We start from the raw sequence: 57,671 nt of genomic DNA on the forward strand, positions 1-57,671 counted from the left end.
GCCTACAGACATCATTGTTGACATTAATACGGCTACTTGTGGAAGAGCAGCACCATGTTGAATGATGGTATGTCCAAGAGGAAAGACAATAAAGCTTGGAACTAAAGCTATTGAGCCAATGATTGTTGAGTAAATGATACCTAGTAAGCCGGAACTTTCGCCAATAATGGATGAAATAAGAGACGGTGTCAATAAGGATAATGCTAGCCCAATGAAAAACATAATGGCTAATAAATCCGGTAAAACATTGTGAAACATCTTCCATGAATTTAAAATGGCTTCCTTTGTTTTATGTTTGTCTTTTATGAAGGAAACACCAAAATAAATAGTCGCAATAGTATAGAGGATAATTCCACTAATCATTATTTTTTTCCTTGCATTCTTTATATCTTTCAAGGAAAAACGATAAATTTTTAATTTTAACTTCGATATCTAGTTGAAACTCCTCTAATTTCCTTTTACCAACTACGGTGATTTTGTACATCCTTATCGGTTTATCTCGATCAGATGCATACAGATAAGACTCTACAGCACCTTCTTCCTCTAATTTTTTTAATGTACGATATAATATGGAACTGTCAATTGGATTGATGGGAAGCTCTTCCTCACACTTTTGAAGGAGTTTCCCTCCATAGTTATCTCCCTCTGTTAAAAACAGCAATAGGAATGCACCTGTATGTCTCCCTGTATGTTTCATAAGTAAATAACCTCCATTTTTTACCAATGATATATTACTGTTAATAACAGTATGCTGTCATTAACAGTAATGTGTCAATTTTTTTTCTTTGTGATAATAAAAAAAGTATGTGAAGGAATAAAGGGGGCGGTTCTTCTGGATGTTATTCAACTGATTGAAGATGTTTCAGTTCAAATGGGGGATATTCAGGCGGCTAGTAATGAATAACGGTATACGGAGTGTATCATAACTATGAGAGTGACTAGAAAGGAGATTATTCTTTAAGTATCATCATTGAAGATAATAACAGTGAACCTTTATTGGAATTACCAAAGCACACAAAATATGAAATCTTCAAAGTAGATAGAGGAGATGCTCAAGGGGTTGTAAACACTTGGAGGAAAATATGGGAGCGTGAAAATGCTGGTACATTGGCTAGGGCATACTCCTATGATTTTGAGAAATATGACCCTGATGGTGAAATTGAGATTTACATAGCATTAAAATAGCTTAAATTTATTCAATAAAAGGGGCATTCCTTTAAGATGTTCCTTTTATTTATTGAGGGAGTTTAGTTTCACAAAACTTATTGATCAGCCTATAAATTAACAAACGCAAAAAATTAATTGACTCAATGCGTTCGTAACTAAATAGTCGCCTGTTTGGTTTGCGAATTCCTAGAATAATCACATGTCTGGCTAAAGTCTAAGCTGTCAAATTTGATAAAACACCTTTGAAGTCGTAATAAGGGCTTTTTTGACAAAAAGTTTTATTGACAAGAGACGCTAATTGGTAATACTATATACTAGTAGTCAGTATTACTGAATATCTGTAATACCAAATACCTGTGTTACAGAGTACTGAAAAAATATAAGTAAAATATAAATGGAGGTAGAGAATGGAAAATATCACGGAAATGCTGAAAGGGGTGCTTGAAGGTTGTGTGCTTGAAATCATCAGCCGTGGAGAAACTTACGGATATGAAATTACACAACAGTTGCGAGAACTTGGCTTCACTGATGTGGTTGAAGGCACAGTTTATACGATTACCATGCGGCTTGAGAAAAACAATCTGGTGGACATCGAGAAAAAGCCATCCACTATGGGACCCCCGAGAAAATTTTACACACTCAACGCAGCAGGTCAAGAGCATCTTAAGATTTTTTGGCAAAAATGGGATTTCATCTCAAGTAAAATCAACGAACTTAAGACTAAAATAAATTCAAAAGGAGAGAAGTAAAATGAATTTTTTTGAAAAAATTATCGGAAGTTTGGATGACAAGCGGGAATGGAGGGAGATGGAGGCACGTGCAAAGGCACTTCCAAGTGAGTACCGAAACGCTTACAAAGCTATCCAAAAATATATGTGGACTGCTGGTGGTGGTCCCACCGACTGGAAGGCCAGCAGCCGTATCTTTGTTGGCATTCTCGACCTTTTCGAGGAAGGAGCTGCGGATGGCAAGAAAGTCACTGACCTTACGGGCGAGGACGTGGCAGCTTTCTGCGACGACTTGGTGAAGGATGAGCAAACTTGGAAGGACAAATATCGCAAGAAGTTGAATGATTCGATTGGTCGTGGCTAACGGTGAATTCCAAGTGGAGTTTCGTCTAGCATCGACACTTAACCATGCAAAACCGTCACTGGGGAAGACTTGGCTTCCATACCGACGAACGAATGGCTACCGCTACAACCTATATCGACAATATGGGGGAAGATTTGAATCAGTGAATCATGAAGCAGTTGGAAAAAAGTAAATTCAATAGATTATCTCGACTGAATAGCTGGTTACCAATGAAATGTGCCACCTTCACTATTCAGTTATATTTTTAACTAGGTAGTAAGTAATACAGAATATCAGTCAGACAGAGTAGTGGAATATAGTCAGTCTAGCAACTTGCTGCTCTTATGATAAGGAGGAAAAAAGTATGAGTAATGCAGCGATTTCTGTAAAAGGGTTAAAAAAATCCTTTAAAGATAAGGAAGTCTTAAAGGGGGTGGATTTTGAGGTGCGGCGTGGCGAAATTTTCGCCCTACTGGGCTCAAATGGAGCAGGAAAGACGACGACGGTCAACATCCTCTCGACCCTGATGAAGCCCGATGGCGGCGAAGTCGGTATTTGCGGCTTTGACGTCCAGCGTCAACCAGATCATGTTCGCCAGAGCATTAGCCTGACAGGGCAGTTCGCAGCTTTAGACGGAATGCTCACAGGAAGGGAAAACCTGATGATGATAGCCAAGTTACGAGGAGTTTCCAATCCCGCTCAAGTCGCTGACAATCAGCTTGCAAGATTCAGCCTGACCGATTCGGGCAACCGCCGGGCGGATAAGTATTCCGGCGGGATGAAGCGCCGGCTTGACATCGCCATGAGCCTGATTGGGTCGCCAGAAGTGATTTTTCTCGACGAACCAACGACAGGGCTTGACCCCGAAGCGCGGATGGAAGTTTGGGATACCGTCAAGGAGCTTGCCGGCGGAGGCACGACCATCTTGCTGACAACCCAGTATCTGGAGGAAGCCGAACAGCTGGCTGACCATATTGCCATCCTACATGGTGGGAAAATCATCACAACAGGCACCCTTAAAGAACTCAAAGAGATGTTCCCGCCAGCGAAAGTGGAGTATATCGAGAAGCAGCCAACATTAGAGGAAATTTTCCTCGCGATCATCGGCAAAAAGGAGGAGATGTAAATGAAAAGCAATACAGGGGTAATACTAGGACGATTAATGCGCAACATCAAGCGCAGCCCGGATACGATTATTACGGTGGCAATTACGCCGATTATGATGATGCTGCTGTTTGTCTACGTATTTGGCGGCGCCATAGAGACAGGTAGCGACAACTACGTCAATTATTTATTGCCTGGAATCTTGCTGATGGCTATCGCTTCTGGCGTCGCTTATACTTCCTTGCGGCTATTTAACGATGTAAAGAGCGGACTGATGGCGCGTTTCATTACCATGCCCATCAAGCGTTCATCGGTATTGTGGGCTCACGTGTTGACATCTCTTGTTTCCAATGCGCTTACTGTCGTGGTCGTTATCCTCATCGCGCTCTTGATGGGCTTCCGTTCCAGTGCTGGTTTCCTGGATTGGGTCGCGGTAGCTGGGATACTCGGGCTGTTTACGCTGGCGCTGACATGGCTGGCGGTGATTCCCGGATTGACAGCAGGGTCTATGGAAGGGGCGACAGCCTACTCGTATCCGCTGATTTTCCTGCCGTTTATCAGTTCGGCCTTTGTCCCAACCGAAACCATGCCTAAAATTGTCCGTACGTTCGCTGAGACCCAGCCCGTGACTTCAATCGTGAATGCGATTCGAGCCCTCTTGTATGAAGGGGCTGTTGGCAACGAAATCTGGATCTCGCTTGCCTGGTGCGTCGGTATTATGGTCATCGCTTACTTCTTCGCCAATAAAGCATTTAAACGACAGTTAGGGTAAGGTTATTAACGTAAGGAACTTTAGATTACATTTTGTTGGAATGTAATTCATAGTTTTTTCAATTGAAGGAAGAAATTTCAAGGCGAGATATGGAAGAAGAACTTCTAAGCACAAAGCTAGGATTTTTTCTCCCTATGTCTATGAAAAACCAATCTTATATAAATTAAAGCATAAAAGACTTCCTTACAAAAAGAGCATTGTTCTTGCACTCAATACCTAAAAAACGCCTGAACTTCCTAAGATGTAAAGGGAGGCAGGTGTTTTTGGTGTTTTACTACATTAAAAATATTTATGGCGGTGTTTGGATAACATACTACCAAGTAGAATGATTATACTATTATCGGGAGGGGAAGGAATGTCTGAATTAGAACCATTTGAATATGAAACAGGTACTGCCATTCGTGACTACGATATTATCGAAATTAAACCGACTGAAACTGGATACGAAGTAACATTAGATGTGAATTTAGACAGTGGTTATTCACTATCCAAAACAAAACTAGAAATTTCACAGGAAGATTTAGAAGGATATGAAACAAATGCAGTCGAAGAAGGAATTAAATATGCATTAGGATTTTTTAGTTAGGGAGCCATCCAGAGGGTCCAGACTATCCCAAGAAAGTCAGATGTATTTTGAATATGGTGAGGGTGCAAGAGTAGAAGAAAGGGTCGCTGCGGCGATCTTTTTTATTTATTGAGCTAACGATTGCGATATTTTCTTCCACAAAAGGGGAGGTTTATGGAATAGTTTATTCTATTTTCTATTTATATATTGAAAGATTGTTGGTACAATTTGGATAAATAAATGGTTTATTTACTCAAAGGGTGAGAAATCAAATAATGAAAACAAAGATAATGCTTAGTTCGTTAATTATCTTTATAGCTATCTTACTTAGTTTTACTATGGGGAATGTAGTATCGATACTATCGTATTGGTTTTTATCAGCTCTATTAATTTACTATGTATTTCGTGAAAAAGATATTGAAGAAAAGGAATAGAGCTTCTACAAACAGGGTCTTGATCTAAAGGATTATGGCCTTTTATTTTTGAGTGTACAAAAAAAAATTATTAAATTTATTCAGGACGTGGTTAAATGAGTTCATATATGTTTATAGCAACAAATTATGAAATACCAAAAGTAGATAATACAAAGGCCAAATATATTACTGTGCAAGAGGCTATTGATTTAGGAATAAAACCACATGAGTTAATACCATGGGAGGAGATGGACCCTAATGCCCAAATATTATTTGTTGAAAATGAAGACGATTTAGGTGAATTGGTCATCTCGAAAGAAACATCTTTTGGAGTTTGTGGGTATACAAGTTATTCATTCGTTTATGAAGTGAATTTTGTATTTTCAGAATTAAGGGCAAAGCAATTACTAGAGTATCTAAAAGAAAATCTTAGAGAAGGACAGATATTAGAATTATGGAGAGTCTGGATTGGTCATGACGATGATAAAGTAAATATTCCATTTACTAGTTGTAGGTATGAAGAATTATCTCTAAATCATCTGATACAATTGTATAATTGGAAGCATGCAGAATATAAAGTGCAAGATTGTTTAGTAATAGAAAAATAACAATATAAATAACACTTATATAATAAACGCTGATCTTTGACAGCTTGGATAGTTATGTCTATACCTTAATTTCTCTCGGAGCTGAACATTATGAAAATAATAATTAGGATTACAACATTCATAATCTTTTGTATCTACTAGCAGTACTGACAAAACTTATTTTATTTAAATATCTACCATTACACGAGGTATTCAATCATCTTGATTTTACTTTTAATCAATATCAGTGGAGGTCAAGTAATTTTATACCATTTAAAACAATATTCTTTTACTTGTTCCTGGCAGACATAAACTTGAGTATTAGAATTGAAAACTTAGCTGGAAACATACTCGGTTTTGTACCATTCGGTTTTCTTGTCCCTATACTAACAAGGAAATTTTTGAACACAAAGTCAATAATTAAAGCAACTTTTGTTCTAAACTTAACTTATGAATTCTATCGTACATTTAATTATTCAAAAGGGCAGCTGCCGTAACCAAACTTGTCTTATATGCATCTTCTATTAAAATAAGGAGGTGTAACGTATATGCCATGTGTTCGGGATGATTTAGTTCAACCAGTCTGCTTAACAATTGTCTACAATATTTACACTGGAGCTCTTATATCTTCGACACTTGAATGTGGTGAGTGTACTGAAGGTACTGAATTTGACTTTGAAACAAAAAACCTTACTATTAGAGTGCCGTTTGCTGTCGAGGGAATCCTTACAATTAATGACAATTTCCAAGCGAGTTGTGTTACAAAAAATGTGTTTCTAAGCCCCCCTCAGAACCCTCAGCAGCCGATAATAATACAGGATAAAAAAGACAAAGAAAAAAAGAAAAAGAAGTAGAGGTTAACGCAAATCTTAAAAAACTTTTTATTAAGGGTAACAAACTTGATTTAAAAGTTTTAATTTAACTAACCGGGGCGATTCTTCAATAATGGAGGATCGCTTTTTCTTATTCGACTAACGGGGAAGTTTTATGGAATAGGAATTTGAGATAGTTTACAATTATTTCATATTTTATAATATTAAGGAGAAGCTATGCGACTAGTAAATGGCGAATATAAACAATACATAAATGGTGTGGAACACTGGGTAAAAATTGAGGGTGCAGAGAATCACACTACTCCTTTGGTAATTATTCATGGAGGTCCTGGAGGGAATTTATATTCTTTTGAACGTACTACAGGTCCTCTACTATCAAAAAATAGGACGATTATATATTATGAACAACGGGGTTGTGGAAGAAGTGGAAGTCCTGATTCTAAAGATGCCTTCACTTCTCAAGATTTAATAACAGATTTTAATGACATTCATGAATGGATAGGTTATGAAAAAGTAGACTTGTTTGGATACTCTTTTGGTGGTGAGTTAGCACTAGAAATTACTCATGCATTGCCTAGCAAAATAAATAAAGTAATCATTTCAAGCCCTAGCTTAATAGGTTTAAAAACTCAATTCCTCATTCAAATTGCAGGTTTTATGTCTATTGCAGATACAACATTCATATCAGTAATAGAACGTATACTTGAAGAGCAAGGGACGATTGAAGAAAAATATTTACGTATTTGGAAAGCTGCAGATATATCAACTGTAGATCGGTTGTTTTTTGAGAACCAAGATCTTGCCAAAGAATACAGACGTTTAACTCAAGAGAGTAAAATGAACAATACTGGTCTTATGTTAAAAGCAATACAGAACAACCCACCTGTGATTCCTTTAATTGATAGGTTAAGAGACATAACCCATGACATTTTAATAATCACTGGTGTTCACGATAGAAACTCTGGGATACCAATTTCCAACCTTATTCATAGACAATTGAATAACAGCACCTTAATCCTCTTTAACAAAAGCGCTCACTTTCCTTATATCGAGGAATCTAAGCTGTTTCTTGAACAGGTTAACATCTTTCTATGATTATTCAACTAACGGAGCAGCATTCCTTTAATGAATGAAAATGAGGTTTGAACAAAAAAAGAACCTCTTGGTAGAATGAGAGAGTCCTATATCTGGCCAGCAAAAAAGGACAATCTCAAAGGTTACGGCTGGTTGTGTATAGTTACATTCTTATTTATCTTTTTTGTATCCATCCAGGTTTTCTTTTTGAAGTAAAGGCGGCATTGATTCTAAAAGGATTAATGCCCTTTGTTATGGAGACTATTATTGTAGAAAAGAGCAGGATTGTTTAACAATGGGGATTAACTTCAACGGTGTAAATTTCATAATGATGGGAGTATTTTTTAGATGTCAAACTACAAAGATGAAGAAATGCTAACAGGAGGAAATATCTCAACCGTATATCGTTCTGGAGATACTGTTCGTAGAAATTTAAAGCCAGACAGTACCAAAATTCACAAGCTATTAAAGCACTTGGAAAACAAGAGGTTCATTTATGCACCAAAGTTTTTAGGTATTGATGAAAAAGGTAGAGAGATCTTGTCATTTATTGAAGGAGAAGCTGGTAATTATCCTTTAAAAGAATATATGTGGTCTAATGATGTTTTAAAAGAAATAGCTAAGATGCTTTGTCTCTATCACGATTCTGTGAGTGATTTTCCAATGGAGGAAGGTTGGCAGTCAATAGATAACACTCCGCAACCATTTGAGGTCCTTTGTCATAATGATTTCGCTATATATAATATTATTTTTAATCATAAACGACCAGTAGGTATTATAGATTTTGACGTTGCTGGACCTGGACCGAGACTTTGGGACATTGCCTATACCCTTTACACTTGCGTTCCCTTAAGTAGGGTTTATCATTCTGAAACAGGTGAGGCAGTTTTTTATAATTCTTTAGACCACGCTGAACGCAAAAAACAAAGAATAAAATTGTTTTTTGAATCCTACGGGGAGGAATTGGAAGAAGGCTTTTTGGAGATGGTATTGTTGCGATTAAAAGGGTTATGTAAAACAATTGAAAGAAAAGCGAACGAAGGCGATCGTGCTTTTCTAAAAATGATAGATGAAGGACACCTTGAACATTATCAAAACGATATTGAATTCATTCGTGAACACGGAAAAGAGTGGATTTAAAGAGGAAAAGGTTTTGTTGAAGTAAAGGCGGCGATTCTTCCTTACGGGAGATCGCTTTTTCCTAGTTGTTGTTCTAAAGGATCAATTTTGTTGAATAAGAATAGAAAGCCATTATGATACAATTGCTTAATACAGCTAGAAAAGGTGGCAGTGTTATGACAATCAGATGGGATGAAATTACCTTAGATAATTTAAGTGCTTTGGAAAAAGTATTTGAAATATATGATCGCACTTTTCCAATTGAAGTCCGTGAATCACATAATATATTTGAAAAAAGTTTACAGTACGCTAAAAATGAGAGGTTTAACAATTACCGATTTTTAGTTGGATTTGAAGGGGAGAAACTTGTTTCTTTTGCTACAGGACATTATTTTGTAGACGTAAATTCGGGTTTTATAGTTTATATAGTTACAAACCCTATGTTAAGGAGTAAAGGGGTCGGAACTCAAACTCTTTTAAAATTAGAAGAGTTATTAAACGAAGATGCACTTTTAGCAGGTAATCCTTCACTTAAAGCACTCTTTTTAGAAACAGAAACAAAAGATATGGTACATACAGAGGAAGAAAAAGAAAATTGTATTAAAAGAGATAGGTTTTTTTCAATGAATGATTTTAAGCGATTCCAAAAAATCGATTATTTACAACCACCATTACATTTAGGTGAAAATAATGTTCCATTAAATCTTTACATTAAATCTATACAAACAAGTAAGATCACTGAAGCAGAAATTGTTGAAGTAATTAGAGTTATTTTCAAGGAGAAATATTACTTAGTAAATGGAATACAAAAAGATATTCTTCACCGTTGTCTGGAGGAGATGGGATTAAAAAGGCAGGAAGTAGTTTTTTAGTTCTTATAGAACAATCGTTGCAGGTTTATTGAATAAAGATTTTTATATTAAAGGGGAATATCCCTTAAATCTAGAACTATTGTGAGGAGTGAGTTTGTTTAAATTGAGGTGTATACAATGGGGAATATAAAAAAGTTAGAGCCAATAGAAGCAGCAAAACAGTTTATCAATGAACGTTTTCCTTATTGTCAGGGAGCTATACTAGCTGGGAGTGTTGTGCGGGGAGAGCATACGGAAACATCTGACCTTGATATTGTTATATTTGATAAGAATCTTAATAGATCATACAGAGAGTCGTTAGTAGGATTTGATTGGGCTATAGAGGCATTTGTACATAACCTAACCTCGTACAAGGAATATTTTAAGATAGATTCTGATAGAGCGAGACCATCACTAGCTAGAATGGTTTCAGAAGGGATCGTCCTAAAGGATGTTGGTATTATTGATTCAATTAAAAAAGAGGCTAATGAAATATTAATTATGGGTCCAGAATTATGGTCAATGGAAACGATTAATACAAAGCGTTATTTTATCTCGGATGCTCTGGCTGATTTTAAAGGGAGTTCTAACCGAGCAGAAGATATTTTTATAGCAAATACACTAGCTGATTTAACGAGTGAGTTTGTATTAAGAAGTAACGGTAAATGGATAGGTGCCTCAAAGTGGATCGTTCGATCATTAATAGAATTTGACAAGGACTTTACAACTCGTTTTGTCGAAGCATTTGATACTTTTTATAAGACTGGTACCAAAGGACAAGTTATACAATTGGTTGAAGAAGTTTTGCAGCCATATGGTGGTCTGCTGTTTGAGGGTTTTTCCTTGGGCAAAAGTTAATTACTTAAACAAACGGGGCATTAATCCAAGAAGGATTAGTGCTTTTTAATGTTTAATTCTTATTGTAGAAAAGAAGCAGTTTTATGAAATAAGTGTTAATCAAACATATGGTAAAATTAGGGTAGAGGAGGGGGCATATATGAATATTAGAGAGTATATAGGTAAAAACCACGAACATTCTTCTTTTGATTTTAATGTTCATCAAGTTGAATATTACTTCATTTGTAACCTTATTAATGGACTAAATAATAATGGATCACCAACTAATCCTGACAGTCACCAAGTGGGAATTGAATGGGTTCAAATTAACGATTTACTAGATTATAGAATATATCCGAAGGAATTAAGAAGATACATAGTAAGATATTCTAGGAATGAAAAATCTCCTGTTTATTTGGGAGATATAAACTAGATAAAGGGCGATTCTTCCATAATTAAATAAGGAGTTTAGCAATGGAAAAGTGGGATTTATTTGATAAGCATCGTAATAAAATAGAGAAACAAATAACTCGTGGAGATGAAATGACACCAGACGAGTTTCATTTAGTGGTACACGTATGTATATTTAATTCAAAAGGTGAAATGCTTATTCAGCAGCGTCAGCCCTTTAAGCAAGGATGGTCGAACCTTTGGGATATCACCTGTGGTGGTAGTGCAGTTGCAGGCGATACAAGTCAGCAGGCTGCTTCAAGAGAGTTATTCGAGGAGTTGGGAATTCATTATAACTTTGAAAAGGTTCGTCCACAATTTACTATTAACTTTGAACGTGGCTTTGATGATTATTATTTAATTGAATATGACTTGGATTTGAATGATTTGACGTTACAGACTGAAGAGGTGCAAGCAGCCAAATGGGCTTCTAAAGAGGAAATCTTAAAGCTAATCGAACTAAAACAATTTATACCTTATTATGAAAGTATCATTACGTTTCTTTTTGAGGGCCGACATCATTATGGCTCTATTCGTCTTTAAATGAAACGTGCAAGAAAGTTTGGACACATACTAAAAGCCACTAACACTATAAAATCAGTGTTAGTGGCTTCCTTAAATAAAAGTAAAGCCTTTCTCTTGTGTCGCTATAGAAGCAGGATAGTTAAAAAAGGGGTAGCGTCAGGAAAACGCAGATTTACGCAGGTAAGTAATTCTGAATTTATGAGCTGTTGTACTTGCAGTTCCTGCTGAGAAGTAAGGTATTATTAATCGAATAAGTAGTATTATAAGCCATATAACCTACATACAACATTCTGGAACAATCCGATAAGAGGTTGTTCCCTTTTCTATTTATACTTTAGATTATAAAAGGTCATAAAAATCCAATATTTTTTCAAACCAGATGAAGGTTAGCTACGTCTATTATATGTGAGAGGGTGATAACAAGATGAATGGACTAAAACAACTGGCGGTGACAGATGAAAGTATGTTGCTTGAGAGAGAGGAAATAATTGATCAATTAATGCAAGAATATAGCGATGATATCCTGCATCTCGTATATACATATGTTAAAAATCGAACAACAGCAGAAGATTTAACGCAGGAGATTTTTTTAAAGTGTTATGAAAAGTTAAATCAGTTTAATCAGCAGGCAACACTAAAAACATGGGTATATCGTATTGCTAGTAATCATTGTAAGGACTACTTAAGAAGCTGGCATTATCGCAAAATAACACTTAGCGATAAAATTTTGGATTATATACCTTCGAAATCAAAACAGGTTGAAGAAGAGATTATCGCGAATAGTGAAGAAAACATCTTAACAAATGCTGTCATGAATTTACCTCTAAAGTACAGAGAAGTAGTATTTCTGCATTATTATGAAGAACTATCATTAGCCGAAATAAGTAAGATTACGACAGTAAATATAAATACAATAAAAACTAGATTAAAGCGTGCGAAAGAATTATTAAAAGACAAGATGATCGAGGAGGTATAGGAGATGAATGATCCATTTACTAACCTGAAGAGTTCAATGAAAAAATCAATTTTCAAGGATTTTTCTTTTTCCAATGAAAGAAAAAATGCGGTGAAAGAATCCATTCGTATGAGACAAGCCCAATCACAATTTCATTCGTGGAAGATGGAAACCATTATAGCGATATTAGAATCGGTTCAGCATGAATCAAAGGATGGCTACATGATTTCCACCCAACTTTTTCAAAAAAATGAACGTACTTTCCAAAAGAATGAAGGACAGCTTTATACACTTCTACATCTGTTAGAAAACAAAGATATTCTTACTACAAAATGGGAAAATGAAAAGAAATATTACTCCTTAAATTCCAAAGGGAAGAAATACTTAGCGTCCTATAATCAAGATAACTCAAAACAGGAGTTACGCCTTAAACACTTGCTAGAGGAGGCGTCATTATGAGTTCTCCCAAATTTGATGAATTTTTAAGTAAAGTAATGTCCAGAGTGAAATCAAAGGAAGCCCATAACAAGATAAAAAAAGAGCTTAACAATCATCTACAAGAGTTGAGCCAGTCTTACAAAAAGAGAGGATTTTCCCAGGTGGATGCAGATGAAAAGGCCATTCAAGCAATGGGAAATCCATTTACCATAGGAGAGAATTTAAATCCCCTCCATAAGCCAAAAATGGATTGGATTTTGATTGTTTTATTTGTGATTTTTGCTGGTATTAGTTTTCTCCCTTTAGTTGATGGGATCCCCAAATTTTCCCTATCAGGTACTTATTTTATGGGGAGACAGGCTATTTGGTACACTCTGGCTATTCTTGTAATCATCGGATCCCTTTTCTTTGATTACCAAAAATTAAAGAACCGGTGGATATACTTTTATGCGATTGGTCTATTGATCCATATATATCTTCATCTATTTGGAATTATGGCCAATGGAGCAAAGAAGTGGGTTTCCCTCCCAGGCCTGATGCTCGATGGAACAAAGATGAGCTTATTTTTCTTTTTTCTTGCTTGGGCTGGTATTTTTAACATAATAAATGAAATTCGTAGTTGGAAAAAACAAGGTTTACTTTTAGTTTTATTTTGGACTCCCATCTTGCTTTACATGATGGTGCCAGATTATATGGTTAGTATTATTTACTTCTTCTGCATCCTTGGGATGTTTTCTTTCGCTCGAATCCATAAGAAATTAGCTATAAATCTAGCCCTAACCAATCTATTGGCTGGTATTATTTTCTTTATTATATTCTACATGACCTCACGCCATAGTTATTTTTTTACTAGATTATCTGCTTTTATAAACCCTGCTGCCGATTCAAATGGAGCAGGATATATGTATACGGCGGTTAGGAAGGTCCTTTCAGAAGCGGGATGGTTCGGTAACGGACTTACCAACGAGTTTAATTTTCATTTGTTACCAGAAGCACATACAGATTTTGCTTTCCCCTACCTCGTCTATTCTTTTGGTTGGGCTTTCGGATTAGTTCTTTGTTTGATCCTGCTGATATTTATTTCACGGATTTCAAAAAATGCGTTTAAAACAAAGGACCTCTATGGGAGATTGATCGTAATTGGTGGTGCTACATTATTTGCGGTTCCTACTACCTGGAACATTTTGATGAGCTTTGGAGTCATGCCGATAATAGGAGTTTCTCTGCCTTTTATTAGTTATGGAGGCAGTGCGATACTTTTTTACGCTGCTGTTTTAGGACTCATTTTAAATGTTTATCGAAGAAAAGATCTTGTGGAACCCACGATTGCAGATGAAATTAAAAATTAAATACAAACATGTAAATGTTGATAAAAAGGGCGACAGCTAAAGTAATAGTTGTCGCCCTTCCCTTATTGAACTATCGGGTGCTTTTCTTAAAGAAGGAGAGGTGCTCTTTTTTGTTGAAGTATGTAAGCAGGATAGTTCATTAACCCATAAGAAAAGATAAAAATAAGGTGGTGAGAACCCAACCGTAGGGAAATTATTGACTTTCTAAGAATAAGTCCAAGAACAGTTAATGAAATTGTTGAATTTTCAAAGTTAAGCCAACCTGGTGTTTCGAAACACCTAAAAGTCCTGAGGGAAGCAGGTTTAGTTAAAAGTATTAAAGAATCTCAAAAACATATTTACCATTTACAGGGACATCCTTTAAAAGAAATTGATAACTGGCTTGAGCCATATCGAAAGTATTGGTCAGAAAAATTGGATGCACTTGAACAATTATTAAATGAGGAGGAATAAAAATGTTAGCTGTACTAGAAAAAGTTGAAGGTGGTCACCTTGCTCGATACGATCGTCCACTAAAACATTCAGTAGAAAAGGTATGGGCTGCTATCACTCAAAATGAAAAGTTAGGTAAGTGGATGCCTAATCTTCAAGTAGTAGACCTTAGGAATGGTGGTACTATTAAATTTAATATGAATGATGGAACAGGAAAATCCTTTGACATTAAAATAAGGGATTTTAAAGAAAATGAAGTTCTTGAATACGAATGGGGTGATGGTTGGGTACGTTTTGAGTTACATCCTAAACCAGAAGGTTGTTTATTAGTTTTAAAAGAATTTATCAGTACAATAAATGATCATACTTCGAAAGATTTGGCTGGATGGCATGTTTGCCTTGATGTATTGATTGACTTATTAATGGGATATTATCACGCAGAATTTCCTAAAGAAAATTGGGAGAACTGGTATTCAAAATACGTTGTTTCTGTTAATAATTTAAGTAATTAAACAAATTTCTTATTGGTTTGGTGCTAGAGTTTAATAAAGGGTCGCTCGGAAGATCTTTTGATGTTCCACTTTAGTGCAGTTTTGATTAAGAAATATTTAAATTAGGGCGAGCAGTCAATATTATTCTGTTGACCGCCTCTAATAATTTTTTATAACTACAAAAAATTAAATGCAAATACACAGTCAATTTTAATCATGGCTTTTTTTGCTCAATCTACTACACTATTTGGTTATAATCAATTTAAGGAAATGGCTGAAAAAACGACAGGTGGTAAATTACCTGATAATATGGTTTGAACAATATTTCCAAAGGAGAAAATGGGACAACTATTATTTCAGCGGTATGGGAAACAAAAGAGAAGGCTGAGGAATTTTTTAAGAACATACCTGGAGAACAAAAACCAAAACTTTATCCAATTCATGAGTTCAAACAAGTTTAAGTATCCCGTTTACTCAATTATCATCTTGGAAGAAAAAGCACATTAAAAAGAAAGTACACTGTTTAGTGTGCTTTTTATTTTTGGTTTTGGAACAGAAAAGTAATTTTCATTTTGGTAAACTAAATAGGTGAGTTAACGATAGATCGGGGCTGTCATTATGACAGCTCTTCTTACTTAGCTAACGAGAATTTAGATAAAAAGGACAAAAAAAACGAAATAAGCGAACCAAAATTGTTTAATCGCACAATCTTGGTTCGCCTATTACTAATGGTTGTCTTCCTCTACAAATCATTTAAGTTCTGAAAGCTTTTCCTCCCAATAATGTTCAAAAAAGGACAGCCAATCTTGTATATTAACTAATGGTTCTGGTATAAGTATATACTGGGTTTCACGTCCTACCTTTCGACTTGGGGGAGCAGATTTAGTCTTTGCTGGTGATACTCACGGGGGAATGATAGAGAGACCTTTTATCGGTGGAGTCTTTTCAACAGAGGAATTATTCCCTGAATATGATGGTGGGGTGTTCCAAAAAGGAAATTCTATAATGGTAGAAAGTAGAGGTTTAGGGAACAATCCCATCCCACTTAGAATAAATAATCTACCAGAAATTGTTGAAATTTCCTTACGAAGGAGATAGATGCATTTAACTTTAATGCTTAACATTGTGAAGAAATACACTTAAATAATAGGGGGCTTTAGTTAAACAACAAATAACACCGTTGTTGTAGTAAATGAGGCCATTTGTTGTACAAAAAAGGATAGATGAATACAGGTTTTTAATCCTGTTTATCTATCCTCTTTTTTTCTTTATTAAATGTGTGACATTATATTGGGTTTATTTAATTATAAATGAGTTTAAACATTTTCTTGACTTTTAATAAAAGACTCATACTGCGCAATAAATAGTATCATTAAATGATATTGTGAAAGAATGCACTTAACGGGTAATTACAATATCCCTAATAATATATATTTTCTCTATTTAATTTGTTTGTCCATACAATTATTAATCCTTTTCATATCTTAAAATATACCAAAAAGATTGGAGGTGACTACTATTGATTAGTCATAAAAACTTAGAAAGCCATTTTCAAAGAGGAAGCATTGAAGGTTTTCAACGCAAGGATAAAGAAAAAAGGAAAGAAAAAGGTAAAGGTAAAGTTGTTCCCAGATGCCGTGAACTGGCTTTTGTAACGAATACTGGTACTCTTGAAAACCTAGGTAATACGGTCTCTGTTATTGATACAAAAAAAGATAAAGTGATTGATACAATTACTGTAGGAAATGGTCCTGTTGGGGTAGCAATCACTCCTAACGGAACTAGAGTTTATGTCGTAAATTCTGCAGACGATACGGTATCAGTTATAGATACTAGCAGTAATAAAGTCGTTGCTACAATTACAGTTGGGGATCTTCCTCTTTTAGTTGCGATCACTTCTGATGGAACAAGGGCTTATGTGGGAAATGCTGAAGAATCTACTGTTTCAGTTATCGATACAAGTAGCAATACTGTTACGGCAGTCATACCCGTTGGATTTTTTCCATTTGGAATAGCCATTGGTAACTCTCCTTTTGGAACTAGGGCTTATGTAGCGATTACAGTAGAGGGTGTTGTTGCTGTCATTGATGCAAACCCAAATTCGCCTACGTACAATACGGTTATTGCAAACATTCCAGTAGGAGTTGCACCTATTGAAGTTGCTATTACACCGGATGGAACGACTGTTTACGTAACAAATGCAGGTGATAATTCTGTTTCAGCTATTGATACTGGGACCAATTCGGTCACTAGCATACCTGTTGGTGCAGGACCAGCTGGTGTAGGAATTGGAAACACACCTTTTGGAATGAGAGCATTTGTAACCAATTCAGAAGGTGATACAATATCTATTATTGACGCTGATCCCAATTCTCCTACTTTCAATCAAGTAGTGGATACGATTAGTAAAAACGTTGGGGACTCACCAAGTGATGCTGCTTTTACAGCCGATGGAAGAAAAGGTTATGTACCGAATAACTTGGATGAAACTGTTTCAGTAATCGATTCGTCAACTAATAAAATCATCAAATCTATAAAAGTGGGTAATGTTCCTAATATAGTAGCCGTGGGACGAGTTTGCAAATTAGAATGCTCTCACTGTTGTGAAGATGATGATAAATTTGATGATTAGGCAGAAATTGGAGTCGATTTAGTGATCGGTTCTTTTTTAAGTTTAAAAAATCCCTACTTTCATAATCCTGTTCTGTTGAATAAGAAAGATCAAAATACTATTCAATAGATTAATGTGATGTTCAACAATTGGGCGCGTTGGTGAAAGATCAAAAGCCTAATTATCGAGGTGAAAAGGATGAAAAATTTTAATACCAGACTTATCCAAATCCATTGGGACGGGCCATATTATTTAAAGGGCTTATACAAGTATGACGGGACGGGACAATAATTTAAGTTATAACTATTTAGCCTTTCGAAATGAAGGGCTATTTTTTGTTCTAATTTTAGGTATAGGTTTTACTGCGTTTATTCGAAGTTAGGGCTTTAGTTCTAGGGTACGCTTTTAGGGATGAGAAAAAAATATTAAATAAAGGCGAATCTAAACTTTATTATCTGAAATTTAGATTCGCCTTTATTGAACCAAGAGGAGTTTATTTTTATTTTTTCACAAAAGTTTGTTCAGGTCTTACAGGGGTCACGATAGAAATGCGCTGATTTTTCTAAAATATCATCAACTAACTAAATTAATTAAAACAATATATGATTAGGAGAATAATAAAAAATTAACATGCAAGGGAGATGTGATTTAAAGTTTTCCTTGAACCATATTATTTATTATTCCTTTCATTAGCAAGCGATTCTCGGTCACTTGCTAATGGAGGCTGCTCTAACCATCCATTTTTTATCATTATGTTCGCTCCGTCATCAGCAAAGTGTAAAAGTTCTAAAATGAGTCGTAAGTATTTAGCACCTAGATCTCTTCTTGCATTGACACTCAAAGCAGCACCATAATATGAAAGGGTTAATTGTGCAGACAATTGAATTTGATACATCATATATTTATCTGAAAAGGTCACAGAGGTAGAGTTTGTGATCATTGATTGCCAGGAAATAGGTGAATTTAATTTATCTTCCTTAAATACCGATTCAAATATATTTATATGTTTATTGGCAATGTCAAGTCCCCTCGTGAAATGTTGACGAACCTCTTTTGATTGAGCTACTTGGATGAATCCCACTTTTAAAGCAGCATGTAAATGCATTTTCAACATATTGAAAGAAATATCTCCAATTTCGATGGCATTCAGTGGACGACGATCTCCTAACCATCCAGTTAAAAAACTTTGGTGCTTTACAAAATCGATCGATTCGGGTGGTGTTATAATAGGAGGTCGAGTAAAAAGTCCTTTTGAAAGCATTAAATCAATGGATTGATCAAAAAGCTCCATCGTTTCGGACATACAGGTTATGAAATACTTCCGTATGTCAGAACGAATAGAATTACTAACAGATAAAGCATACCCAGTCATTCCTTGCAAAGTCATGATATAAATATAATTTAGGTAGAAAGGGTCTTGAAAAAGACGTGGTGCGTGAATGTTTACGTCGTCTTTTTCTGTAAACCCACGTGGAATAGGGTGATTTTCTTTTAACAAAAATACTGTAATTTCTTCGACATGCTTTTTGGATATTTCAAGGGAAGTTTGGTAGATCGATTTGACTTCGTAATCTTCGATATGTTCGAGTGCATAACGAAAGAAACAAATGGACATTGTATCAAAAATGTATTGTGTCCAAAGGCTTGCAATTTCCGGAGCGCTTAATCGAATTGGGCTATTTGTCTCCAAGGTTCATCCTCCGATTTACGAAATTATTTAGTATTTTTATTGTTTTCTTAGAGAATAAAAAGTATGTAACAAGTTAGAAAATCCAACAATCACAAGATTTTAAAAAAGGTTGATTTCTAAAATAATTATTTTATATTGAACTATTAGTATGTAAAAGCGGTTTCATAAATCGGCAGGCAAGACCTGGATTAGCTGGGATATAATTATTTATATTCCCACCTGATCCAGGTCTTTTTTGTTGGCTTCTGTCCTTTGTTGATAAAAAAAGAAAGCGGTGATTTCAATGAACTACATATTGGGTGAAAAAAACCTTTTACTAAAGTACATTGTTCAAGTGTAGGGGATTACTTTAACAATGAAGAAAACACACTTGAATTTTATGTGGATCTTCATTCAGTTGAAATCTTTGTGAATAAGGGAGAAAAAGTCGCAACATTTACGGCATATGAAAAAGAAAAAGGAACAAGCATTGTCCTTTCAGGAAAGGAACCCATTTAAAAGAAGTTCGTTATGAGGCGTTTAGTTCTTAATAATCGAAATAAAACACACAGTTCACACATAGTTTCTAGATAAATCTGTAAACTACAATGTTTTTAAATATAATCAACCAAAAGACCATCAAACGATTAAAATGTTTCATGGTCTTTTATCTTTATTGCTGTAAATGATATTTTTTAATTTTAAGATAAAGCGTATTTCGACTGATTTTTAGGATCGTAGCGGCCTTACTAATATTCCAGCTTACATAATCCAACGTTCTTCGAATCACCTCTTTCTCTGAATGAACCAGAGAGGTAAGAGGATCCTTTTCTTCCTGTAGCGACGGTTTATCCTGCTCGTATTCGATTTCAAAATCCAAGTCCTCCGCTTGAATCTCATTTCCATCAGCTAGAAACGAGGCCTGCATGAGAACACTGTTCAGCTCTCTCACATTTCCAGGCCAATGATACGAAAGTAGCTTCTCTTTTGCCTCTTTTGAAAGAGGTAAAGAAGGATAATCTAAATTGTTCAATAAGTGATTGGATAATTCTATAAGGTCTGCACGCTCGCGGAGAGGAGGGAGTGTCATCACCACACCTTTCAGTCGATAATACAAGTCTTCTCGAAAACGTCCGGCTTCTATTTCTTTTCTCAGGTTTTTATGTGTAGCACAAATCACTCTTGTATTGATGGGTAGGGGTTTAATTCCACCTACACGGGTGACTGATTTTTCCTGTAAAACTCTTAACAAAACTGCTTGTGCCTTTAGAGACATGTCACCAATTTCATCAAGAAAGAGGGTCCCACCATTCGCTGCCTCAAATTTCCCAATCCCTCCTTCACGATTGGCGCCGGTAAATGCTCCCTTTTCGTAACCAAACAATTCGCTTTCAATGAGGTTCTCTGGTATGGCGCTACAATTAACCGCAATAAAAGGCTGATCTCCTCTTGGTCCAGACGTATGTAAAGACTGTGCAACTAGCTCTTTTCCTGTCCCACTTTCTCCATATATGATAATTGGAAAATCGGTTAGTGCGGCTTTTTTTACGATCCCTCTGATTTCATCCATCTTTGGGCATGAACCTACAATATCCTTAATGGTATATAGAGGTTGTGGAGTCAATTTCTTATTCGTAGGTGTATTTAAGGCCAATATGGATCGATATTGTTTACGTGTTGGATCAGAAACCACTTTTGTCGGATAACCCTTTGTATTGTGAAATTCTTTTCCCAAACAGTCATCACCTAGTACTTTACGTGCGGACTGATTGGCACGGATGATCCTTTGGTCATCATCGAGTGAAAGAAGGGGGACATTTGCAAAGTTAGCAGTTGCTTCAAGCTCTTTGATGGTCAAAACCTTTTCATTTTTCGCCGTGTCTAAAAGCAAGCCATTTTGAATAAAAGTCGCCATGATGTTGGTTAAGGAGAAAATAAATGGATGATACATTTCCTTTCGTGCACTGATATTAACGGCACCAATTAGCTCACCCGTTGGGGAATAAACAGGGCTGGCCGCACAGGTAAGGAATTGATTTTTCACATAGAAGTGGTGATCCGCATGAGTGATAATGGGTTCTTTTGTATAGATGGCAAGCCCCATCGCATTGGTTCCTTTGTTTTCTTCAGACCAATTGGAACCTATGGATAAAACATCAACAGAACTGGGTACATCCAATTGCCCTACTTTATGAATGATGGTTCCGTTCCGATCCACAAGGGTGATCACTAGACCAGAATAGTAGTTGGGAAAGAGTGTGTTAATAGCAGAAGAGGCATGGTTGATTAACTGTTCATTTTCTTTAATCAGATCACTCAAAGCCTTACCAGTCAGAATAGAGTCCTCAAAAGGATCGGTTGGTGAGAGGCCGAAATCATGACAACGCTTCCAAGATTGACTTATGAGATTATACTTATCGAAAAGAACTTCCGAAACCATATGACGATTATTACCTCCTTTTCACATTAAGGCCTTTCAGTCTTTGTCCATATTATACTATTATTTCAATATTCAGGAAAAGGTAAAAAGTCATTTGTCTTAAAATAGGACACCCTTTGCTCATTTATTGAACACGCTTTTACCAGGGGTTATACAGAAGCGCTTACATCATAGCCTTTTAGAGTTGGCATAAAAATTGCAATGATATGGTTGTAAATAAAATTTCATAACAAAAGGGGAGGATTTTCACATGAGGGGAAATAGAGCAGTAGCTTACATGGGTGCAGGTAAAGTAGAGGTAATGGATATTGGTTATCCCGATTTAGTTTTAAGAGATGGACCTGGAGTCAATCCTTTAAACGTAGGACGTAAATGTGAACACGGTGTTATCTTGAAGGTAGTAACAACAAATATTTGTGGAAGTGACCAACATATGGTGAGAGGGAGAACGACTGCTCCCGAAGGACTTGTGCTTGGGCATGAAATAACGGGAGAAGTCATTGAAGTGGGTCGAGATGTGGAATTTATCAAAAAAGGGGATCTTGTGTCTGTCCCGTTTAATATTGCGTGTGGACGATGCAGAAGCTGTAAAGAGCGCAACACACATATATGTGAAAATGTAAATCCTGATCGTCCTGGTTCAGCGTATGGTTATGTAGATATGGGAGGCTGGGTAGGCGGTCAGTCTGAATATGTAATGGTACCCTATGCCGATTTCCAATTATTGAAATTTCCAGATAAAGATCAAGCGATGGAAAAAATTAGAGATTTAACGATGCTATCTGATATTTTTCCAACAGGTTATCATGGGTCAGTAAGTGCAGGGGTTAAGCCAGGAGCTACTGTTTATATTGCGGGAGCAGGTCCTGTTGGGCTAGCAGCTGCCCATTCGGCACAACTATTAGGGGCTGCTGCCGTTATTGTAGGGGACTTAAATGAAGAAAGGCTTGCCCAAGCAAGAAGCTTTGGTTGTGAAACCGTCAATCTACGTAATCACCCTGATTTGGGAGAGCAAATTGATCAAATTCTAGGCAGCCCTGAGGTTGACTGTGCAGTAGATTGCGTAGGCTTTGAAGCCTCTGCACATGGTGCAAATGCGACAGAAGCGCCGGCGACTGTTTTAAACTCCATTATGCAGGTCACTCGTGCCGGGGGACGACTGGGGATTCCAGGTCTATATGTAACAGGAGATCCAGGTGGAGTGGATGAGGATGCAAGAATTGGTACATTGAGAGTTCGTTTAGGATTAGGGTGGGCGAAGGCGCATACATTTGTTACAGGTCAAACACCAGTCATGCAATACCACCGTGACTTAATGCAAGCGATCTTAAGTGGAAAAGCTCAGATTGCAAAAGCGGTGAATGCAACGGTTATCTCCTTAGATGAAGCGCCAAGGGGCTATGCAGAGTTTGATAAAGGGGCTTCAAGAAAATATGTCATTGACCCTCATGGACTTGTGAAATAATGGTGACTGCTAATGGAGACACCCAGCCTGTTCAAACGTTGTTTTGGTGAAGGTATCGGTACGGCTTTATTAGTTCTTATTGGTCCAGGTACAGCCGCTTTTAATGGAATGATTACGGCTAATAACAACGCCTCTACCACATTGGCTGATATTGGAGTGATAAGCTTTGCCTTCGCGATTATTGTTATGGCAATGATCTACTCGATAGGAAGATTAACGGGTTGTCACATTAACCCAGCTGTCACAATCGCACTAGCATCAACAGGTCATTTTCCATGGAAAGAGGTAGGACCCTATCTACTTGCACAATGTGTGGGTGGTACCATTGGGGCGTTTGGAATTGTAAGCGTTTTAGGCATGGATGGAGTATGGTTAGGTAATTTAGGAGCTACTGTACTAGCACCATCTACCGGATACATTCAGGGGATCTTTATCGAAGCCATTGCAGCGTTCATCCTTATGTTTGTCATTATGGGAATGGCAGTAGACTCCAGGGCCCCAAAGGATTGGGGTGGGCTTGTGATCGGTTTAACGGTTGGAGGGATCATCATGATGACCGCCGGTTCTACGGGAGCATCATTTAATCCTGCAAGAACCTTCGGACCATATGTTGTCGATAGTTTACTCGGCGGTAATATCAACTGGATTCAATTCCCTGTCTATGTAATCGGTCCAATCATAGGGGCTGTTGCAGCGGCGGTACTTTATAAGTATTTGACTAGTTCGGAAGAGTTACCGTTAATAAAGGAACACTCTCAGAAAGAAATAGTAAAATAGCGTAAGGATGAAAACTAGGGGATTTACTTCCTAGTTTTTTTCTTTTTATTTTGTATGTCTAACTGGTTTAAGTTTAATAGTGTTTCCATTTTGAAGTCACAACTTTTTTCGATTGCCGTGTCTTAGAAAAAGCAAGTGATCTTTGATTTTCTCCCTACAAATTTGACAATCAAGTGAAATATGTCTTAACAGTGAGTTATATCACACCTACTTTTACGGATCGTTGGTAAAGTGAAATCATTATTGAATAACTATGTAAGGTCACCTAATGATTAGAAGGTAGGGGAAAGAAAAATGAGTATGTTTTGTTATCAATGTCAAGAAACAGCAAATGGAACGGGCTGTACAATTGCCGGTATTTGTGGAAAAAAAGATGATTTAGCGAATATGCAAGATTTATTGGTTTATGTAGTGAAGGGTCTGGGGATTGTTCATACAGAAGCTAGAGAACTAGGATTGAAGCATAGTAAAGTAGATGAGTTTATTGTAAATAGTCTTTTTATGACGATTACCAATGCCAACTGGGATAAGAATGATTTTTATAATAAAGTTAGAGAGGGTCTGAATATTCGAGAGGAGATTAAGTCATCGATTGAAAAGGCTGACTCACAACTAGCTAATAATAGCGATTTTGTTACCTGGTATGGTGAGACTACTCTGGAGTTTGAAAACAAAGCCGCTTCACAAGAGGTAAGCATTCTTGCCACAAGAGATGAAGATATTCGCTCGTTAAGGGAACTAATTACATATGGTCTAAAAGGATTGGCTGCATACCTTCAGCATGCCGCACATTTAGGCTATAAAGAGGACTCTCTCTATGCTTTTATGCAAAAAACACTATCGCAGATAACAGATGATACATTAACATTGGACGAATTGATTGCCCTTTCTATGGAAGTTGGGAAGTATGGAGTACATGGGATGGAATTATTAGATACCGCAAATACTTCCACTTATGGACATCCAGAGGTAACAAAAGTAAACATCGGTGTTGGAAAAAATCCAGGAATTTTAATAAGCGGACATGACCTGAAAGATATTGAACAATTATTAAAGCAAACTGAGGGCACGGGTGTGGATGTGTATACACATAGTGAAATGCTCGTCGCCAATTATTATCCAGCATTTAAAAAATATGATCACTTTGTAGGTAACTACGGAAATGCTTGGTGGGAACAAAAACGTGAATTTGAAAGCTTTAATGGTCCCATTCTAATGACAACCAACTGTATTGTACCGCCCAAAGCTTCCTACAAAGATAGAATGTATACAACTGGAGCAACAGGAGTAGAAGGTGTTACTTATATACCGGAGAAAGAAGATGGAACAAAAGACTTCTCAGTGATTATTGAGCATGCGAAACAATGTGAGCCTCCTATTGAAATTGAGACGGGTGAAATTATTGGAGGATTTGCACATAATCAAGTCGCTCAAGTGGCTGATCAAGTAGTCGATGCAATAAAGAATGGAGATATTAAACGATTCTTTGTTATGGCAGGCTGTGATGGACGCCATAAGAGTAGAACGTATTATAAAGAGTTTGCTGAAGAGCTTTCTAACGATACCATCATCCTAACAGCTGGTTGTGCAAAATATAGATACAATAAGCTAGATTTGGGTGATATCAATGGTATTCCAAGAGTACTTGATGCTGGTCAATGTAATGATTCTTATTCACTTGTCATGACCGCATTAAAACTAAAGGATGCCCTTGGCTTGGAAAGTATTAATGACCTACCATTGTCTTATAATATCGCATGGTATGAGCAAAAGGCCGTCATTGTATTCCTATCACTTCTCTATCTAGGGGTGAAGAATATTCATGTTGGTCCTACATTACCAGCATTCCTATCACCCAATGTAACAAACTTCTTGGTAGAAAACTTTGGTGTAGGAAGCATTACGAATACAACGGATGATATTGATATGTTTATGAATGTGGTAGCAATCTAACTTTTAGTAACTCAATTCCCATTAAGTGACGGTTCTTAAGATTCACTGAAAATGATAAAAATAAAAGTGGGAAAACATGAATGATCGATGTTTTCCCACTTTTCCTATCTTCTATTTGAGTTACATATAATCATAAACTGAATCATCAAAATAGAGCCAGTGGTAATATTCAATCTGTGAATCTGTCATTTTGGAAATTTCTTTCTCATTGAATTTTTGTAGCTCAATTAATTTCTGCACTTTTGTATTTCTTTCAACTTGGCTCATTTTAAATCCTCCCTGTAATATGAGAAGTAACTATGTATTTGAATGTTGTTGAAAACGTTTTCTTTTCTTGTTTTTATTATACATCTAAATATTAGATTAAACCAATATCAAATTTAGATTGTTTTTTAGAAAATAATATAGAAGTATTATTTATCTACTTACTTTGAAGATGATAAAAGGGTTTGGAGTTATTTCAAAAAGTTGAACTAGGGAGAATTAGGGCAAAGGAAGTTGTAGTATCAAAAAAGTCACGCAAATGAGTTGACAAAAAGTACGTACATATAATAGAATTATCTCAAGTTAAAGATATTCGGTTTCGAAATAAAAGGAAAATATTATTTTTTAAATATATATCTTGAAACCGAGATAAGTGAAGTAGAGGGATAATTACTGTGTATGTTGCATAATAAAATTTATTACATCATGTCACAACTTATAAGGAGGTGAAAGTAGGAAATGGGATTTTTAGATAAATTATTTGGAAAAAAACAAGAGGAGGAAGAAATTATGACAAAATTAAACATTGGGATTATTTTAGGTTCTACTCGTGAAGGTCGTGTAAGTCCACAAGTAGGTGCATGGGTAAAAGAAATTGCTGACAAACGTGGCGACGCTAACTATACCATTATTGATATTGCTGATTACAAATTACCATTACTTGGTGAAGCTGGGGCAGATGCTTCAGGAGCAGCTGCTTGGTCAGAAAGAATCGCTAAACAAGATGGATTTGTATTTATTGTTCAAGAATACAATCACTCTATTACTGGAGCACTTAAAAATGCATTAGACTATCTACGTGTAGAGTGGAACAATAAGGCAGCTGGAATCGTTTCTTACGGTTCAGTAGGTGGAGCTCGTGCGGCTGAACATTTACGAGGTATTTTAGGTGAATTATTAGTGGCTGACGTTCGTGTGCATCCAGCCCTATCGCTATTCACTGATTTTGAGAATGGAACAGTCTTTAAACCACAGGCCGTTCAAGAGGATTCTGTCAATCAAATGCTAGACCAATTAATTCCTTGGTCAAAAGCATTATTCACCATTCGATAATTTACTTGGAAATCTAACTGTAGTGCCAAATATGTACATGGGTATATTTTATACCCATGTACATATTGCCATTATAAAAGCAGTATGAAGGTTGAGTAAAAATTTTAAAAGGCTTGTTCTTTATATAAAGAGTGATGTGTTGAGTCTATTCTCACACTTTTTTTTTGTGAAATCCGATAATAACCTATTTTTAACCTCTATGATTTGGTCCAATCCCCGAGTTTAACGAGATCAAAACTCGAGATATATTTAAGCAACTTTGATTAGAAAAAGTTTATGAAATTTTTTAAATATTAAGTTGACAATTTTAGTAAACCTTGTTAAATTATAATTCATAGTTAACCAATCGGAATAATGTAGGTACAATCAGACCACTGAAGGCCTTGTAAATGTTGACATCACTAGGATGAGACATTGCAGGGCCTTTTTTTTACCAAAACAGACAAAGGGGGCAGGCTTATGCAAAGACAAAGGAAAGGTTCGTTGGATGGTATGTCGCAACCAAGGCTCAACACTTTACTAACCAATCACTATTTAAATCTCCCTGAGCTCCATTTCTTTCAAAGATGCCAGGATCAATATCGTATTAATCGAGGGGTATACAATGTCATTGACGAATGGTTTTTCAATCAGGGAATTGTTCATGTAGGGTACAGACGGATTTTTATCCTATCCTTTTTGGACTTCGTATCTGAAGTAAACATGGAAGGGGCATCTAGTAAGTTTGTTAAATTTGGTCATGGAGGCTTATTGAAAAAACTAAATGAATTCAATAGCCATTATTTAAATCCTGATGAAGAACCTCATCATTTGTATATAGTAAAGAATTAAAAACCATCATTTTAAGTAGGTATAGTTGTGAATGTTTCCAGCCTTAGAACGATCCTAGGGATCAACCGTGGCAATTTGAAAAACTAAATAACCGATCGTATAAACGAAGGCCTATCTTTTTCCAACAAAAGGTGGGCCTTTTTATATATTCAAAACCAAATTCTTAATAAGGGAGACGAGTATATGACTAACCAAACCAAACAAATGAATTTAGGAGCCTTTTTTATGCTTCCGGGTCACCATGTAGCTGCCTGGAGACATCCGGAAAGCCACACCAGTGATATTCTGTCTTTTGATCTTTATCGAAAGCTTGCTGAAACAGCTGAGCGAGGAAAATTCGACATGATTTTCTTTGCAGATGGATATGCGGTACATGACCGTAATGGAATCGGAATTGAACAAACCGTTAACGTAAGGCCCGACCCAGTGACCTTACTGGCTGCTTTAGCCGTAGCAACCAAGCATATCGGGTTGGCGGCAACAGCCTCCACCACCTATAATGAGCCTTTTCATCTGGCGAGAAAGTTTGCGACGATTGATCATCTTAGCAATGGACGCGCAGGGTGGAATGTGGTGACATCCTCCAGTGAAGAAGAGGCGCTAAATTTTAGTAAGGAACATCATTTGGAACATAATGTCCGGTACGAACGTGCGGAGGAATTTGTCGAAGTGGCTAAGAAGCTTTGGGACAGCTGGGAAGACGATGCTGTATTAATCAATAAAGAAGCAGCGAAATTTGCTGATTCTAACCGTGTGCACCACGTAAATCATAAGGGGAATTGGTTCTCGATCAAGGGGCCATTAAATATATCGAGACCTGTTCAGGGCCATCCCGTCATTATTCAAGCTGGCTCGTCGGAAGCGGGGAAAGAGTTGGCAGCCAAGACGGCGGAAGTGATATTTACAGCTTGGCAAACGATTGGTGAGGCTCAGGCCTTTTATCGAGATGTAAAAGGACGATTACAGAAATATGGACGAACGGAAGAGTCTTTGAAAATCATGCCTGGTGTGTTCCCAGTGATTGGACTGACTGAAAAGGAAGCGGAGGAAAAGAAGCAACATTTAGTTGAACTCATTCCTGAACAAGTAGGCGTTGGGTTATTATCAGCCTTAATTAGCTATGATTTGTCGGGCTATCCAATCGATAAACCTCTGCCAGATTTACCGAACATTAAGGACATCAACGGAGCGAAAACAAGATTTCAGCTAATCAAGGATTTAGGAGATCGGGAAGGACTAACGATTCGCCAGCTCTATCAGCGAGTGGCAGGAGCCAGAGGTCACCGTGAGATTAAGGGAACACCCATTCAAATTGCCGATCAGCTGCAAGAATGGTTTGAGAATGGTGCTGCCGACGGATTTAACATCATGCCGCCATACCTTCCTGGAGGACTAGACGATTTTGTCAACTTAGTCATACCAGAATTACAAAACCGTGGACTCTTTCGTGAGGAATATACGGGTCAAACCTTACGCGATCACCTTGGACTCTCAAGACCGGTAAACTTTTTTGAAACAATTAAAGCCTAAACAAAAATCGTCTCTATCGATCTACCATTTCCTAGAAAGAGAACCACAAAATCCTTCATGGAGTATCGCCATTTGGTGCTAAGTGAATTTGAAAAAGTCGAAGAGTTAGAGCTCGTAGATCGTGCTGGAATATAGGGGGATAAACCATGAGTAACCAAACCGTGATTTCATTGGAAGAAGTAAACACTTCCAAGCCAAGTATTTTTAATAGGAAAAGAAAAACAGGAAATCTTCGCCTAATTCTAAAAGGGTTTATTTTACCCGCAATCATCGTTATCGTTTGGGAGCTTTCAGGAGCATTGGGACTGATTTCGCCGACACTTTTACCAAGACCGAGTGTGATTTTCACCACCTTCGTGGATCTTATCCTGACGGGAGATTTAATCGGCCATTTCCAAATTAGTCTATTAAGGGCGATTGGTGGTTTCATATTAGGGGGAACACTTGGACTGCTTCTCGGATTAGCAGTAGGGTTTAAACAAAATATTGAACAAACAGTAGATCCAATGATTCAAATGCTTCGAACGGTTCCGACCTTGGCCGTTATCCCCTTATTTATTTTATGGTTTGGATTCGGCGAGGTCTCTAAAATTCTACTAATTGCTAAGGGGGCTTTTTTTCCTCTCTATGTAAATACATTTCTAGGGATTAGAGGTGTAGATTCAAAGTTGTTTGATGTGGCAAAGGTATTGGAATTTAGTCGTTGGAAACAAATTACCCATTTGATTTTACCAGCAGCACTGCCGAACATTCTATTAGGCCTGCGATTATCATTAGGAGTGGCCTGGCTGGCATTGGTGGCTGCAGAATTGATGGGATCAAGCCAAGGAGTGGGGTATCTCATTACGGATGCAAGGCAATTCTCAAAGACAGACATTGTATTCGTTGGGATTATCATCTTTGCTGTATTTGGTAAGGTTTCTGATTCGTTAGTAAAAATATTCGAAAGAAAGTTATTAAAATGGCAGGATAATTTCCAGGGGTAAACTTGAAATTTAAATCCGACTAAACTTATAAAATTTGGGGGTATTCTAATGTCAAAGAAACTAGTGAAAATCTATAGCTTCCTACTAGTATTATCGTTCATATTCATAACCGCCTGCGCCACGTCTTCTTCTAATTCAGAAACCGGGTCCAAACAATCAAAAAATGAGGAGATCGTCGTGAATATTGGCGTTCAGGGCAAAATTGGTATCCTATCCTATGCCCAAACACACCAATACTTTGAGAAGGCTTTTGAAAAGGAAGGTGTAAAAGTAGTATGGAATGAGTTTGCTAGCGGACCGCCGCATTTTGAGGCCTTAGCATCCGGACGATTAGATTTTGGGTCTGTTGGGGGAACACCTGTCATTGCCGGTCAGTCTGGAAATGTAGATTTTAAGGCAATTGGTGTTTTGAGTGATGGTAAAAAAGGTAATTCTATTGTCATCCCGAAAGGAAGTTCTATTAAAGAATTAAAAGACTTAAAAGGGAAGAAAATTGGGGTAGCAAAAGGCAGTAGTGCCTACAATTTCTTATACATGGCACTTGATCGAGCGGGTTTAACGGATAAAGACATTGAGGTTATTCAGCTACAGCCCGATGAAGCACGACCCGCGTTAGACAACGGCTCTATTGATGCGTGGTCCGTTTGGGAACCTTACGTAACGACGGCTTTATTTCAGACCGGTGCAAAAGTGTTGGTGTCAGGGGAAGACTTAAACATCAATGCCCCTAGCTTTTTAATTGCGAGAACAAAATTCACAAAGGACCACCCTGAATTAACGGTGTTATTTTTGAAAACATACGAACAAGTCCGTCGAGACTACGTACAAAATTTGGATCAAGTAGCAAAAGATTTGGCAGAAGCCCAAAAGGTGGACGTGAAAATCATTGAAACGGTGCTTAAGAAAAGCGAACCGATCTTATCTCCAACAACCGACGAATTTGCAAAAGCACACCAAGAGCAAGCCGACTTCTTGTATTCAGTTGGAGGTATTGATCGTAAGCTGGATACTTCAAAGGTAATCGAAAACAAATTTGTCGAGGAAGCATTGAAAGATTTTCAATAAGAATAGTTGAAAAAGAAACGGCATGCCTATTTAATAGGGATGTCGTTTTTGGTTGAAGTGAATTCGATAACCTTTTTGATTATCGCTAAAAGAGGGAGACTCTTGCATAGAATGACGAGTACATACAGAGAGAAACAACAGCGACTGTAACAAAACCAAATTTTAAAAACACAAGAGTAATATTTTATAAATCAAGTAGGAATTTAATCTGTTAATATTTAAAATAATAAAAAAATTAGTAATAGTGGAATTGTTAAAAGAACAAAGGAAGATTTTAAAACAAAGTTTTCAGAAATTTCTATACTATCTAGTTAAGGGGGAACATGCTTGGCGGAGATCTTGATTGTTGATAATGATATCGAAGCAAGAAAAGAGCTTTGTGAGTTAGTGAGAGAAAGTAAGTACAGCTATTTAACAACCTATGAAGCGAGTACCGCTCAAAGAGGATTATTACTTCTCAAACAAAATCAACCTAGTGCCCTTATCATCGATCTTTCTTTACCTGAAATGAATGGCATGAATTTTGGAAGGGCGGCTTTGGAGCTTTATCCTAATCTTCCTATTATTATTGTCACTCAGTTAAAAATGTTTGATTTAGCACAGGAAGCAATGAATTCCGGTTTTTCCTCTTATTTATTGAAACCGCTTACTAAAAATGAGTTGATTCATACCTTTGATCGCGTGTTACCAAAAGGGATCAGTAAGGAAGTCACCCAAAGCATGAATCCAGTAAACCGATTGGATTCCAATGATTTGAAGAATCCGATTGAAAGTGCGATCCAGTTTATTCAATCGAATTATGGTGAGCCACTCTCCTTAAAGGGAATTTCCGATCAAGTTTATTTAAGTCCCTCCTATTTTAGTAAACTCTTTAAGGAAGAAACGGGGATGACCTTTGTAGAATACTTGTCTTTCGTCAGAGTGCAAAAGGCCAAAGGGATGCTAAGACTGTCTGCTCTCCCTATAGATATTATTGCTCACAATACAGGTTTTTCTAATCAAAGCTATTTTTCAACATCGTTCAAAAAGATCGTTGGGAAAACACCAAGTGAATACAGGGACCAATTTCATTGGGAGTATCACAAGGAAGTCAAAGTTTAGGAGGTGGTCAATTGATTTCAATACATAAAGAAATAAAGAGATGTCAACAAAATCAACTGAGGGGTGTTCTCGGTACGATCATTTCAACAGAAGGTTCTACCTATCAAAAGCCAGGGGCTAGATGCTTCATTTCCAGTGATGGAACCTTAACTGGCCTCCTAAGTGGGGGCTGTGTAGAAAGTGATCTTATCGAACATGCGTATAAGGTTCTAGAAAGCGGAGTTCCACAAACCCTCCATTATAATTTCCAAGATGAGGGAGACATTGTTTGGGGGCTTGGACTTGGCTGTAATGGAAAAATGAATATATTACTTGAACCCTATGAACCTGAGATGAACCCAGCTTCTCATATCATAGAAAAGTTTTTTACCACTTCCTTAACCAAACAAATAGGGCAGCTGATCGTTGTAGAGGCGAATAAGCCTCATTTGATTGGGAAGCGATGGCTGCTTGATCCTCAAAAGGACCAAGAAGAGTTACTGAATATCGAATATCCTGAGATTTCTACTTATTTTTTACAAAATAACATTCCATTAAAACCTGGAGTTACCTTCGTGGGTGGAGAGCATCAACTTCATATCTATAGCGAAATCACGACTCCACCTCCTAACTTAACCATATTTGGTGCTGGCCCTGATGCTATTCCGCTTGTTCGAATAGCCAAACAATTACATTGGTATGTCACCTTGGTCGATCATAGAGCTGCCTATGCAAACTCTTCTCTATTTCCAGAAGCAGACGAGATTATCGTCTATTGCAATGATCAATACCCACCGGTTACGATCACAAGTCAATCCTACGTTGTGTTAATGACCCATCATTTCTTACAAGATCAAATGATTTTAGAAGGATTGTATCAATCGGATGCTGCTTATATTGGTTTACTTGGTCCGAGAAAAAGAACCGAGGAACTGATTTCAACCAGTCAGAAGCTGAATACTATTGATGATTTTTCAAACATCCATAGTCCGATTGGGCTTGATATTGGTTCAAAAACACCAGAAGAAATCGCCTTAAGTATCTTAGCAGAAATCACGTTGGTTCACCGCGAGGGATCTGGATTAAAGCTCACCGAATTAAAGGGAAGTCTATCGTTCTCCCCAAAAAGGGGTGTGATGAATTATTGAAGCTCAACATCAAGTATGGGGAGTGATCCTAGCTGCTGGCTTTTCCAGAAGAATGGGAACGGCAAAAATGCTACTACCTTATAGAGGGAAATCGATTCTTCAACATGTGATTGATCAGGGGTTAGGCTCTTCATTATCTGGCATATCCGTTGTCATTAATCCGGATGTCCCTGGACTTTATCAAGATGTGTCTGTCACGGGAGTGAATCAGATTTTAATCAATGATCAAGCTTCAGATGGGATGTCCTCGTCTTTCAAGCTAGGCTTACGTTCCATACCGAATCATATAAAGGCCGTCGTATTTTTATTAGGAGATCAGCCCCTTCTTACGTCTGATGAGATTAATAAGGTGATCAAGGATTACTATTGGCAAAAAGACAGACCATTAATCGTGCAAGCTTCCTATCAAGGGGAAAAGGGACATCCTGTCTTATTTGATCGGAAACTGTTTCCATATCTTTTCGATGCAAAAGGGGATGAAGGTGGTCGTTCGGTTTTGAAAAAATTTCAAAAAGATGTGTTTTATTCAGAAATGGGGAAAAAGCAAATCCAAGATATTGATACGTTAGTAGACTATGAACATTTACTTCGGGAGGAGGTCGTGTAATGGAAAAAGTCATAGGTAAAGCGGTTACGAGAGTAGAGGATACTAGACTCTTAACCGGACAAGGAAAGTATATTGATGATATTGGAACACCTGCCAACACTGCCCATATTGCCATTTTAAGAAGTACGTACCCACATGCCAAAATCATCTCCATTGATACCTCAGAAGCGTTGAATCTACGTGGTGTGAAGGGGATTGTCACGGGAAAAGATATTCTGCCATTTGTTCAACCCTTTAGCGTGGGTGTAAGTGCTCCAGTTAAGTACTATCCGATGGCGATTGATAAGGTGCGCTATGTGGGTGAACCGGTCGCAGTCGTGGTGGCGAAAAATCGTTATATTGCAGAGGATGCATTGGAAAAAATTAAGGTCGTCTATGAATCTCTTACACCCATTGTAGATATAGAGAAATCGTTAGAGGAGGATGCTCCACTTCTTCATGAACATATCGGTTCTAATATTGCGAACCATCGAACCTTTCACTACGGAAAGGTGGATGAAGCCTTTGAAGAGGCTGATCGCATTATTAAACACAAGTTTCACTTTCCGAAATATTCCGCCACACCCGTAGAAACCTATGGAATGATTGCGCAATATGAGGAGAGTTCCAATCAATATACGATTCATGCCAATTTTCATGGCCCCTTCGTCATTCAATCGGTCATGGCGGGTGCCTTAAAAATACCTAGTAATCGATTAAGAATTATTGTTCCGAAAGACATTGGCGGCAGTTATGGGATTAAGGCTGGAACTTATCCATATATGGTTTTATGTGCCGTTGTTAGTAGAATGGTCGGCTGTCCTGTGAAATGGATTGAGGACCGCCAAGAGCATTTATCTGCTAGTTCGAGTGGAACGGACCGTGTCACTTATATAGAGGCAGCCGTCAAAGAAGATGGGAAGGTACTAGGGTTGAAAATGAAGTTAATTGATAACGTAGGGGCTTATATTCGAGCACCTGAGCCCGCATGCTTGTATAGAACGCATGCCAATTCAACCGGTGCCTATGATATTCCTAATTTGATGATTGATGCTTACGCCATTATGACCAACAAGCTACCAACAGGGCTGATTCGAGGGTATGGGGGCCAAGAATTATATTTTCCACTAGAGCGAATCATGCAGGAAATTGCCCATCAATTACAGCTGGATCCTGCTGATGTGCTCAGAAGAAATTTAATTAAAAAGGAGCAATTCCCTTATCAAACAGCCTCTGGCGGTATGTATGATAGCGGAGATTATGAAAAGGGCTTTGAGCTTGCCTTAGAAATGGGAAACTACAAGGAAATTGAACAGAAAAGAGAAGACGCGAGACAAAGAGGAAAATTATTTGGTGTCGGCTTAGCCTGTATTGTTGAACCGTCAGGCTCGAACATGGGGTATATCACCATTGCCCTTACACCGGAGGAGAGAGCTTCCTCTTTACCGAAGTCAGGCTGTGCCGAAGCAGCGACGATCTCCATGGATCCGATGGGCTGTGTGAATGTTCGCATCAGTACCACGCCTTCTGGGCAAGGTCATGAAACGGTTACTGCCCAAATTGTCTCAGACGTATTAGGAATACCAAGAGAACAAATTAATGTCGTCGCTGAGCTGGACACCTCAACGAGTGCCTGGTCGATTGCTTCAGGCAGCTATTCCAGTCGATTTGCGTCTCTAGGGTCTAGTGCGGTATTTTACGCCGCGCATAAAGTAAGAAAAAAATTAATCAAAATCGCGGCATATCATCTACAAGCTGACGAGAATGACTTAACCATTGAAAACGGATCCATCGTTTCAAAAAAAGATCCTTCCATCAAATATTCATTGAAAAGAGCAGCAGGCTCTGCCCATTGGAATCCTCTCTCTCTACCAGATGGCATGGAACCGGGAATTTATGAAACCTACTATTATACCGCAAAGGTCGCAGAGCCACCGGATGAAAATGACTTAGTGAACTCATCGGTTACCTATGGTTTCGTTGCAGATATGGTGACCGTTGAAGTTGATCCTGATACTGGTGAAGTTCAGATTATCGATTATTTTACCGTTCACGATGCTGGGAAACTATTAAATCCGTTAATTGTAGATGGTCAAATATACGGGGGACTCGTTCATGGGCTGGGAGGAGCCATGTATGAAGAGCTTGCCTATGATGACAAAGGTCAATTTTTAACCGGGTCCTTTATGGATTATTTATGCCCAACTGCACCAGAAATTCCAAACATCACCATTAAACATATCGAAACTCCATCGCCTCTTACTCCACTAGGAGCAAAGGGATTGGGAGAAGGAAATACGATGAGTGCACCAGCGGTTATTGCCAATGCCGTTAATGATGCGTTAAAGCTGTATGGAGTGATGATTGATACTTTACCTTTAAGTCCGAATCGGATTTGGAATCTATTAAATAAGGCGAAAGAAAAGAGAGGGGCGAATCAAGTATGAATGGAGAAGGAAGCTTAACGCTTGAAGCAGGATTGGAACAATCATGGGCTATTCTACTAGATCCAAATGTTTTGCAAAAATGTATTATGGGCTGCAATAAACTAACGCAAGTCGAGGAAAACAAATATAAGGCGGAGTTAGCGATTGGAATTGCAGCGGTTAAAGGAAAATATGAATCTACTATCGAAATCGCCGATATTGAAAATCTAAAGAGTTATAAGTTGATTGTGAAGGGGGAAGGGGGACCAGGAAATGTGGAAGCAACTGGTGTCATTCATCTGGAGCACCAAGACGAAAATCAAACCTTACTGTCGTATACGTATGAAGCAGAAGTTGGCGGAAAGGTCGCGATGGTCGGTCAACGAATGTTGAGCGGGGTGGCCAAACTGATTATTCAAGACTTTTTCAAGAAGTTTGGGAAAGAGTTAAAGAACATCGAAAAAAGTGCTTGATGAAATGAAAGGAGGGATGATAGGGATTGAAACCAGCTCAATTTGACTACTATTGTCCAAAAACCGTAGATGAAGCACTTACTTTATTAGAAGAATCTGGTTTTGATGGAAAAATCATTGCAGGAGGCCAGAGTCTTGTTCCCATCATGAATATGAGGCTGTCTACCCCTGATTGTTTAATCGATATTAATCGCTTGCAGGATTTAGACTTTATCGATTACGAGGAAGGACTTGTAAAAATCGGAACTTTAACACGACAAAATCGGGTGGAGACATCGGATCTCATCCGTCAGCACATTGGTTTATTGAGTGAAGCGGTTCCATTCATCGGCCATGTCCAGACCCGGAATCGTGGAACCATTGGTGGTAGTTTGGTTCATGCAGATCCTACCGCCGAAATCCCTCTGGCTTTAATGACCATGGGTGGTTCCGTTCATATCGCATCCACGGATGAAGTGAGAACCGTAAATGCGGAGGATTTTTTTGTCACCTACTTAACAACCGATGTGATGCCTACGGAACTTTTAACGGAGATTCACATTCCAATTTGGGAAGGAAGAGTGGGTTATTCCTTTCAAGAAATCTCGCGCAGGCACGGGGATTTTGCTTTAGTTGCCTCTGCCTGTCAATTAAGCGTGGATGATCAAAATCGTATTTCAGATGCTCGATTGGTTCTTGGGGGTGTCGAATCGGTTCCTTTATTAGTGACAGAGGCGAATGAGCTTTTACATGGCGAAAGATTAACGGATTCGCTTCTAGACAAAGTGGCATCCATTGTTTCAAAAGTGATTGAGCCTGAATCCGATCTCCACGCTTCAGCGGACTATCGGAGGCATATAGCTCAATCATTGGCCAAACGAACGTTACAAGAGGCGTATGTAAAAGCAGGGAGGTGATGACTATGACAGTTCATGAAGTAGAAGTAAAAATTAACGGAAAAACATACAAAGAAGAAGTTGAATCCCGAATGCTGCTAAGTGACTTCTTGCGAGAAACCTGTGGATTGACCGGAACACATGTAGGTTGTGAACATGGTGTTTGTGGAGCCTGTACGGTCATTGTGAATGATTCGGCTGTTAGAAGCTGTTTAATGTTTGCTGTTCAAGTCGATGGCCAAGAGATGCAAACCGTGGAAGGATTAGCACAGAACGGCCAGCTCAATCCTTTACAAAAGAACTTTGTCGAATGCCATGGATTACAATGTGGATTTTGTACACCTGGAATTTTAATGTCCACTACAGATTATTTGAAGAAACATTCAACTCCTTGTAAAAAAGATATTCAAGACATGCTTTCTGGGCATCTTTGCCGATGTACTGGTTATGACGGCATTGTAAAAGCGATAGAAAAAACGGTAGAGGATCAAAAAGTAAACATCTAAAGGTATAGAAGGGAGTTGCATGAATGAATCTTTCAACGATTTTTAATTTTGCGGTTGAAAGGCATCCAAATCGGATTGCCGTAGTTGATGGGAGTAAACGCTATACTTATAACCAATTAGACAAAGAAATTATGAAAGTAGCAGCTTCTTTACAAAGAATCGGAATTCAAAAAAATGATCGGGTCACGCTTTTATTAAAAAACCGCCTTGAGAATGTCATCCTATATTGGGCCATCCAGTCTTTAGGGGCTGTGTACACGCCAATCAATTTCAGATTATCGGCAAAAGAAGTGGAATATTGCGTAAACGATTCTGAATCTAAGGCAGTGATCTATGAAAAGGCAAGTGAAACCTCTGTATTAAAAGCAACCTTCCATACAAAACCCATTTTATTAGGGGTCGGAGAAGTAGAAGGGGCAGATATTTACTATGATGAGCTCGTTCAGAGAAGTCCTGGAACCTTTGTGAAACCAGAAATCCATGATGATGATATCGCTCTTATGCTGTATACATCAGGGACCACCGGGAAACCAAAAGGAGTTCCAAGAAGCAATAAAAATGAGTATTCGGCAGCGGTTGCTCACATTATACAAAATAAATACGAGGATAATGAGAGTACACTAGGTACGATGCCCCTTTACCATACGATGGGGATGAGATCTCTTCTATCGATTGCCTTTTTAAATGGGAAATATGTGGCTTTACCTGATTTTGATGCAAAAGAGGCACTAGAAATCTTAAGCTATGAAGAAATTACCTGTGTGTATTTAGTTCCTACTCTCTTTCACGATATGCTGATTCACAAGGATTTTCACCAATACAATCTTCAGAGGTTAAAGAAAATCGGGTATGCAGGTGCATCGATGACCACCGCCTTAACGGAAAAATGTGTAGAGCTATTAAAGCCAGATGTATTTGTTAATCACTATGGTAGCACAGAAATCTATACCTTCTCTATTTGCCCAAATGTGGCTGAGAAACCCGGATGCGCCGGGAAACCAGGATTTCATCAACGGATTCGCTTAGTGACAGCAGATGCGGAGGCGAATTCTACACCTGAGGATCAGATTGGAAAAGGGGAGATTGGTGAGATTATTGTTTCTCTTGATTCGATCGAAAGCTTTAAAGGATATTGGAACAGACCGGATGCCACGAAGAAGGCGATTCGTGAGGGCTGGTATTTTACTGGTGATCTAGGTGTCATGGATGATGATGGTGACTTATATGTAGTAGGCCGAGTTGATGACATGATCATTTCAGGCGGAGAAAATATCCATCCACTAGAAGTGGAAGATGTCCTTTCAAAGCATCCGAAGGTTTTCGAAGTTGCGGTAGCTGGTGAAGATGATGATCGTTGGGGTCAAATTGTAACCGCATTCATTGTTCCGAAGGATGGAACCGTAACCGTGCAAGAGTTAGATGAATTTTGTAAAAATAATCCGAAATTATCTAATTTTAAACGACCAAGAAAATATGTGTTTATTAAGCAAGTCCCAAAGAGTCCAGTAGGCAAAATCCTTCGACGAAAATTAAGAGAAGGCGAATTTGAAGTATTTCAGAAAGATAATAATTTAGTAGGTTAAAAGAGAGGGGAAATCATAATGGTAGAAACTGCAAAAAAATATGATCATATCAGAGTAGAGAAAAATATAGAGAAGCAAACGGCAACCATTGTGTTTGATCGTCCAGAAAAAATGAACTATATCAGTATGCTGGCGAGAGCTCAATTTGCTGAAATATTTAAGGAACTAGATCAAGATGATGAAGTTCGCGTGATTATTATTAAGGGAGAAGGGACTCAAGCATTTAGCGCAGGAGGAAGTATTCCTGAATTTATGGAAACACATCAGGAAGAATTATCACATCTCGCGGTTCATGTTGCAGCCCCGGAACGTTCACCAAAGCCCGTTATTGCTCAACTACAAGGATACACATTTGGTGTGGGATTTGAAATTGCCATGGCCTGTGATTTTAGAATAGCAGCAGATGATACGCTTATGGCATTACCTGAAATGAATCTTGGAATGATACCAGGAAGCGGTGGAACACAACGTGTCGCAAGAGCGGTAGGATTGACTAGAGCCAAAGATATGATTATGAGAGCAAGAAGAATTCCGGCTGATGAGGCCTATCAATGGGGATTGTTAACAAAAGTGGTGTCTAAAGAGGAATTAGATAAAGAAGTGGAATTATTAGCCGAGGAGCTAGTGAGATTTTCACCGCTTGCTCAAAAGGTATGTAAAGCGGTGTTAAATGCAGCAGAGGAATCTCCGCTAAGTGCTGGACTAGATATTGAAGGAAAAGCATACGGACTGTTAAGAACAACAGATGATTTCCGTGAAGGGGTAGCTGCATTTGCTGAAAAGAGAAAACCTCATTTTACAGGGAAGTAAGAGAAGGGGAGGTTACCTCCCCTTTTTAGAGGCTGAACCTTAATTTCATTTTGTGTTTAATTTTCCGAATTTTCAAATAAAAGGAGGATTCGAAATGAGTGAATTTAATTTAGTTCAAAGTTTAAAAAGTGTGCCTAAATTCCTAAATCTTAACACCATAAGCGCGGGAACTCTTGCGGCTATCTTTGGATGTACAGGTCCAGCGTTGATTGTTATTGGCGGTGCAGCTAGTGGAGGATTAACCCATCAACAAGCGATTTCTTGGTTATTTGCCATCTATTTCTTCGGAGGACTTTTAGGTATTTATTTAGCTTTAAAATATCGTCAACCCATTGCTGGTGCGTATTCGATTCCAGGTGCGGTGTTGGTTGCAGGTGCCCTTACCCAATTTTCATTAAATGAAGCAGCTGGAGCTTATTTCATTGCTGGTGTACTGGTTCTTATTCTAGGTGTGACAGGACTCATAGGAAAAATCATGAGGTGGATCCCTTTACCAATTGTCATGGGAATGATTGTTGGAGCCATGATCCGTTTTGGAACGGGTATGATTACCTCTATTGAAGCAGCACCATTAATTGCTGGTTCAGCAGTTGTTGTCTATTTACTTTCCTCAAGATATCTCAAAAAAGTACCACCTATTGTCTCTGCATTTGTCGTATCCATGATTGTCGCCCTCCTATTAAATCAATTCAAAATGGGAGATATTGAAAGCGGATTCATTACACCTCAACTCGTCATGCCAAGCTTTAGTCTCGATGCCATTGTTTCCATCGCTATTCCACTCGCTCTGTTAGTCATTGGGGCAGAAAATGCGCAAGCCACTGGTGTATTAATGGCTCAGGGCTATAAACCACCAGTCAATGCCATGACGATTTGGAGTGGAATTGGAGGAATGATCACCTCGTTTTTTGGAGGTCATAACGCGAATATTGCTGGTCCGATGACAGCCATTTGTTCATCTCATGAAGCAGGGGAGAAGAAAGAAGGGCGCTATGTAGCGGTTATTGTAAATGGAACATTATTTGCTTCTTTTGGTTTATTTGCAGGTGTCGTTGTTCCGTTTGTCTCTGCCATGCCAGGAGTCTTAGTTGCTACTGTAGCAGGTCTTGCCATGATTGGTGTTCTCTTAAGCTCACTCCAAGCCGCTTTCTCTGATAGTAAATTTCAAATAGGAGCTTTCTTCGCTTTAATTATCGCCATGTCAGGTGTAAGCTTCTTTAGCGTAAGTTCACCATTCTGGGCCATTATTGGTGGGGTAATTGTGTCATTAATCATTGAGAAAAGCCATTTTACGGATAAAAGTAAAGAAACAGCGAGGGATGAAACTGCTGCGGTTGAAGTGGTTTAAAAAGGAAGAATTATGTAAAGAAGTAGGGTAATTCTTCCTTCGTAAAGCTCTGTACCTCTATTTTGCATAACACAAATTTATCGACACTAAGTGTCATGCAATTATCTAAAGAAGAAAAGTCTCACCTTCATTTTTAAGGAAGTGAGACTTTTTTTTGTAAAATTTGTTTCCTCCAACTTTTTAAAGAATGATTTATGGGACTTTCATTGGGGAAAAGAGAGAGATGCATCGGCAGGGAAGTAGTGCCTGTCCCCTGACAATCTAGCATCTATTCGGGTGTTAGAAAAAGTAGGGTTTAAAAAAGAAGGGATAGCCAAAGAAAATCTAAAGATTAATGGCAAATGGACAGATCATCAAATATTAGCGATCATCAACAGCTCGGTTGTGTAAGCTAAATACAGCTTTCGATAATAAATTAAGTGTTTGTAACAAAGGAGTTTGGTCCAGTGTCTGATACAAAATTATTTCTAACATGACCGTTAAAAGACCCTGGAACAATAGAATTCAACCAGGGACTATAGGTCCTTCATCATTTTCTTTATTTCCACTTTCCCAATCGTAAAGTAAAACGGCGAAGGAAACGGGGGAACTTTTTTGTTTTTTAATTTTAATAAAGTAATTTTCAACCAATTTCGTTGTTGATGTAATCCTGTAAAGAAAAGATATAAGGTATCTTTATCTTGTTTATCCTCACCATAATACCCGTTAGGAGTACCAATTCCATTTCTATACCATTCTACTCCTTCGTCACAATCTAGGATTAAGCTGGGTGAGGGTGACCAATTGGTTCGATCTCCATTTGGTTTGGCCCCTTCTAATAGCCACAATCCTTGCTTAGGAAAGGGATGTCTACAATATAAATTGGTACTTCTGCAAACAGCCATTTCATATAAAGCACCATTGGATTTGTGGACAGATGCATCATAATAATTTTCCTCTTCTGTAAATAAGGTAATGGGTTCAGACCAATTGTTTAGGCCATCGTCACTCTCTACATATTTTATACAGTATTGAGGGTAACCCTTTTTTCCTGTTTCTTGCTTAGTTGTCACATACCACATTCTCCATTTTCCTTCTATGTATCTTACTTTTGGTTCTAAAACGTTTGGGCTATCTTTCGTCCCCACAAGAATTGGAGTGGGATGACGTCTCCAGATTCCTCCTGTTGCTGTCATCACACCGATTGAATAGGGAGATTGGTTATCTACCACTTTTTTGGATCCTCTTCCGGTATAATACAATCGCTCAACGACTTTCCCGTTTTCCCCATGACCTAATACATAACAGGGTGTATGAAAGCCATAGTAATCCCAGCAGCCTTTCTCAGAATTTTCTACTACTGGAACAGCCTTGTTCGGTTGATTAGGATCCGTCGTAATTTTCCACTCATTGGATTTTAAGGTATCACCCACTGGAAGGGTAGCTGTAAATATATTGTTTTTAAAGTTGGTTTGAAATCCTCCCATAAACATCCACCATTGATTCTGAATTTTTACCACATGTGGATCGCCAACACCTAATATATTATTAATAGGACCATATTTATCCATTTGGTCAAAAAGCTTTATGGGCTCGTTTACTGAATAATTCACGTACATGCTCCTTTTAGTAAGATATCTTTAGCATATCCACCAATAGGAGGTTTACATGAGTGAATAGTGGTACCGAAAAATTTTTTCCATACGGTAGATTCACCTTTGTATTAAAATTATATGTTATGATATAAATAGTTCGGTAAAATTTGGTAATGCATGGTATATAAGTCGGATTGAAAGTAGGGGTTGGGACAATGAAAAGGGCAGTCTTTTTAATGATTTCCATATTTCTGTTATTAGTGGCTTGTGATAACACACAGCCAATTACTGAAAGTACAATAGGCCCATCTGAATTAACAGAACGACAGCAAGCATTACTCACCACTGCGGCCTCACAATCTTTTGTATATGATTTTTCTGTCGATAAGGAATATAAGAACGTAAACATTTGGGTTGATAAATACGAATTTGGAAAACGGGTAACCGATCATCCGAATGGGGTAACGGTGGAGCTTGACGAACACGAAGGCATGATTATATTTTCAACAAATAGAGTGATCGGTCATGAAGACCAACTCGCGTTCCGAATTGGTGTGCATTCTGATCAATCAACTGCAGTGGGTGAATATACAGAAACGATGCCTAAGGATTATGAAAAGAATCTAGTGAGCGGCTGGGGTCATAACATTTCAGGTGAGGAGTCTCTTGTTCCGAACATGGTGTTAGGCAGTATCAATTATAGTAGTGATGGTAATGTAACGTCATTTCATAACCAATTACAACTTGATTCAGAAATATTCCATGAAGAACTGAAAGAATATGATGTGTCCTTTTTGTTTAGAGTTAATTTTACAAAATAGTCTCTGTTAAAGAAAACAATCGTAAAAACACCTCAGATAGGATATCTAAGGTGTTTTACTTCACTTATTCTATTTTTATTTCTCTTTTTAGCCTGATACATATTTTTGTCAGCTTTAGAAAATATGGTGGTCATATTGCCCAAAGAATTCTCTTCGAAAGAAAAGCCGATCGATAATTTGATTTCTCTCTTTGAGGTTTCATTATAGTTAATAAACTCCATTATGATTTGATCGATTAGTTCTTTTGCGGTTTTTTCTGTAGAATGCTCAAGTATGAGAGCGAATTCGTCTCCGCCCAGTCTAGCAACTGTTACCATATCTGATGAGAATTGATTGAGTAACCTCGCTGTTTCCATGATGATCCAATCTCCCTCTTTATGTCCGAAATGATCATTCATATATTTCAATTCGTCTAAATCACATATGAGAATGGCTATAGGAATATTTGACGTTTGATCAAACTGTTCAAATTTATAATCAAAGTACTCACGATTATATATCCCAGTTAAAGAATCGTGGCTAATTTGATACTGCAATTCCTTTTCTAACTGGATTTTATCGTCGATATTTCTTAAAACTCCTTGTATCGCAACAAGCGTTCCATTTTTATAAATGGGTGTAGCATATTCTTCAAAATATCTATATTCTCCGTTCTTATCAAGCCATCGCTGTACGATGCTCTCGTCAAAATTCAGTTCTCCCTTAACTTTTTTTTCAAGAATATGATAATCATCGGGATGAATCTCTATAAAGGGTATGTCGGAGTTCTTAAAGGCACGCTCAATGGAACCTTCTCCAAAAAAATGTTCAGCTGAAGGACTAAGATACTTAAATTCTCTTTTTGGATAAACCTGAAAATAATAGAGAAAATCTCTTGTATTTTCAATGATGTGAACAAAGCTTTTCTGATCATCTATTATCTTCTTTTTTTGATTTTCCCATCTTCTATATAAAAGAGGGAGCATCAAACAAGCTATAGACATTCCTGTAAGTAACCCAGTTGTAAACTGTATGCTCATTTTTGACCCTCAACTTTTAGAATATATTAAAATATAAATCATACCATAAAGTAAGTGGATGTCCTTTGTTCCTATCGTTCTGAAGAAAATAAAAGACCTATCGCTACCGATAGGCCTTGAATCACTTTCATCGGTAACTGGCTAACATAGTCGAACTCGACCTTAGTCCCTATAGTTTTGCGTCGTCATTTTTCAATGAGTTTGCCCTTTTTATTTATTGAGTAAATAGTCCTATTTCTATTATAATAGCAAAATTTTCAATATCAATAAGATTATTTACTTTTTTTGTATATTAAAGAGTTTTAATAGGCGATTCTGAACAACCTGTGGCGACAGCCCACCCAGGCAGTATGTATTTGATACCAACTAATCAAGAGGTGTTTATATGAAAAACTGGCTAATTCGACACAAGTGGGATATTCCCCTTGCTATTGTATTCTTAGCATCACTTACGATCATTCTTCAAGTACAATCGGCAGGAACTTCTTGGCATTTACTAACCATTCCTCCATATTTGATCCTTGCATCGATTCTAAGGAGCATTAAGAAAAAACAAATCATACAAGAAAGTAGAGGTCGTGCCTAGTGGCTCGGCTTTTTTTTATGAGAAAATGTCAATCTGAGATTGATCTTGCTCATTTTTATAGTTGTGGTGGACAGGTAAGAAGAATATTACTAAATAATTTACTAGTTGAAAATGGATCGTTTATAAGAAAATCGTACTAGATCAGTATTTAAACAACACACAAACTATATAAATTTTTAGAAAAGTTAGTTTTTATACTTGTAAGCCCTTACAAAAGGTGCTATTATTCGAGTATACCTAGTAAATATTTTAGTGATTATTAAGTAAAAATTTACGGGAACCGAAAAGAATATGAAGAGGGTTATGAGATGGCTACTATAAAGGATATTGCGGACAAGTCGAATGTATCAGCATCTACGGTTTCACGAGTCTTAAATAACGATGATACGATTTCCGTTCAGTCTGAAACGAGGGAACGTATTTTCCAGGTCGCTAAGGAGCTTGGATACGAAACGATTTTAGAAAGACGGTTGAGACAAAAACAGCAAACTTCGAAACATGTCGGGATTATCGTTACCCAATCATTGGACGAGGAAATCAATGATCCCTATTTTTTATCCATCCGCCAAGGGATTGAAATGGAACTTGAGAGTCATGGGATCAGAACCGTTACGTTCCGTTTACATGAAACGGAGACCAATCAAATGATTGACGGCCTCGATGGACTCATTGTCGTTGGCAGGGTAAAAGAGGTGGCGCTCAAGGCCATTAGTAAAGTAGAAAATGTGGTGTATATTAACCATTCTCCTAACGAGGATTTGTATGATGCGGTTGGAATTGATTTTGAAAAGGCTACAGAGAAAGCGATCAAGCATCTATTAGCAACTGGCTACAAGCGAATCGGGTATATCGGTGGAATGGAGAAAGAGCATAGTAAAAATCAAAAGTTCAACTCTGAAGATAAGCGTCTTACCACTTTTGAACGCTTGATGAAAGAGCAAAAGTTGTTCGACCCGGAGACCGTTTTTATCGGTGAGTATTCAATGGCACAGGGCTATGAATTAATGAAAAAAGCCATCCATATAAGGAAACTTCCCGAGGCGTTTTTTATTGCCAGTGATCCGATGGCGATTGGGGCGTTAAGAGCCTTACAAGAAGCCAATCTTAAAGTTCCTGATGATGTAGCCATTATCGGCTTTGACGATATTGAAGCAGCCTCATTCGCAAGTACACCTTTGACAACCATCCGAGTGCATACGAAGGAGATGGGGAAAACAGGAGTAAAACTTTTACTAGATCGCCTGAATGGAAGGGAACTGCCATTAACCGTGACCCTGCCGACTGAATTGGTGATCCGGGAGAGCTGCAAGAAAAATACCTAACATTTTAAGGGGGTGGTTATCGGAAAGAACGACCATGTATATCTTGTTCAACGATTTAATGCCCACCCTGCACAGCATGAAAGCTTGCAGGGTGCAAAGTGACTGCCATCACACTGCATTGGGCGAAAACTAACAAACTACTCCACCATTGAACGGGAGCTAATTCTATTATATAGTTGCTCCCAAACGTCAGCAAGAAAACGAACTCATTTTGATCGGTAATTTTAGTACTTGTTATGTCAAAAATGACTGAGGGGGCGTTTATTTTGAAAAAGCTTTTAAAAACGGTGGCGCTTGCAGCTGCCATGACAACGATTGTGACTGGATGCAATCAAGCTTCCAGTGGGAATGAAGCAAACAGTGATCAGACAGTTGTAAACTTATATTCGACAGTAACGAATGAAGCAGATAAAATCACGCTGCAAAATGTCGTGAAAAAGTTTGAAAAGGAAAATCCTGATATCGATATTAAAGAAAATTATCCTGCTGACGGGTATGAAGGAATGCTGAGAGTCAAAATGGCGGCCAATGATATGCCCGACTTATTTGATACCCACGGCTGGGCGATTCACCGTTACGGGGAATATGTAGAAGATTTAAAAGATATGGACTGGGTGAAGGATCTGGATCCGGCACTGGAGCAAATTTTAAAAGATGAATCTGGAAAAGTCTATGCGTACCCTCTAAACCAGGCAAAAGACGGACTTACATATAACGCAACCTTGCTAGAGGAATATGGAATTGAGCCGCCGACCACCTTTGATGAGTTCCTGACAGCACTTGAAACCATTAAGAAAAAAGGGAAGGGCGAAGTGACTCCACTTTGGTTTGCTGGTTCGGATAAATCTGCGTTCGGACAGTATTTTGATCAGTTTTCCACACCACTACTAATTACTGGAGAACAAAACTTCCAAAAAGAATTGCTAGATGGGACGTTTGATTGGTCAAATTATACGTTTTTAGCAGAAAAACTAAAGGAAATGCACGATAAGAAGCTCCTTAATGAAGATATATTGACGGCCCAGAATCATCAGATGGTTGACTTAATGGCGCAGAATAAAATTGGATTTATCGTTGGTGGCGGAATGCTTGGTCCTTCTGTTGATGAGGTAAACCCAGAGGTCAAGCTTGGGGTCATTCCCATGCCTGTGATCGAGGAAGGCGACGAGCCGAGCTGGATTGGTGGGGAGCGTCATACATTAGCGGTATGGAAAGATTCGAAAGTCAAAGAAGAAGCGAAAAAGTTCTTAGAATTCATTTCGCAGCCGGAAATTGTGAAAGAGATTGCGGAGGGGACGTCTCTTCCAAGTGGTCTGACGAATACAGAATCGAAAAACTATTACTCTGATTACTACGAAAAGTATGCGGATGTGAAAGTTGAACCCTACTTCGACAGAATTTACCTTCCAAGCGGTATGTGGGACCCAATGGGTGCTACTGGTCAGGAATTATTATCCGGAACGATGACACCGGACGAAGTGTCAAAAAAGATGGAGGAAGAATATAAGAGATTGCTAGCGCAGAAGAAATAGTTTTGTGAGGGAGGAAGGTGTGATCGCCTCTCCTCCTAATCTAACATTCTAGGAGTTGGTAACGTTGATAGGAGTGGAAACAAGAAGCAAGTCGATGGCCGGCTCTTCTGTAGAAGTGGAAAGGAACCGTAAAAGGCGGAAGGAATCCTCGCTTTGGTGGATGTATCTTCCCGCTCTAGCTGCTGTCTGCTTTTTCATCCTTTATCCATTTTTAAACGGAATTAAAATTTCTTTTACCAACTGGAACGGGTTTTCACAAACGTACGACTATGTTGGGTTCAGTCAATATACGAGGATGCTTAAGGATCCGAATACGTGGCTGGTCGTAAAAAACACCCTGCTGTATGGTGTCGGCAGTACCGTTTTGCAGAATGTGATTGGACTTGGGTACGCCCTTTTATTAAATCAAAAAATTCACATGAGAAATTTCACCCGAACGATTGTGTACCTTCCGGTTATTATTAGCCCGTTGATCATGGGATACATCTTCTACTTCTTCTTTGCCTACCAAGGCGGGGCACTAAATGATCTGCTTGTCTTTTTCGGATGGGATAAAATTAATGCATTGGGCGATCCAAAAATTAATATTTGGTTGATCGTTTTCGTTAATACCTTCCAGTTTGTCGGGATTGCCATGATTATTTATCTGGCTGGATTACAAAGTATTTCAAAGGATTATTACGAAGCGGCACAAATTGACGGAGCGTCTAGTTTTCAGCAATTTAAAAATATCACACTACCGATGTTAATGCCTTCTATCACCATCAACATGGTGATTAACATTATTGGGGGATTGAAATTGTTCGATGTGATCATCTCGCTAACAGGCGGTGGACCGGGCTATGCTTCACAATCCATGTCTACGTTTATGTATGACCTTTATTTTAATAGACAAGATGCGGGATATGCAGCGACGCAAGGGGTATTTATGGCCATCATCATTTTGATTCTTAGTCTGGCAGCGCTTGTGTACTTCAAACGGAAGGAGATTGAGGCGTAATGGACTATATGGGTAAAAAGAAAAAGTGGTTACTCTCAGGAGTCGCGCTTTTGATCTCAGCCTTTCACCTAATTCCTTTTTATATTTTGATTACGACCGCATTAAAGGAAAGGGGAGATTTTAGTTCGAAATGGGTGTTTCCCAAGGTCCTGGCGTTTGAGAATTTTGCGGAGGCGTGGGAAACGGCGAGTCTTGGCCATGCGCTTTCGAATACTTCGATAATTACCTTTGTCAGTGCTTTGTTATTGATTATTTTTGGCTCGATGGCCGCCTATCCCTTGGCCAGAAGGCAGACGAAACTCAATAAATTTGTTTTCATGATATTTATTGCGGTGATGGTGATTCCACCTTTAACCGCTTTAGTTCCATTATATAAGCTCGTAGTCGACATCGGAATGATGAATACTCTCGAAATTGCCATCTTGAATAATGTGGCATCCTTTCTTCCATTAACGATTTTCTTGTATTCAGGCTTTATACGCTCGACGATTCCAAAGGAATTGGAAGAAGCCGCAAAAATGGATGGTGCTAGTACACTGGGAATCTTTTTCCGGATTGTCTTCCCTTTGTTGAAGCCGGTTACGGCATCCATTTTAATCATTTCATGTGTATTCATTTGGAACGATTACCAATTCGCCATCTTCTTCCTTCAAGCAGAGGAAGTCAAGACCAGTACCGTTGCGCTGGCAGGATTCTTTGGGGAAAATGCCAACCGAATGAATTTAGTCGCTGCCGCAGCCATCATGGCCGTCCTTCCAATGGTCATTTTGTTCTTGTTATTGCAAAAGCACTTTGTTAAAGGGTTGGCATCTGGATCGGTGAAAGGATAATCAATAATAAAAAGCTTCATATTTAGATGGAGAAAATCATAAAATATCCATTTACTAAACAACTAAAATCACTCACTTAAAAAATTTGGAGGTTCACTTATGTCTAAAATTACTTTTCTTGGCGCAGGTAGTACCGTATTTGCAAAAAATGTGTTAGGAGATTGCATGTTTGTTGACGCGTTAGACGGCTTTGAGTTTGCCTTATTTGATATTGATGAACAGCGATTACGTGATTCCGAACAAATGCTGAACAATTTAAAGGAAACTCTCGGGAAAAACCTGACGATTAAAGCGTATACGGATCGGAAGGAGTCGTTAAGAGGTGCGAAATATGTCATCAATGCGATTCAAGTAGGAGGCTATAAGCCGAGTACCGTGATCGATTTTGAAATACCGAAAAAATATGGCTTACGACAGACCATTGCCGATACAGTTGGAATTGGCGGGATCTTCCGTAACTTACGGACGATTCCGGTTATGCTTGATTTTGCAAGGGATATGGAAGAGGTTTGTCCAGATGCCATATTTATGAATTATACCAACCCGATGGCAGTCTTGACTGGGGTCATGAATCGTTTTACAACTATTAAAACGGTTGGCCTATGTCACAGTGTGCAGGTCTGTACCAAAGATTTATTTGAGGCATTGGGCATGGATCGTACAGGTGTGAAGGAGAAAATTGCCGGGATCAATCACATGGCATGGTTGCTTGAGGTTAGCAAGGATGGGGTTGACTTGTATCCTGAAATTAAGAGAAGAGCCCGTGAATTGCAAAAAACCAAGCATGGCGATATGGTTCGATTTGAATTAATGGATAAATTTGGTTACTACGTGACCGAGTCATCTGAACACAATGCTGAATATCACCCTTATTTTATCAAATCTCGTTACCCTGAGTTAATTGAGCGTTTCAATATTCCGCTTGATGAATATCCACGTCGCTGTGAAAAGCAAATTAATGACTGGGTAGCTATTAGAGAGGATCTGGTTAACAATCAATCTTTGAATCATGTTCGTTCTCGTGAATATGGATCGCGCATTATTGAAGCAATCGAAACAGATGTTCCGTTTAAATTTGGTGGTAATGTCTTAAATACCGGCAGACTGATTAGCAATCTTCCAGAAAAAGCGTGTGTCGAGGTGCCTTGTATCGCCGACCGCAGCGGAATCACCCCAACCTATGTGGGAGACCTTCCAGAGCAGCTCGCTGCATTAAACCGCACCAATATCAACACGCAATTGCTAACCATTGAAGCAGCAATCACGTTGAAAAAGGAATATATTTATCAAGCTGCTTTGCTGGACCCACATACCGCTGCTGAATTATCCATGGACGACATCATCTCTCTATGTGACGACTTAATTGAAGCACATGGTGAATGGCTGCCAACATTTAAAAGTGAAACTGGTGTAGCCCTTACATTATAGGTTCAAGTCAAAGTAGGAGACCGGATTCTGAATGAATCCGGTCTTTGTTTTTATTACTATTGCGAATTTGCAGAGTTTTAAGTAGGCACTTATTTAACTATATTAATAAAAGGGAAAATATGTATAAATGTAGAAAGTAATTTTAGAAGATAAAGAAGGGAGAAATTAAAATGAGTGAAAAACTAGTAAGAGTAGGGACTACTTATATCCCAGTCACCAATGTTGACCTTTCTGCAGAATGGTATGTATCTAATTTAAGTGCTGAGTTAAGTTATAAGGATGATGATAAAGCGATTATTAACCTTGCAAATCAAAGCATCTTCCTAGTTAAATCAAATAAGAATCAATCCTCAAATTTCTACGATATTTATGGTCAGGAGCGTTTCTCAATGACATTTGAAGTGAATGGATTAAGTTCATTAGAGTCGTTACATAATGAATTTGTTAGCAAAAAAATGAGAGTTGGAGAAATTGAAGATAGGGGACACTCGGGAAGGAACTTTGTGTTCTTTGATCTAGATGGAAATAAATTTGATGTATGGAGTGAATTAAGTCCAATTTTCAAAGAGAAATTCATCATTAATCAATAAATCTTTCATATTTAAATTAGAATAGTATGGATTTTATGTTTGGGGAGGAGAGGTTATTATGTCGTTTATGAAGGTAAAAAAACAATTTAAGCTTGTTGGATTAAAAGGCAAGGGGGAGTTTGTTCACTTTGGCGATGAAGTACCCTTACTTGCAAAACAACTATTAAGTCGTTCAAACGAAATTCAACATGCTACACAAACGAAAATTGCCTTATTTGAGCCTAAAAAGGATGAGGAACATAGGATAGGTCATTATTATGTAGGGTTAATTGTAAGGGGAAATTTAAATGAAGTACCATCAGGAATGGAATATATTGAAACAAATAAGAGTTTTGTAACTACAAGAGGGAATATATCAAACGTGAGAGAACTTCATTTGAATTTATTGAATTGGGCAGAAGAACAAGGTTATCAAAGAGAACTTAATTCTTATATAATCGAGACTTATCACCCTAACGAAGAAAGAGAAGAAGAGGTAGAGATTTACTTACCGATTCATGACTAAAAAGTGAGGGAGTTTAGGTGAAGAAGTAGTTATTGAAAGTCAATTAGGGATATGTTAACATAAATGGAAACTAGAGGTGAGTATTTATGCCGTTATTTAATAAAGCAATTATCTCGTTCTCACAACAACATCATCATATCAAGTAGCCTTGCTATCCGATTTATTTAAAAAATCGTCAATAGGAAGGCTATTTATCATTAAACCGTATTTGATTAAGTTCAACACTTAAATCAAGTGCGGTTTTTTATTTTATTATAAAATTGGAGGCAATGAAAATGAAGAAAATGGATTATCAAAATGTTAAGGGTACTCAAGATTACTTACCGAATGCTGAGGTGGTAAGAAGAGACATAAGAAGAACATTAGAAGATGTATTTATCCAATATGGATGTAAACCACTGGAAACACCTATATTAAATTACACCGAATTAATGGTTTCTAAGTATGGCGGTGGAGCAGAAATAATAGAAGAAATGTATACATTATCCGATAGAGGAAAAAGAGATTTAGCTTTACGCTATGACCTCACTATCCCATTTGCAAAGGTGGTTGCGATGAACCCGACACTAAAGATGCCTTTCAAACGATATGAAATTGGTAAGGTTTTTAGGGATGGACCAATTAAAACTGGAAGGTTTCGTGAATTTACGCAATGTGATGTTGATATAGTAGGTGTGGATTCGCAAATCGCTGAAGCTGAATTAATGGTTATGGCATTGGATGCTTTTAGGAAACTTGAATTAAAGGTAACGATCCAATATAACAATCGAAAGTTATTAACTGGAATGCTTAATGTATTTGGTACAGAGGATGAAAAAATCAATAAAGTAGTCTTAATTCTAGATAAACTTGAAAAGCTTGGAATAGCATCTGTTGTTTCTGAGCTTAATGAACAAGGATTATCAAGTTCAACAATTACTTTAATTCAACAGTTTTTAATTGATGACGCAAATTCAAGCTTTGGCTATTTTGAATCATTTGCCGAACAAAATAAAGAGGTAAGGCAAGGTTTAAATGAATTAAAAGAGTTAGAATCTTATCTTGAATTTCTAGGACTAAAAGAACAGTGCGTATTTAATCCATTTTTAGCAAGAGGATTAGAGATATATACTGGTACAATTTATGAAATATTCTTGGATGACCAATCTATTAAATCCAGTATTGGGAGTGGTGGGAGATATGATAATGCAATCGGCGGGTTGATAGGTACAAACCAAGAATTTTCAACAGTAGGAATTTCATTTGGCTTAGATGTAATCTATACTGCTATGAACTCAACAGTGAAAGAATTAAAAGAAAATCCGAATGTAGATTATTATATAGTTCCATTAGGGACTCAAAAAGAATCTTTATTAGTAGCGAATGATTTAAGAAATAAAGGCTATAAAGTTGAATATGAAATGAGTAACAAAAAGTTAGGAAAAGCTCTGGATAAAGCAAATAAAGAGAAGATTCGCAACGTTATTATTATCGGAGAGGATGAAGTTAGAAATAACCAATACAAAGTAAAAGATATGCTTTCAGGTGATGAAAGGACTGAATCGTATCCATTTACCTGATTTAAGATTCTTATTCAACTGAAAAGGGGCATATATAGGATGAACCCCTTTTTAGTGTATTTACTTCTGATTTCTTCTTAAAGGTTATATTTTAATATGGAAATAACAGGATAACAGAGAAGAAATGTAGAAACAATTAACAGGTCAATAAATTAGGGAGGACTGTAAATGAGTAAATTCAGTTTGTTTGGTAAGTTTGAGGTACAAGAAGGCGAACGTGACACAATGGTAGATATTTTATTGGAAGCAGCAAAATCAATGAAGAATCTTGATGAATGCGAGTTATATGTTGTGAATATTTCGGAAAGTGAACCAAATTCTGTTTATGTTTATGAAGTGTGGAGTAATGAAAATGCCCATCAAGCCTCTCTAAATCTTGAAGCTACACAAACTTTAATAAAGCAGGCAAAACCAATCATTACTGGAATGGAGAGAATCAGCACCCTAAAAACTAGGGGTGGGAAGGGTATTTAATGAATTCTTATTGAGCAAACGGGGGCGGTTCTTCCATAAAGGAGATCGCTTTTTCTTATTGTACAATAGGCCAATTTTTTAAAGAAGGTAGGTCAGTTTAATGTTAGAATCTAACTATATTTAGGAAAAACAAAGTGAACAACTTGTACGAGGTTCAGGTGTTTATTACTGAAGTGCTAAAACGTATTTTCCAATGTTATTTAAGGAGGGGCTTATGAATACATACTGTAAAAGTGCATTAAATCAAATCAAAGTCGCATTAACTACAACCATCGAAATAATCGATAAATTAGAAGAACTAGATTTACAAAAAAGGCCCTCTCCCAATAAACATTCAATAGGTGAATTATTAGAACATATTTCAATTATTTGCAAAGCAGATTTGCTCATCGCAAATGGGGCAACCGAAGATGAAATGAATGATTTTTACTCAACTGTTACATATGGAAATTTAACTCAAATAAAAGATGCTCTACTTGATAATTTTGAGACACTTAAAGAAGTATATATGAATTATTCAGAAGCTGAACTTCAAGAAAGCATTGCTTCCTATTGGGGTATCACATATACAAAATATGAATGGTTGTTAGAAATTTTAGCACATGTATATCATCATAGAGGTCAATTACACGCTGTACTTGTTCACTGTTATGGAAAAGATCCCAAAGTACCAATGTTTGAATAGACTTCTTGTTCGACTAACGGGGAGGTTAGTTGAATAGTAAAACAAGGATGGGAACACTAAAATGAGGTGTTCAAATGATAAGGTCTATCATTTTATTAATAGCTATGATTTTTGTAATTGCCCCTAATAATGCAGGAGCACAAACCTCAGACTATACTGTGATAGCAAAGTCTGATAAAGAGAATATAACGATCTATGCCAAGAGATTGGAAGGCTTGTATTATGACTTCAAGATTGACTTTAAGGGGACGAGGTTCTCAAGACCTTTTTGGATGAACGTTACTAATCCTTCCTACGCCCCACAAGTATTTTACGAAGACATAAACAAAGATGAGAAAAGAGAGTTAATCATAATCTTGACGAAAGGTTATGGTACAGGTGCGTTAATAGAAGAAGTTTATGTTTATAAAAATACAAATGGATTGATTGACTTACTTATTGATAATCCTTTGGCAATTATCCATAAAAACGTCAAAACTAAGTTAACAACCGAAAAGGGCGAAGTCCGAATTAATGACAAAGTATATAAAGTTGATATAACACCGATAACTATCAAACCTAAACTTGGTGATGAGATAAGTTTTGGCAGTATTATTGATTATGAGTTAAGAGATAATGAACTAATTGCAATAATCCCAGGTCAAATCACTCCAGCAGCCTATATTGGTGAGATAGTTATTGTCTATGAATATCGAGACAAAATGTTTCAAGCAAAATCGATTGAATTTCAACCAGCTAATTTATGAGTTGTTCATAATAACAGGTACAATATTTAGCGAGGATTGCTGTAGCGGTCCTGCATTCAGTTATTTGGTTCGGTTTTAACCTTCTTCTTTGAAAATCAATAGCCTGCCACTCTATGGTTTTTTCGTTACTAAAAGTGATCGTCACTAAATCATTTGGGGGACTATGTGCACCTTCAAATGGTTGTTACCTGTACGGTGACATTATATAAATAACTGCCTATTGGCAGCTTCTGGTGGCATTGATTCGGATGAATTAATGCCTTTATTTATTAAAATTTGATGTAGATGATATTCCGCTAACGGTGCGCTTAAAAGTAAAGTTTGAAACTTTCTTACATAGTGATCCGTAATTTAAAAGAAGGGAAGTGATTAGTTGGAAGAGAAAAAGTTATATATTTCAAGAATTTATATGTTTGTAATATTAATTATTTTTGGTTACTTGTTCATGTGGATGGCAGTAGGTATTTATTCTAATTTAGGTAATGAAA

General features: G+C 37.7%; 63 protein-coding genes, 4 pseudogenes and 1 riboswitch (2 of these 68 running past the window's edge). Of the genes and pseudogenes, 60 read left to right on the forward strand and 7 right to left on the reverse strand.

Translation table 11 applies throughout. From position 1 onward, the window contains the following. Nucleotides 1-363 carry the 5' portion of a hypothetical protein gene (locus tag M3175_RS10080; RefSeq protein WP_251518528.1) on the reverse strand. Its footprint begins 120 nt before the window's first position, so 363 of the gene's 483 nt are visible here — the first part of the coding sequence; the start codon lies at nucleotides 361-363; its stop codon lies off the left edge, out of view. Next, on the reverse strand, nucleotides 356-697 hold the full coding sequence (locus M3175_RS10085) for a PadR family transcriptional regulator (protein WP_251518530.1): 342 nt from the start codon (nucleotides 695-697) through the stop codon (nucleotides 356-358). Before M3175_RS10085 ends, M3175_RS10080 begins: the two co-directional genes overlap by 8 nt. A gap of 272 nt (nucleotides 698-969) precedes the next feature. Here M3175_RS10085 and M3175_RS10090 point away from each other — a divergent pair, with 272 nt between their 5' ends. The 25 genes and pseudogenes from M3175_RS10090 to M3175_RS10210 all read left to right on the forward strand — a co-directional run bounded on the left by M3175_RS10090 (nucleotide 970) and on the right by M3175_RS10210 (nucleotide 17,665). Beyond that, the gene (locus tag M3175_RS10090) at nucleotides 970-1,185 is read left to right on the forward strand and encodes an effector binding domain-containing protein (protein WP_503328607.1); all 216 of its coding nucleotides are present in this window, start codon (nucleotides 970-972) and stop codon (nucleotides 1,183-1,185) included. Between the two features lie 389 nt (nucleotides 1,186-1,574). Continuing rightward, a complete protein-coding gene (locus M3175_RS10095) occupies nucleotides 1,575-1,916 on the forward strand; it encodes a PadR family transcriptional regulator (RefSeq protein ID WP_251518532.1) in 342 nt (113 codons plus the stop codon). 1 nt (nucleotide 1,917) lies between these two features. Further along, nucleotides 1,918-2,259, forward strand: coding sequence for a DUF1048 domain-containing protein (locus M3175_RS10100; RefSeq protein WP_251518533.1), 342 nt, complete (start codon nucleotides 1,918-1,920; stop codon nucleotides 2,257-2,259). Beyond that, entirely contained in the window at nucleotides 2,237-2,431 is a 195-nt protein-coding gene (locus M3175_RS10105; RefSeq protein WP_251518534.1) for a hypothetical protein, read from the forward strand. Before M3175_RS10100 ends, M3175_RS10105 begins: the two co-directional genes overlap by 23 nt. 171 nt (nucleotides 2,432-2,602) lie before the next feature. After that, nucleotides 2,603-3,364 carry an ABC transporter ATP-binding protein gene (locus M3175_RS10110; RefSeq protein ID WP_251518535.1) on the forward strand — a complete coding sequence of 254 codons (762 nt, stop codon included), beginning with the start codon at nucleotides 2,603-2,605 and terminating at the stop codon, nucleotides 3,362-3,364. Then, complete coding sequence (locus M3175_RS10115; protein WP_251518536.1) at nucleotides 3,365-4,114, forward strand: ABC transporter permease; 750 nt, start codon at nucleotides 3,365-3,367, stop codon at nucleotides 4,112-4,114. 355 nt (nucleotides 4,115-4,469) lie between these two features. Further along, entirely contained in the window at nucleotides 4,470-4,700 is a 231-nt protein-coding gene (locus tag M3175_RS10120; protein WP_251518537.1) for a hypothetical protein, read from the forward strand. A 254-nt stretch (nucleotides 4,701-4,954) separates the two neighbouring features. Then, the gene (locus tag M3175_RS10125; protein ID WP_251518539.1) at nucleotides 4,955-5,113 is read left to right on the forward strand and encodes a hypothetical protein; all 159 of its coding nucleotides are present in this window, start codon (nucleotides 4,955-4,957) and stop codon (nucleotides 5,111-5,113) included. Between the two features lie 95 nt (nucleotides 5,114-5,208). Further along, nucleotides 5,209-5,700, forward strand: a complete 492-nt coding sequence (locus tag M3175_RS10130) for a magnesium transporter (protein ID WP_251518541.1) — start codon at nucleotides 5,209-5,211, stop codon at nucleotides 5,698-5,700. A 128-nt stretch (nucleotides 5,701-5,828) separates the two neighbouring features. Continuing rightward, nucleotides 5,829-6,176, forward strand: a complete 348-nt coding sequence (locus M3175_RS25145; protein ID WP_371321676.1) for a VanZ family protein — start codon at nucleotides 5,829-5,831, stop codon at nucleotides 6,174-6,176. Nucleotides 6,177-6,227: 51 nt separating this feature from the next. Further along, complete coding sequence (locus M3175_RS10135) at nucleotides 6,228-6,533, forward strand: hypothetical protein (protein WP_251518543.1); 306 nt, start codon at nucleotides 6,228-6,230, stop codon at nucleotides 6,531-6,533. 195 nt (nucleotides 6,534-6,728) lie between these two features. After that, complete coding sequence (locus M3175_RS10140; RefSeq protein WP_251518544.1) at nucleotides 6,729-7,607, forward strand: alpha/beta fold hydrolase; 879 nt, start codon at nucleotides 6,729-6,731, stop codon at nucleotides 7,605-7,607. 327 nt (nucleotides 7,608-7,934) lie between these two features. Continuing rightward, entirely contained in the window at nucleotides 7,935-8,726 is a 792-nt protein-coding gene (locus M3175_RS10145; protein ID WP_251518545.1) for an aminoglycoside phosphotransferase family protein, read from the forward strand. Nucleotides 8,727-8,881: 155 nt separating this feature from the next. Further along, on the forward strand, nucleotides 8,882-9,577 hold the full coding sequence (locus tag M3175_RS10150) for a GNAT family N-acetyltransferase (RefSeq protein ID WP_251518546.1): 696 nt from the start codon (nucleotides 8,882-8,884) through the stop codon (nucleotides 9,575-9,577). 117 nt (nucleotides 9,578-9,694) lie between these two features. After that, on the forward strand, nucleotides 9,695-10,414 hold the full coding sequence (locus tag M3175_RS10155; protein ID WP_251518547.1) for a nucleotidyltransferase domain-containing protein: 720 nt from the start codon (nucleotides 9,695-9,697) through the stop codon (nucleotides 10,412-10,414). A 139-nt stretch (nucleotides 10,415-10,553) separates the two neighbouring features. Continuing rightward, nucleotides 10,554-10,826, forward strand: coding sequence for an NUDIX hydrolase (locus M3175_RS10160; protein ID WP_251518548.1), 273 nt, complete (start codon nucleotides 10,554-10,556; stop codon nucleotides 10,824-10,826). A 41-nt stretch (nucleotides 10,827-10,867) separates the two neighbouring features. Continuing rightward, the gene (locus M3175_RS10165; protein ID WP_251518549.1) at nucleotides 10,868-11,386 is read left to right on the forward strand and encodes an NUDIX hydrolase; all 519 of its coding nucleotides are present in this window, start codon (nucleotides 10,868-10,870) and stop codon (nucleotides 11,384-11,386) included. A 445-nt stretch (nucleotides 11,387-11,831) separates the two neighbouring features. Next, the gene (locus tag M3175_RS10170; protein ID WP_251518550.1) at nucleotides 11,832-12,344 is read left to right on the forward strand and encodes a sigma-70 family RNA polymerase sigma factor; all 513 of its coding nucleotides are present in this window, start codon (nucleotides 11,832-11,834) and stop codon (nucleotides 12,342-12,344) included. 3 nt (nucleotides 12,345-12,347) lie between these two features. Further along, entirely contained in the window at nucleotides 12,348-12,782 is a 435-nt protein-coding gene (locus M3175_RS10175; protein WP_251518552.1) for a PadR family transcriptional regulator, read from the forward strand. After that, nucleotides 12,779-14,110, forward strand: coding sequence for an FtsW/RodA/SpoVE family cell cycle protein (locus M3175_RS10180; RefSeq protein ID WP_251518554.1), 1,332 nt, complete (start codon nucleotides 12,779-12,781; stop codon nucleotides 14,108-14,110). The genes M3175_RS10175 and M3175_RS10180 overlap by 4 nt, the downstream gene beginning before the upstream one ends. 186 nt (nucleotides 14,111-14,296) lie before the next feature. Then, nucleotides 14,297-14,563, forward strand: a pseudogene (locus M3175_RS10185) (ArsR/SmtB family transcription factor); the annotation flags it as partial. A gap of 2 nt (nucleotides 14,564-14,565) precedes the next feature. Continuing rightward, complete coding sequence (locus M3175_RS10190) at nucleotides 14,566-15,054, forward strand: SRPBCC family protein (RefSeq protein WP_251518556.1); 489 nt, start codon at nucleotides 14,566-14,568, stop codon at nucleotides 15,052-15,054. Nucleotides 15,055-15,347: 293 nt separating this feature from the next. Next, a complete protein-coding gene (locus M3175_RS10195; RefSeq protein WP_251518558.1) occupies nucleotides 15,348-15,494 on the forward strand; it encodes a hypothetical protein in 147 nt (48 codons plus the stop codon). A 451-nt stretch (nucleotides 15,495-15,945) separates the two neighbouring features. Next, entirely contained in the window at nucleotides 15,946-16,131 is a 186-nt protein-coding gene (locus M3175_RS10205) for a metallophosphoesterase family protein (RefSeq protein WP_251518560.1), read from the forward strand. A 421-nt stretch (nucleotides 16,132-16,552) separates the two neighbouring features. Further along, nucleotides 16,553-17,665 carry a beta-propeller fold lactonase family protein gene (locus M3175_RS10210; RefSeq protein WP_251518562.1) on the forward strand — a complete coding sequence of 371 codons (1,113 nt, stop codon included), beginning with the start codon at nucleotides 16,553-16,555 and terminating at the stop codon, nucleotides 17,663-17,665. Nucleotides 17,666-18,314: 649 nt separating this feature from the next. Here the strand turns inward: M3175_RS10210 and M3175_RS10215 are convergent. Next, on the reverse strand, nucleotides 18,315-19,334 hold the full coding sequence (locus tag M3175_RS10215; RefSeq protein WP_251518564.1) for a DUF3231 family protein: 1,020 nt from the start codon (nucleotides 19,332-19,334) through the stop codon (nucleotides 18,315-18,317). A 354-nt stretch (nucleotides 19,335-19,688) separates the two neighbouring features. Here M3175_RS10215 and M3175_RS10220 point away from each other — a divergent pair. Then, nucleotides 19,689-19,832, forward strand: a pseudogene (locus M3175_RS10220) (GH32 C-terminal domain-containing protein); the annotation flags it as partial. 154 nt (nucleotides 19,833-19,986) lie between these two features. Here the strand turns inward: M3175_RS10220 and M3175_RS10225 are convergent. Continuing rightward, nucleotides 19,987-21,753, reverse strand: coding sequence for a sigma-54-dependent Fis family transcriptional regulator (locus tag M3175_RS10225; RefSeq protein ID WP_251518568.1), 1,767 nt, complete (start codon nucleotides 21,751-21,753; stop codon nucleotides 19,987-19,989). A gap of 250 nt (nucleotides 21,754-22,003) precedes the next feature. Between M3175_RS10225 and fdhA the strand changes: the two genes are divergently transcribed. The 3 genes from fdhA (at nucleotide 22,004) to hcp (ending at nucleotide 25,948) form a co-directional block, all read left to right on the forward strand. Then, a complete protein-coding gene (gene fdhA, locus M3175_RS10230) occupies nucleotides 22,004-23,218 on the forward strand; it encodes a formaldehyde dehydrogenase, glutathione-independent (RefSeq protein ID WP_251518570.1) in 1,215 nt (404 codons plus the stop codon). A 12-nt stretch (nucleotides 23,219-23,230) separates the two neighbouring features. Beyond that, the gene (locus M3175_RS10235) at nucleotides 23,231-23,995 is read left to right on the forward strand and encodes an MIP/aquaporin family protein (protein ID WP_251518572.1); all 765 of its coding nucleotides are present in this window, start codon (nucleotides 23,231-23,233) and stop codon (nucleotides 23,993-23,995) included. A gap of 300 nt (nucleotides 23,996-24,295) precedes the next feature. Next, nucleotides 24,296-25,948 (forward strand): hydroxylamine reductase, encoded by a 1,653-nt coding sequence (gene hcp / locus M3175_RS10240; RefSeq protein ID WP_251518650.1) that lies wholly within the window; start codon nucleotides 24,296-24,298, stop codon nucleotides 25,946-25,948. A gap of 120 nt (nucleotides 25,949-26,068) precedes the next feature. Here hcp and M3175_RS10245 read toward each other — a convergent pair whose 3' ends face one another. Then, entirely contained in the window at nucleotides 26,069-26,215 is a 147-nt protein-coding gene (locus tag M3175_RS10245; protein WP_160547780.1) for a BH0509 family protein, read from the reverse strand. Between the two features lie 456 nt (nucleotides 26,216-26,671). On the opposite strand from M3175_RS10245, the gene M3175_RS10250 reads away from it, so the two are divergent. The 17 genes and pseudogenes from M3175_RS10250 to M3175_RS10330 all read left to right on the forward strand — a co-directional run. Beyond that, nucleotides 26,672-27,265: an NADPH-dependent FMN reductase gene (locus M3175_RS10250; protein ID WP_251518574.1), complete on the forward strand. Its 594-nt coding sequence runs from the start codon at nucleotides 26,672-26,674 to the stop codon at nucleotides 27,263-27,265. Between the two features lie 459 nt (nucleotides 27,266-27,724). Then, complete coding sequence (locus M3175_RS10255; RefSeq protein ID WP_251518576.1) at nucleotides 27,725-28,096, forward strand: hypothetical protein; 372 nt, start codon at nucleotides 27,725-27,727, stop codon at nucleotides 28,094-28,096. A 183-nt stretch (nucleotides 28,097-28,279) separates the two neighbouring features. Then, entirely contained in the window at nucleotides 28,280-29,626 is a 1,347-nt protein-coding gene (locus M3175_RS10260) for an LLM class flavin-dependent oxidoreductase (RefSeq protein WP_251518584.1), read from the forward strand. A gap of 6 nt (nucleotides 29,627-29,632) precedes the next feature. Next, nucleotides 29,633-29,761: pseudogene (locus tag M3175_RS10265) on the forward strand (ABC transporter ATP-binding protein); the annotation flags it as partial. Nucleotides 29,762-29,772: 11 nt separating this feature from the next. Continuing rightward, a complete protein-coding gene (locus M3175_RS10270) occupies nucleotides 29,773-30,612 on the forward strand; it encodes an ABC transporter permease (protein ID WP_251518586.1) in 840 nt (279 codons plus the stop codon). 48 nt (nucleotides 30,613-30,660) lie between these two features. Continuing rightward, nucleotides 30,661-31,677, forward strand: a complete 1,017-nt coding sequence (locus M3175_RS10275) for an aliphatic sulfonate ABC transporter substrate-binding protein (RefSeq protein WP_251518591.1) — start codon at nucleotides 30,661-30,663, stop codon at nucleotides 31,675-31,677. A 327-nt stretch (nucleotides 31,678-32,004) separates the two neighbouring features. After that, on the forward strand, nucleotides 32,005-32,778 hold the full coding sequence (locus M3175_RS10280) for a response regulator transcription factor (RefSeq protein WP_251518592.1): 774 nt from the start codon (nucleotides 32,005-32,007) through the stop codon (nucleotides 32,776-32,778). 11 nt (nucleotides 32,779-32,789) lie between these two features. Next, nucleotides 32,790-33,905, forward strand: coding sequence for an XdhC family protein (locus tag M3175_RS10285; RefSeq protein WP_251518593.1), 1,116 nt, complete (start codon nucleotides 32,790-32,792; stop codon nucleotides 33,903-33,905). Between the two features lie 22 nt (nucleotides 33,906-33,927). Beyond that, nucleotides 33,928-34,512 carry a nucleotidyltransferase family protein gene (locus tag M3175_RS10290; protein WP_371321677.1) on the forward strand — a complete coding sequence of 195 codons (585 nt, stop codon included), beginning with the start codon at nucleotides 33,928-33,930 and terminating at the stop codon, nucleotides 34,510-34,512. Continuing rightward, nucleotides 34,512-36,938 carry a xanthine dehydrogenase family protein molybdopterin-binding subunit gene (locus M3175_RS10295; RefSeq protein ID WP_251518595.1) on the forward strand — a complete coding sequence of 809 codons (2,427 nt, stop codon included), beginning with the start codon at nucleotides 34,512-34,514 and terminating at the stop codon, nucleotides 36,936-36,938. Before M3175_RS10290 ends, M3175_RS10295 begins: the two co-directional genes overlap by 1 nt. Further along, nucleotides 36,935-37,390, forward strand: a complete 456-nt coding sequence (locus M3175_RS10300; RefSeq protein ID WP_251518596.1) for an SRPBCC family protein — start codon at nucleotides 36,935-36,937, stop codon at nucleotides 37,388-37,390. Before M3175_RS10295 ends, M3175_RS10300 begins: the two co-directional genes overlap by 4 nt. Before the next feature lie 26 nt (nucleotides 37,391-37,416). After that, nucleotides 37,417-38,286 (forward strand): FAD binding domain-containing protein, encoded by an 870-nt coding sequence (locus tag M3175_RS10305; protein ID WP_251518597.1) that lies wholly within the window; start codon nucleotides 37,417-37,419, stop codon nucleotides 38,284-38,286. Nucleotides 38,287-38,291: 5 nt separating this feature from the next. Beyond that, entirely contained in the window at nucleotides 38,292-38,771 is a 480-nt protein-coding gene (locus M3175_RS10310; RefSeq protein WP_251518598.1) for a (2Fe-2S)-binding protein, read from the forward strand. Nucleotides 38,772-38,794: 23 nt separating this feature from the next. After that, on the forward strand, nucleotides 38,795-40,354 hold the full coding sequence (locus M3175_RS10315) for a class I adenylate-forming enzyme family protein (RefSeq protein ID WP_251518599.1): 1,560 nt from the start codon (nucleotides 38,795-38,797) through the stop codon (nucleotides 40,352-40,354). An 18-nt stretch (nucleotides 40,355-40,372) separates the two neighbouring features. After that, a complete protein-coding gene (locus M3175_RS10320) occupies nucleotides 40,373-41,164 on the forward strand; it encodes an enoyl-CoA hydratase/isomerase family protein (protein ID WP_251518600.1) in 792 nt (263 codons plus the stop codon). 94 nt (nucleotides 41,165-41,258) lie between these two features. Next, complete coding sequence (locus M3175_RS10325) at nucleotides 41,259-42,512, forward strand: benzoate/H(+) symporter BenE family transporter (protein ID WP_251518601.1); 1,254 nt, start codon at nucleotides 41,259-41,261, stop codon at nucleotides 42,510-42,512. Nucleotides 42,513-42,767: 255 nt separating this feature from the next. Then, nucleotides 42,768-42,902, forward strand: a pseudogene (locus tag M3175_RS10330) (GNAT family N-acetyltransferase); the annotation flags it as partial. Between the two features lie 125 nt (nucleotides 42,903-43,027). Here M3175_RS10330 and M3175_RS10335 read toward each other — a convergent pair. Next, nucleotides 43,028-44,104: a glycoside hydrolase family protein gene (locus M3175_RS10335; RefSeq protein WP_251518602.1), complete on the reverse strand. Its 1,077-nt coding sequence runs from the start codon at nucleotides 44,102-44,104 to the stop codon at nucleotides 43,028-43,030. Between the two features lie 197 nt (nucleotides 44,105-44,301). Here M3175_RS10335 and M3175_RS10340 point away from each other — a divergent pair, with 197 nt between their 5' ends. Beyond that, nucleotides 44,302-44,907, forward strand: coding sequence for a YgaN family protein (locus M3175_RS10340; RefSeq protein ID WP_251518603.1), 606 nt, complete (start codon nucleotides 44,302-44,304; stop codon nucleotides 44,905-44,907). 32 nt (nucleotides 44,908-44,939) lie between these two features. On the opposite strand, the gene M3175_RS10345 is transcribed toward M3175_RS10340, so the two are convergent. Further along, nucleotides 44,940-45,890, reverse strand: a complete 951-nt coding sequence (locus M3175_RS10345) for a sensor domain-containing diguanylate cyclase (protein WP_251518604.1) — start codon at nucleotides 45,888-45,890, stop codon at nucleotides 44,940-44,942. Between the two features lie 165 nt (nucleotides 45,891-46,055). Further along, nucleotides 46,056-46,142: riboswitch (cyclic di-GMP riboswitch) on the reverse strand. Nucleotides 46,143-46,311: 169 nt separating this feature from the next. On the opposite strand from M3175_RS10345, the gene M3175_RS10350 reads away from it, so the two are divergent. The 13 genes from M3175_RS10350 to M3175_RS10410 form a co-directional block, all read left to right on the forward strand. Beyond that, on the forward strand, nucleotides 46,312-46,512 hold the full coding sequence (locus M3175_RS10350) for a hypothetical protein (RefSeq protein ID WP_251518606.1): 201 nt from the start codon (nucleotides 46,312-46,314) through the stop codon (nucleotides 46,510-46,512). Nucleotides 46,513-46,820: 308 nt separating this feature from the next. Beyond that, entirely contained in the window at nucleotides 46,821-47,834 is a 1,014-nt protein-coding gene (locus M3175_RS10355) for a LacI family DNA-binding transcriptional regulator (protein WP_251518616.1), read from the forward strand. A 266-nt stretch (nucleotides 47,835-48,100) separates the two neighbouring features. Continuing rightward, nucleotides 48,101-49,366 (forward strand): ABC transporter substrate-binding protein, encoded by a 1,266-nt coding sequence (locus M3175_RS10360; RefSeq protein ID WP_371321678.1) that lies wholly within the window; start codon nucleotides 48,101-48,103, stop codon nucleotides 49,364-49,366. A 94-nt stretch (nucleotides 49,367-49,460) separates the two neighbouring features. Then, entirely contained in the window at nucleotides 49,461-50,366 is a 906-nt protein-coding gene (locus M3175_RS10365; RefSeq protein WP_251518654.1) for a carbohydrate ABC transporter permease, read from the forward strand. Further along, entirely contained in the window at nucleotides 50,366-51,196 is an 831-nt protein-coding gene (locus M3175_RS10370; RefSeq protein ID WP_251518618.1) for a carbohydrate ABC transporter permease, read from the forward strand. Before M3175_RS10365 ends, M3175_RS10370 begins: the two co-directional genes overlap by 1 nt. 99 nt (nucleotides 51,197-51,295) lie before the next feature. Continuing rightward, entirely contained in the window at nucleotides 51,296-52,624 is a 1,329-nt protein-coding gene (locus M3175_RS10375) for an alpha-glucosidase/alpha-galactosidase (protein ID WP_251518620.1), read from the forward strand. 170 nt (nucleotides 52,625-52,794) lie between these two features. After that, on the forward strand, nucleotides 52,795-53,214 hold the full coding sequence (locus M3175_RS10380) for a VOC family protein (RefSeq protein ID WP_251518622.1): 420 nt from the start codon (nucleotides 52,795-52,797) through the stop codon (nucleotides 53,212-53,214). A gap of 58 nt (nucleotides 53,215-53,272) precedes the next feature. After that, nucleotides 53,273-53,719 (forward strand): GyrI-like domain-containing protein, encoded by a 447-nt coding sequence (locus M3175_RS10385; protein ID WP_251518623.1) that lies wholly within the window; start codon nucleotides 53,273-53,275, stop codon nucleotides 53,717-53,719. A gap of 275 nt (nucleotides 53,720-53,994) precedes the next feature. Beyond that, entirely contained in the window at nucleotides 53,995-55,278 is a 1,284-nt protein-coding gene (locus M3175_RS10390) for a histidine--tRNA ligase (RefSeq protein ID WP_251518624.1), read from the forward strand. Nucleotides 55,279-55,446: 168 nt separating this feature from the next. Next, nucleotides 55,447-55,752: a putative quinol monooxygenase gene (locus M3175_RS10395; RefSeq protein WP_251518625.1), complete on the forward strand. Its 306-nt coding sequence runs from the start codon at nucleotides 55,447-55,449 to the stop codon at nucleotides 55,750-55,752. A 214-nt stretch (nucleotides 55,753-55,966) separates the two neighbouring features. Then, nucleotides 55,967-56,437, forward strand: coding sequence for a DinB family protein (locus M3175_RS10400; RefSeq protein ID WP_251518626.1), 471 nt, complete (start codon nucleotides 55,967-55,969; stop codon nucleotides 56,435-56,437). Nucleotides 56,438-56,511: 74 nt separating this feature from the next. After that, nucleotides 56,512-57,183: a hypothetical protein gene (locus M3175_RS10405; protein WP_251518627.1), complete on the forward strand. Its 672-nt coding sequence runs from the start codon at nucleotides 56,512-56,514 to the stop codon at nucleotides 57,181-57,183. Between the two features lie 373 nt (nucleotides 57,184-57,556). Further along, on the forward strand, nucleotides 57,557-57,671 hold the start of the coding sequence (locus tag M3175_RS10410; protein WP_251518628.1) for a hypothetical protein. Its footprint extends 395 nt past the window's final position; 115 of the gene's 510 nt are visible here — the first part of the coding sequence; its start codon is at nucleotides 57,557-57,559; its stop codon lies beyond the right edge, outside the window.

The sequence above is a fragment of the Robertmurraya korlensis genome (assembly GCF_023715225.1).
In the GTDB taxonomy this organism is placed as follows: Bacteria; Bacillota; Bacilli; order Bacillales; family Cytobacillaceae; genus Robertmurraya_A.

Bases quoted from the DNA above. Each gene is read 5' to 3' on its own strand.
- M3175_RS10100 (WP_251518533.1), top strand. From the start codon at position 1,918: ATGAATTTTTTTGAAAAAATTATCGGAAGTTTGGATGACAAGCGGGAA.
- M3175_RS10110 (WP_251518535.1), top strand. From the start codon at position 2,603: ATGAGTAATGCAGCGATTTCTGTAAAAGGGTTAAAAAAATCCTTTAAA.
- M3175_RS10145 (WP_251518545.1), top strand. From the start codon at position 7,935: ATGTCAAACTACAAAGATGAAGAAATGCTAACAGGAGGAAATATCTCA.
- M3175_RS10205 (WP_251518560.1), top strand. From the start codon at position 15,946: ATGATAGAGAGACCTTTTATCGGTGGAGTCTTTTCAACAGAGGAATTA.
- M3175_RS10295 (WP_251518595.1), top strand. From the start codon at position 34,512: ATGGAAAAAGTCATAGGTAAAGCGGTTACGAGAGTAGAGGATACTAGA.
- M3175_RS10345 (WP_251518604.1), bottom strand. From the start codon at position 45,890: ATGTCTATAGCTTGTTTGATGCTCCCTCTTTTATATAGAAGATGGGAA.
- M3175_RS10130 (WP_251518541.1), top strand. From the start codon at position 5,209: ATGAGTTCATATATGTTTATAGCAACAAATTATGAAATACCAAAAGTA.
- M3175_RS10380 (WP_251518622.1), top strand. From the start codon at position 52,795: ATGAGTGAAAAACTAGTAAGAGTAGGGACTACTTATATCCCAGTCACC.
- M3175_RS10225 (WP_251518568.1), bottom strand. From the start codon at position 21,753: ATGGTTTCGGAAGTTCTTTTCGATAAGTATAATCTCATAAGTCAATCT.
- M3175_RS10140 (WP_251518544.1), top strand. From the start codon at position 6,729: ATGCGACTAGTAAATGGCGAATATAAACAATACATAAATGGTGTGGAA.
- M3175_RS10120 (WP_251518537.1), top strand. From the start codon at position 4,470: ATGTCTGAATTAGAACCATTTGAATATGAAACAGGTACTGCCATTCGT.
- M3175_RS10315 (WP_251518599.1), top strand. From the start codon at position 38,795: ATGAATCTTTCAACGATTTTTAATTTTGCGGTTGAAAGGCATCCAAAT.
- M3175_RS10155 (WP_251518547.1), top strand. From the start codon at position 9,695: ATGGGGAATATAAAAAAGTTAGAGCCAATAGAAGCAGCAAAACAGTTT.
- M3175_RS10270 (WP_251518586.1), top strand. From the start codon at position 29,773: ATGAGTAACCAAACCGTGATTTCATTGGAAGAAGTAAACACTTCCAAG.
- M3175_RS10390 (WP_251518624.1), top strand. From the start codon at position 53,995: ATGAAGAAAATGGATTATCAAAATGTTAAGGGTACTCAAGATTACTTA.
- M3175_RS10370 (WP_251518618.1), top strand. From the start codon at position 50,366: ATGGACTATATGGGTAAAAAGAAAAAGTGGTTACTCTCAGGAGTCGCG.
- M3175_RS10150 (WP_251518546.1), top strand. From the start codon at position 8,882: ATGACAATCAGATGGGATGAAATTACCTTAGATAATTTAAGTGCTTTG.
- M3175_RS10300 (WP_251518596.1), top strand. From the start codon at position 36,935: ATGAATGGAGAAGGAAGCTTAACGCTTGAAGCAGGATTGGAACAATCA.
- M3175_RS10255 (WP_251518576.1), top strand. From the start codon at position 27,725: ATGCAAAGACAAAGGAAAGGTTCGTTGGATGGTATGTCGCAACCAAGG.
- M3175_RS10105 (WP_251518534.1), top strand. From the start codon at position 2,237: ATGATTCGATTGGTCGTGGCTAACGGTGAATTCCAAGTGGAGTTTCGT.
- M3175_RS10320 (WP_251518600.1), top strand. From the start codon at position 40,373: ATGGTAGAAACTGCAAAAAAATATGATCATATCAGAGTAGAGAAAAAT.
- M3175_RS10250 (WP_251518574.1), top strand. From the start codon at position 26,672: ATGGGATTTTTAGATAAATTATTTGGAAAAAAACAAGAGGAGGAAGAA.
- fdhA (WP_251518570.1), top strand. From the start codon at position 22,004: ATGAGGGGAAATAGAGCAGTAGCTTACATGGGTGCAGGTAAAGTAGAG.
- M3175_RS10275 (WP_251518591.1), top strand. From the start codon at position 30,661: ATGTCAAAGAAACTAGTGAAAATCTATAGCTTCCTACTAGTATTATCG.
- M3175_RS10115 (WP_251518536.1), top strand. From the start codon at position 3,365: ATGAAAAGCAATACAGGGGTAATACTAGGACGATTAATGCGCAACATC.
- M3175_RS10095 (WP_251518532.1), top strand. From the start codon at position 1,575: ATGGAAAATATCACGGAAATGCTGAAAGGGGTGCTTGAAGGTTGTGTG.
- hcp (WP_251518650.1), top strand. From the start codon at position 24,296: ATGTTTTGTTATCAATGTCAAGAAACAGCAAATGGAACGGGCTGTACA.
- M3175_RS10175 (WP_251518552.1), top strand. From the start codon at position 12,348: ATGAATGATCCATTTACTAACCTGAAGAGTTCAATGAAAAAATCAATT.
- M3175_RS10245 (WP_160547780.1), bottom strand. From the start codon at position 26,215: ATGAGCCAAGTTGAAAGAAATACAAAAGTGCAGAAATTAATTGAGCTA.
- M3175_RS10385 (WP_251518623.1), top strand. From the start codon at position 53,273: ATGTCGTTTATGAAGGTAAAAAAACAATTTAAGCTTGTTGGATTAAAA.
- M3175_RS10350 (WP_251518606.1), top strand. From the start codon at position 46,312: ATGAAAAACTGGCTAATTCGACACAAGTGGGATATTCCCCTTGCTATT.
- M3175_RS10165 (WP_251518549.1), top strand. From the start codon at position 10,868: ATGGAAAAGTGGGATTTATTTGATAAGCATCGTAATAAAATAGAGAAA.
- M3175_RS10260 (WP_251518584.1), top strand. From the start codon at position 28,280: ATGACTAACCAAACCAAACAAATGAATTTAGGAGCCTTTTTTATGCTT.
- M3175_RS10365 (WP_251518654.1), top strand. From the start codon at position 49,461: ATGGCCGGCTCTTCTGTAGAAGTGGAAAGGAACCGTAAAAGGCGGAAG.
- M3175_RS10170 (WP_251518550.1), top strand. From the start codon at position 11,832: ATGTTGCTTGAGAGAGAGGAAATAATTGATCAATTAATGCAAGAATAT.
- M3175_RS10395 (WP_251518625.1), top strand. From the start codon at position 55,447: ATGAGTAAATTCAGTTTGTTTGGTAAGTTTGAGGTACAAGAAGGCGAA.
- M3175_RS10310 (WP_251518598.1), top strand. From the start codon at position 38,292: ATGACAGTTCATGAAGTAGAAGTAAAAATTAACGGAAAAACATACAAA.
- M3175_RS10085 (WP_251518530.1), bottom strand. From the start codon at position 697: ATGAAACATACAGGGAGACATACAGGTGCATTCCTATTGCTGTTTTTA.
- M3175_RS10375 (WP_251518620.1), top strand. From the start codon at position 51,296: ATGTCTAAAATTACTTTTCTTGGCGCAGGTAGTACCGTATTTGCAAAA.
- M3175_RS10135 (WP_251518543.1), top strand. From the start codon at position 6,228: ATGCCATGTGTTCGGGATGATTTAGTTCAACCAGTCTGCTTAACAATT.
- M3175_RS10355 (WP_251518616.1), top strand. From the start codon at position 46,821: ATGGCTACTATAAAGGATATTGCGGACAAGTCGAATGTATCAGCATCT.
- M3175_RS10160 (WP_251518548.1), top strand. From the start codon at position 10,554: ATGAATATTAGAGAGTATATAGGTAAAAACCACGAACATTCTTCTTTT.
- M3175_RS10340 (WP_251518603.1), top strand. From the start codon at position 44,302: ATGAAAAGGGCAGTCTTTTTAATGATTTCCATATTTCTGTTATTAGTG.
- M3175_RS10405 (WP_251518627.1), top strand. From the start codon at position 56,512: ATGATAAGGTCTATCATTTTATTAATAGCTATGATTTTTGTAATTGCC.
- M3175_RS10325 (WP_251518601.1), top strand. From the start codon at position 41,259: ATGAGTGAATTTAATTTAGTTCAAAGTTTAAAAAGTGTGCCTAAATTC.
- M3175_RS10400 (WP_251518626.1), top strand. From the start codon at position 55,967: ATGAATACATACTGTAAAAGTGCATTAAATCAAATCAAAGTCGCATTA.
- M3175_RS10235 (WP_251518572.1), top strand. From the start codon at position 23,231: ATGGAGACACCCAGCCTGTTCAAACGTTGTTTTGGTGAAGGTATCGGT.
- M3175_RS10125 (WP_251518539.1), top strand. From the start codon at position 4,955: ATGAAAACAAAGATAATGCTTAGTTCGTTAATTATCTTTATAGCTATC.
- M3175_RS10180 (WP_251518554.1), top strand. From the start codon at position 12,779: ATGAGTTCTCCCAAATTTGATGAATTTTTAAGTAAAGTAATGTCCAGA.
- M3175_RS10190 (WP_251518556.1), top strand. From the start codon at position 14,566: ATGTTAGCTGTACTAGAAAAAGTTGAAGGTGGTCACCTTGCTCGATAC.